At 51.5% G+C, this 57,236-nt stretch carries 54 protein-coding genes and 1 pseudogene (2 of these 55 running past the window's edge); 18 read left to right on the top strand and 37 right to left on the bottom strand.

Annotation, left to right across the window (positions count from 1 at the left end):
- The 4 genes in view from GGC63_RS29660 to GGC63_RS29645 are tightly spaced (at most 27 nt apart) and all read right to left on the bottom strand, a layout consistent with a single transcriptional unit that may run on beyond the window.
- Positions 1-1,201: the 5' portion of an ATPase, T2SS/T4P/T4SS family gene (locus GGC63_RS29660; RefSeq protein ID WP_192705351.1), read on the bottom strand. It extends 491 nt beyond the left edge of the window; only the first 1,201 of its 1,692 coding nucleotides appear in the window; it begins with the start codon at positions 1,199-1,201; its stop codon lies beyond the left edge, outside the window.
- 5 nt (positions 1,202-1,206) lie between these two features.
- Positions 1,207-2,490 carry a hypothetical protein gene (locus GGC63_RS29655; protein WP_192705350.1) on the bottom strand — a complete coding sequence of 428 codons (1,284 nt, stop codon included), beginning with the start codon at positions 2,488-2,490 and terminating at the stop codon, positions 1,207-1,209.
- Positions 2,491-2,517: 27 nt separating this feature from the next.
- Positions 2,518-3,216 (bottom strand): SAF domain-containing protein, encoded by a 699-nt coding sequence (locus GGC63_RS29650; protein ID WP_192705349.1) that lies wholly within the window; start codon positions 3,214-3,216, stop codon positions 2,518-2,520.
- A 16-nt stretch (positions 3,217-3,232) separates the two neighbouring features.
- Entirely contained in the window at positions 3,233-4,879 is a 1,647-nt protein-coding gene (locus GGC63_RS29645; protein WP_192705348.1) for a serine/threonine protein kinase, read from the bottom strand.
- 314 nt (positions 4,880-5,193) lie between these two features.
- Here GGC63_RS29645 and GGC63_RS29640 point away from each other — a divergent pair, with 314 nt between their 5' ends.
- On the top strand, positions 5,194-5,958 hold the full coding sequence (locus tag GGC63_RS29640) for a polysaccharide deacetylase family protein (protein WP_079913407.1): 765 nt from the start codon (positions 5,194-5,196) through the stop codon (positions 5,956-5,958).
- Positions 5,959-6,101: 143 nt separating this feature from the next.
- Here GGC63_RS29640 and GGC63_RS29635 read toward each other — a convergent pair whose 3' ends face one another.
- The 3 genes from GGC63_RS29635 to GGC63_RS29625 are packed head-to-tail and all read right to left on the bottom strand — an operon-like array spanning position 6,102 to position 9,034.
- A complete protein-coding gene (locus tag GGC63_RS29635) occupies positions 6,102-6,995 on the bottom strand; it encodes a glycine betaine ABC transporter substrate-binding protein (protein ID WP_225948579.1) in 894 nt (297 codons plus the stop codon).
- Positions 6,996-6,999: 4 nt separating this feature from the next.
- A complete protein-coding gene (locus tag GGC63_RS29630; protein WP_192705347.1) occupies positions 7,000-7,839 on the bottom strand; it encodes an ABC transporter permease in 840 nt (279 codons plus the stop codon).
- Positions 7,817-9,034 (bottom strand): quaternary amine ABC transporter ATP-binding protein, encoded by a 1,218-nt coding sequence (locus GGC63_RS29625; protein ID WP_192705346.1) that lies wholly within the window; start codon positions 9,032-9,034, stop codon positions 7,817-7,819. Before GGC63_RS29625 ends, GGC63_RS29630 begins: the two co-directional genes overlap by 23 nt.
- Positions 9,035-9,305: 271 nt before the next feature.
- On the opposite strand from GGC63_RS29625, the gene GGC63_RS29620 reads away from it, so the two are divergent.
- A complete protein-coding gene (locus GGC63_RS29620; protein ID WP_192705345.1) occupies positions 9,306-9,872 on the top strand; it encodes a GbsR/MarR family transcriptional regulator in 567 nt (188 codons plus the stop codon).
- A 96-nt stretch (positions 9,873-9,968) separates the two neighbouring features.
- On the opposite strand, the gene GGC63_RS29615 is transcribed toward GGC63_RS29620, so the two are convergent.
- The 3 genes from GGC63_RS29615 to GGC63_RS29605 all read right to left on the bottom strand — a co-directional run bounded on the left by GGC63_RS29615 (position 9,969) and on the right by GGC63_RS29605 (position 12,709).
- Complete coding sequence (locus GGC63_RS29615) at positions 9,969-10,571, bottom strand: TetR family transcriptional regulator (RefSeq protein ID WP_079913412.1); 603 nt, start codon at positions 10,569-10,571, stop codon at positions 9,969-9,971.
- Between the two features lie 167 nt (positions 10,572-10,738).
- Complete coding sequence (locus tag GGC63_RS29610) at positions 10,739-11,902, bottom strand: YhgE/Pip domain-containing protein (RefSeq protein WP_192705344.1); 1,164 nt, start codon at positions 11,900-11,902, stop codon at positions 10,739-10,741.
- 501 nt (positions 11,903-12,403) lie between these two features.
- Entirely contained in the window at positions 12,404-12,709 is a 306-nt protein-coding gene (locus GGC63_RS29605; RefSeq protein ID WP_079913415.1) for a hypothetical protein, read from the bottom strand.
- A 256-nt stretch (positions 12,710-12,965) separates the two neighbouring features.
- Between GGC63_RS29605 and GGC63_RS29600 the strand changes: the two genes are divergently transcribed.
- Positions 12,966-13,187 carry a hypothetical protein gene (locus GGC63_RS29600; RefSeq protein WP_079913416.1) on the top strand — a complete coding sequence of 74 codons (222 nt, stop codon included), beginning with the start codon at positions 12,966-12,968 and terminating at the stop codon, positions 13,185-13,187.
- A gap of 99 nt (positions 13,188-13,286) precedes the next feature.
- On the opposite strand, the gene GGC63_RS29595 is transcribed toward GGC63_RS29600, so the two are convergent.
- The 4 genes from GGC63_RS29595 to GGC63_RS29580 all read right to left on the bottom strand — a co-directional run bounded on the left by GGC63_RS29595 (position 13,287) and on the right by GGC63_RS29580 (position 18,588).
- Positions 13,287-14,168: a carbohydrate ABC transporter permease gene (locus GGC63_RS29595; protein WP_079913417.1), complete on the bottom strand. Its 882-nt coding sequence runs from the start codon at positions 14,166-14,168 to the stop codon at positions 13,287-13,289.
- 30 nt (positions 14,169-14,198) lie between these two features.
- A complete protein-coding gene (locus GGC63_RS29590) occupies positions 14,199-15,152 on the bottom strand; it encodes an ABC transporter permease (protein ID WP_192705343.1) in 954 nt (317 codons plus the stop codon).
- 116 nt (positions 15,153-15,268) lie between these two features.
- Positions 15,269-16,798 carry an extracellular solute-binding protein gene (locus GGC63_RS29585; RefSeq protein ID WP_079913568.1) on the bottom strand — a complete coding sequence of 510 codons (1,530 nt, stop codon included), beginning with the start codon at positions 16,796-16,798 and terminating at the stop codon, positions 15,269-15,271.
- A 272-nt stretch (positions 16,799-17,070) separates the two neighbouring features.
- Positions 17,071-18,588: an extracellular solute-binding protein gene (locus GGC63_RS29580; protein WP_225948578.1), complete on the bottom strand. Its 1,518-nt coding sequence runs from the start codon at positions 18,586-18,588 to the stop codon at positions 17,071-17,073.
- Between the two features lie 134 nt (positions 18,589-18,722).
- On the opposite strand from GGC63_RS29580, the gene GGC63_RS29575 reads away from it, so the two are divergent.
- Positions 18,723-21,044 carry an AraC family transcriptional regulator gene (locus tag GGC63_RS29575; protein WP_192705341.1) on the top strand — a complete coding sequence of 774 codons (2,322 nt, stop codon included), beginning with the start codon at positions 18,723-18,725 and terminating at the stop codon, positions 21,042-21,044.
- Between the two features lies 1 nt (position 21,045).
- Here GGC63_RS29575 and GGC63_RS29570 read toward each other — a convergent pair whose 3' ends face one another.
- The 5 genes and pseudogenes from GGC63_RS29570 to GGC63_RS34695 all read right to left on the bottom strand — a co-directional run.
- Positions 21,046-21,792 (bottom strand): lipase family protein, encoded by a 747-nt coding sequence (locus tag GGC63_RS29570; RefSeq protein ID WP_192705340.1) that lies wholly within the window; start codon positions 21,790-21,792, stop codon positions 21,046-21,048.
- Between the two features lie 122 nt (positions 21,793-21,914).
- Positions 21,915-22,550, bottom strand: coding sequence for an MBL fold metallo-hydrolase (locus GGC63_RS29565; protein WP_192705339.1), 636 nt, complete (start codon positions 22,548-22,550; stop codon positions 21,915-21,917).
- A 13-nt stretch (positions 22,551-22,563) separates the two neighbouring features.
- Positions 22,564-23,130: a thioredoxin family protein gene (locus tag GGC63_RS29560; RefSeq protein WP_192705338.1), complete on the bottom strand. Its 567-nt coding sequence runs from the start codon at positions 23,128-23,130 to the stop codon at positions 22,564-22,566.
- Between the two features lie 99 nt (positions 23,131-23,229).
- Positions 23,230-23,748 (bottom strand): nuclease-related domain-containing protein, encoded by a 519-nt coding sequence (locus tag GGC63_RS34700; protein ID WP_225948591.1) that lies wholly within the window; start codon positions 23,746-23,748, stop codon positions 23,230-23,232.
- Positions 23,728-24,324, bottom strand: a pseudogene (locus GGC63_RS34695) (DedA family protein); the annotation flags it as partial. The pseudogene GGC63_RS34695 and the gene GGC63_RS34700, both read right to left, overlap by 21 nt.
- Before the next feature lie 208 nt (positions 24,325-24,532).
- On the opposite strand from GGC63_RS34695, the gene GGC63_RS29550 reads away from it, so the two are divergent.
- Positions 24,533-25,000, top strand: a complete 468-nt coding sequence (locus GGC63_RS29550; RefSeq protein ID WP_192705336.1) for a cupredoxin domain-containing protein — start codon at positions 24,533-24,535, stop codon at positions 24,998-25,000.
- Between the two features lie 128 nt (positions 25,001-25,128).
- Positions 25,129-25,443, top strand: a complete 315-nt coding sequence (locus GGC63_RS29545; RefSeq protein ID WP_079913570.1) for a dehydrogenase — start codon at positions 25,129-25,131, stop codon at positions 25,441-25,443.
- Positions 25,444-25,465: 22 nt separating this feature from the next.
- Here the strand turns inward: GGC63_RS29545 and GGC63_RS29540 are convergent, their stop codons facing one another.
- Positions 25,466-26,128 (bottom strand): NAD(P)H-binding protein, encoded by a 663-nt coding sequence (locus tag GGC63_RS29540; protein ID WP_192705335.1) that lies wholly within the window; start codon positions 26,126-26,128, stop codon positions 25,466-25,468.
- Positions 26,129-26,209: 81 nt separating this feature from the next.
- On the bottom strand, positions 26,210-26,596 hold the full coding sequence (locus tag GGC63_RS29535; RefSeq protein ID WP_079913426.1) for a VOC family protein: 387 nt from the start codon (positions 26,594-26,596) through the stop codon (positions 26,210-26,212).
- 267 nt (positions 26,597-26,863) lie between these two features.
- Here GGC63_RS29535 and GGC63_RS29530 point away from each other — a divergent pair, with 267 nt between their 5' ends.
- Entirely contained in the window at positions 26,864-27,628 is a 765-nt protein-coding gene (locus tag GGC63_RS29530) for a sulfite exporter TauE/SafE family protein (protein WP_192705334.1), read from the top strand.
- 113 nt (positions 27,629-27,741) lie between these two features.
- Here GGC63_RS29530 and GGC63_RS29525 read toward each other — a convergent pair whose 3' ends face one another.
- Positions 27,742-28,029, bottom strand: a complete 288-nt coding sequence (locus GGC63_RS29525; RefSeq protein ID WP_192705333.1) for a hypothetical protein — start codon at positions 28,027-28,029, stop codon at positions 27,742-27,744.
- Positions 28,030-28,265: 236 nt separating this feature from the next.
- Here GGC63_RS29525 and GGC63_RS29520 point away from each other — a divergent pair, with 236 nt between their 5' ends.
- Entirely contained in the window at positions 28,266-28,856 is a 591-nt protein-coding gene (locus tag GGC63_RS29520) for a TetR/AcrR family transcriptional regulator (protein WP_192705332.1), read from the top strand.
- A gap of 13 nt (positions 28,857-28,869) precedes the next feature.
- Positions 28,870-29,184 (top strand): quaternary ammonium compound efflux SMR transporter SugE, encoded by a 315-nt coding sequence (sugE, locus tag GGC63_RS29515; protein WP_192705331.1) that lies wholly within the window; start codon positions 28,870-28,872, stop codon positions 29,182-29,184.
- A 46-nt stretch (positions 29,185-29,230) separates the two neighbouring features.
- Here sugE and GGC63_RS29510 read toward each other — a convergent pair whose 3' ends face one another.
- Positions 29,231-31,042: an ABC transporter ATP-binding protein gene (locus GGC63_RS29510; protein WP_192705330.1), complete on the bottom strand. Its 1,812-nt coding sequence runs from the start codon at positions 31,040-31,042 to the stop codon at positions 29,231-29,233.
- Positions 31,039-31,605, bottom strand: a complete 567-nt coding sequence (gene yyaC, locus GGC63_RS29505; protein ID WP_192705329.1) for a spore protease YyaC — start codon at positions 31,603-31,605, stop codon at positions 31,039-31,041. Before yyaC ends, GGC63_RS29510 begins: the two co-directional genes overlap by 4 nt.
- A gap of 130 nt (positions 31,606-31,735) precedes the next feature.
- Here yyaC and GGC63_RS29500 point away from each other — a divergent pair, with 130 nt between their 5' ends.
- On the top strand, positions 31,736-32,965 hold the full coding sequence (locus GGC63_RS29500) for a glycosyltransferase (protein WP_192705328.1): 1,230 nt from the start codon (positions 31,736-31,738) through the stop codon (positions 32,963-32,965).
- Positions 32,966-33,253: 288 nt separating this feature from the next.
- Here the strand turns inward: GGC63_RS29500 and GGC63_RS29495 are convergent, their stop codons facing one another.
- From GGC63_RS29495 to GGC63_RS29480, 4 genes are all read right to left on the bottom strand, one after another.
- Positions 33,254-33,910 carry a hypothetical protein gene (locus tag GGC63_RS29495; RefSeq protein WP_192705327.1) on the bottom strand — a complete coding sequence of 219 codons (657 nt, stop codon included), beginning with the start codon at positions 33,908-33,910 and terminating at the stop codon, positions 33,254-33,256.
- A 14-nt stretch (positions 33,911-33,924) separates the two neighbouring features.
- The gene (locus tag GGC63_RS29490; protein WP_192705326.1) at positions 33,925-35,076 is read right to left on the bottom strand and encodes an LCP family protein; all 1,152 of its coding nucleotides are present in this window, start codon (positions 35,074-35,076) and stop codon (positions 33,925-33,927) included.
- A 285-nt stretch (positions 35,077-35,361) separates the two neighbouring features.
- Positions 35,362-35,712 (bottom strand): hypothetical protein, encoded by a 351-nt coding sequence (locus GGC63_RS29485; RefSeq protein WP_225948590.1) that lies wholly within the window; start codon positions 35,710-35,712, stop codon positions 35,362-35,364.
- A gap of 45 nt (positions 35,713-35,757) precedes the next feature.
- Positions 35,758-36,258: a dihydrofolate reductase gene (locus GGC63_RS29480; RefSeq protein ID WP_192705325.1), complete on the bottom strand. Its 501-nt coding sequence runs from the start codon at positions 36,256-36,258 to the stop codon at positions 35,758-35,760.
- Positions 36,259-36,939: 681 nt separating this feature from the next.
- Between GGC63_RS29480 and GGC63_RS29475 the strand changes: the two genes are divergently transcribed.
- Complete coding sequence (locus tag GGC63_RS29475) at positions 36,940-37,842, top strand: helix-turn-helix domain-containing protein (protein ID WP_192705324.1); 903 nt, start codon at positions 36,940-36,942, stop codon at positions 37,840-37,842.
- A 284-nt stretch (positions 37,843-38,126) separates the two neighbouring features.
- Here the strand turns inward: GGC63_RS29475 and thyA are convergent, their stop codons facing one another.
- Positions 38,127-38,921, bottom strand: coding sequence for a thymidylate synthase (gene thyA, locus GGC63_RS29470; RefSeq protein ID WP_192705323.1), 795 nt, complete (start codon positions 38,919-38,921; stop codon positions 38,127-38,129).
- Positions 38,922-39,048: 127 nt separating this feature from the next.
- The gene (locus GGC63_RS29465; protein ID WP_192705322.1) at positions 39,049-39,789 is read right to left on the bottom strand and encodes an SDR family NAD(P)-dependent oxidoreductase; all 741 of its coding nucleotides are present in this window, start codon (positions 39,787-39,789) and stop codon (positions 39,049-39,051) included.
- 168 nt (positions 39,790-39,957) lie between these two features.
- Here GGC63_RS29465 and GGC63_RS29460 point away from each other — a divergent pair, with 168 nt between their 5' ends.
- Complete coding sequence (locus GGC63_RS29460) at positions 39,958-40,758, top strand: Cof-type HAD-IIB family hydrolase (RefSeq protein ID WP_192705321.1); 801 nt, start codon at positions 39,958-39,960, stop codon at positions 40,756-40,758.
- Positions 40,759-41,050: 292 nt separating this feature from the next.
- Here GGC63_RS29460 and GGC63_RS29455 read toward each other — a convergent pair whose 3' ends face one another.
- The gene (locus tag GGC63_RS29455; RefSeq protein ID WP_192705320.1) at positions 41,051-41,707 is read right to left on the bottom strand and encodes an MBL fold metallo-hydrolase; all 657 of its coding nucleotides are present in this window, start codon (positions 41,705-41,707) and stop codon (positions 41,051-41,053) included.
- Positions 41,704-42,393: a TetR/AcrR family transcriptional regulator gene (locus tag GGC63_RS29450; protein ID WP_179136218.1), complete on the bottom strand. Its 690-nt coding sequence runs from the start codon at positions 42,391-42,393 to the stop codon at positions 41,704-41,706. The genes GGC63_RS29455 and GGC63_RS29450 overlap by 4 nt, the downstream gene beginning before the upstream one ends.
- A 229-nt stretch (positions 42,394-42,622) precedes the next feature.
- On the opposite strand from GGC63_RS29450, the gene GGC63_RS29445 reads away from it, so the two are divergent.
- The 3 genes from GGC63_RS29445 (at position 42,623) to GGC63_RS29435 (ending at position 46,821) form a co-directional block, all read left to right on the top strand.
- Positions 42,623-44,026, top strand: a complete 1,404-nt coding sequence (locus GGC63_RS29445) for a hypothetical protein (RefSeq protein WP_192705319.1) — start codon at positions 42,623-42,625, stop codon at positions 44,024-44,026.
- A gap of 403 nt (positions 44,027-44,429) precedes the next feature.
- A complete protein-coding gene (locus tag GGC63_RS29440) occupies positions 44,430-46,151 on the top strand; it encodes a proline--tRNA ligase (protein ID WP_192705318.1) in 1,722 nt (573 codons plus the stop codon).
- Positions 46,152-46,362: 211 nt separating this feature from the next.
- Positions 46,363-46,821, top strand: coding sequence for a collagen-like protein (locus GGC63_RS29435; RefSeq protein ID WP_412973903.1), 459 nt, complete (start codon positions 46,363-46,365; stop codon positions 46,819-46,821).
- Between the two features lie 84 nt (positions 46,822-46,905).
- Here GGC63_RS29435 and GGC63_RS29430 read toward each other — a convergent pair whose 3' ends face one another.
- Positions 46,906-47,238 carry a hypothetical protein gene (locus GGC63_RS29430; protein ID WP_079913447.1) on the bottom strand — a complete coding sequence of 111 codons (333 nt, stop codon included), beginning with the start codon at positions 47,236-47,238 and terminating at the stop codon, positions 46,906-46,908.
- Positions 47,239-47,426: 188 nt separating this feature from the next.
- On the opposite strand from GGC63_RS29430, the gene GGC63_RS29425 reads away from it, so the two are divergent.
- The gene (locus GGC63_RS29425; protein ID WP_192705317.1) at positions 47,427-48,491 is read left to right on the top strand and encodes an acyltransferase family protein; all 1,065 of its coding nucleotides are present in this window, start codon (positions 47,427-47,429) and stop codon (positions 48,489-48,491) included.
- Between the two features lie 388 nt (positions 48,492-48,879).
- On the opposite strand, the gene GGC63_RS29420 is transcribed toward GGC63_RS29425, so the two are convergent.
- The 3 genes from GGC63_RS29420 to GGC63_RS35240 form a co-directional block, all read right to left on the bottom strand.
- Positions 48,880-50,196: a deoxyguanosinetriphosphate triphosphohydrolase family protein gene (locus GGC63_RS29420; RefSeq protein ID WP_079913449.1), complete on the bottom strand. Its 1,317-nt coding sequence runs from the start codon at positions 50,194-50,196 to the stop codon at positions 48,880-48,882.
- A gap of 130 nt (positions 50,197-50,326) precedes the next feature.
- Positions 50,327-52,291, bottom strand: coding sequence for a methyl-accepting chemotaxis protein (locus GGC63_RS29415; protein ID WP_192705316.1), 1,965 nt, complete (start codon positions 52,289-52,291; stop codon positions 50,327-50,329).
- A 21-nt stretch (positions 52,292-52,312) separates the two neighbouring features.
- Positions 52,313-53,215, bottom strand: a complete 903-nt coding sequence (locus GGC63_RS35240) for a helix-turn-helix domain-containing protein (protein ID WP_318781142.1) — start codon at positions 53,213-53,215, stop codon at positions 52,313-52,315.
- A gap of 353 nt (positions 53,216-53,568) precedes the next feature.
- On the opposite strand from GGC63_RS35240, the gene GGC63_RS29405 reads away from it, so the two are divergent.
- Positions 53,569-54,108, top strand: a complete 540-nt coding sequence (locus tag GGC63_RS29405) for an RNA polymerase sigma factor (RefSeq protein WP_225948576.1) — start codon at positions 53,569-53,571, stop codon at positions 54,106-54,108.
- A 3-nt stretch (positions 54,109-54,111) separates the two neighbouring features.
- The gene (locus GGC63_RS29400; RefSeq protein WP_192705314.1) at positions 54,112-55,056 is read left to right on the top strand and encodes a DUF4871 domain-containing protein; all 945 of its coding nucleotides are present in this window, start codon (positions 54,112-54,114) and stop codon (positions 55,054-55,056) included.
- Positions 55,057-55,179: 123 nt separating this feature from the next.
- On the opposite strand, the gene helD is transcribed toward GGC63_RS29400, so the two are convergent.
- Positions 55,180-57,236, bottom strand: the 3' portion of a protein-coding gene (gene helD / locus GGC63_RS29395) for an RNA polymerase recycling motor HelD (RefSeq protein WP_192705374.1). 298 nt of this gene lie beyond the right edge of the window; only the last 2,057 of its 2,355 coding nucleotides appear in the window; its start codon lies beyond the right edge, outside the window — the gene reads right to left on this strand; its stop codon occupies positions 55,180-55,182.

The raw sequence follows: 57,236 nt of genomic DNA, 5'->3' as shown, positions 1-57,236 counted from the left end.
GGCAGCATAACAGCCGGGCGAATTGGGATGGGACCGTCTCGGGCTTCCACGTATGGAACGTGCTTCCGAATCCTTTCATCAACCGTTCGCAAGCGAGCATAGCCCCTTCCGCTTCGATCCTTCTTACTTCACCGATGATTGCATAATCGACGTCGAACCGAAGCACCTGATCCATTGCATGATGGAACGTGTTCTCATGAGTAACTCGCTCGATTAATTTTTTCTCGGGAAAATCCCGGCTCGCGGCCAGCTCGTAATGCTTCTCAATAATTGCCCCGGTGTAATCGTCAGCCCTTTCGGCGAGCAGCGCCTTCAAGGTAGTGGACTTGCCGGTCCCTGGCGGACCGATGATCAAAAGATTGCAATGCGTTTTGGAAATGCCCTTCAGAAGCACAGCCGCTTCAGGCGGAATCGTCTTGCGCCGTTCGTCCGCCAGATCATCCACCGTTACCCTGCCGATCAGAAACCGCCGAAACGTAATGACATCATGCCTTACATCCGGCTTGACCGTCAGCGTCACCCGTTCCCCCGTATACAAATCAACCTCCAGCGTAGTGTTGTATAAATTAACAATGGCATCCTCCCTCTGCCTGGTTAGTGCGCGAATGATTTTATCGACATCCTGGGTGGATGCGAACTGGAAGGGCATCCGCTCATGCCGTCCATGATGATGAATCCAAATCGAGGTGCCGATAATTTGAGCCGCGTAGCTGTCCGGGTACTTTTGCCAGCAGGCCAGCGCTTTAAAGCCGTAGATTTCGTGAAACATCGCATGGGTGATGTCGGAGTAGCACTGCTGCTCCTCCCGGGCATACGGCCTTAGTCCGGCGTAATATTCCGGCAGCTCCACCTGGTAAAGGCCGTTCTGATCCACATAGGACTGAATTTGCTCCATAATGGCCGATACAGTCTCGGGAACACCGATGATCGCTTTATTTTCCAGCTCAACGAAGGCCTGAGCCTCATCCACTCTCGTCCCGTCGGCAGACAGGGGATCGTCCTCCCTGCGATGCATCGTTCCGGCAAAACGCTCACCGACCAGCTCCTTGTAGGTTTTGCATGCCTGATCGAATGTCATCTTCCTGGCAATCGCCGGGCCCGGCTCAGCCGCAGGCTGGCTAGCACGGAGAGTAGAAGAAGCTTCCGGCGGTGATGCTTCCCTATGAAATTGACCGATATGGAATCTGGAGTAACCCTCCATTGGATTTACGCCTCCTTCAACGGCTTCATCCAACGAAGCCAGGAGCCCTTGGCCGCTTTTGGCGCCATACGGGAGGCTGATGCCCCCGTAGCAGACTGAAGGGGAATGCTGTAGTAATGAAGAATGGCCCGGCACAGCTTGTTCAATTCCTTGTCATAATCGGGCCAATGCTGATGGAGCAGGCTTTTCTCGGATTCACACCGGTAAAACGACGGTACATGAGGAAGACTTCCGACGTAGGGCATGTCCAGCTGACGGGACAGCTGCTTCTCGTTCTCCATATCGGGGGAACGAACCATGCGATTGAACAGCAGCATCGCCTGCCGGCTTTCCAAATGAAACACGGGGGATAGAATCTGCTCGCACATTCGCCTCCATTGCTCTTTTGCCGCCTGACTCTGGTTCATTTGAACCAAAAGAAGGTCCGCAGCATAGATGCTTTGTGCAGACAACGCATGATCCGGATAGCTGCCTGCATCAATCAGCACAAGGTCAAAGCATTCGCGCGCCTTCTCAATCAGCCAGGAAATCCCGTCCGTGTGGTAGTAGTACAGCTTTTTCAGATCCCGGTTGCCCGCCAAATAATGCACGCCGGGTGCCGCCTGATGCATTTTCCCTATTAGCTCTTCACCATGCAGCTGCCGTCCTTGAAGACTGCCCCACAGCTCATCCAAATACTTGCCTTCGTACTTAAGAACGCTATCCCCCGGGTTCCAGCCGTTCAAGCCTAGAACGCCGATTCGTTTGCCCGACAGCCTGGCAAGCTGCACCCCCGCCAACAAAAGGCTTGAGGTAAGACCTGATTGCGGCAGCGCGCCAATGGCTGTAATCACTTTGCTTGCAGTCGGCTGTCTCTCGAAGCACAGTCTTCCAATTTCACGGACAGCCTGTTCCGGGGTCAGATAAGGCATCACATACCGGATTCCGTGCGCAGCGCATAGGCTTTGGGTAGTTTTCATCGCTGGAAAATCGGGATCGTTGGTTAACAAATAAATAAAAGCAGGCTCGGGACATCTTTCCCGCAAAGCAATAGCTTCATAGATATCCAGACTTTCTCCGCTGACAATCCAAACTTCGGCATCACCTGCTGATCCCGTTTTGCCGACCGGTGCCGCCAAGCCTAATTCCGCCAAGATCGTATCGAAGCTGCCGTTATCGCGGAGCTCCTCTCCTTCCATTAGCAGAACGGCAATCATTTCCTTAGAGATCGGTGATATGGAGCCATAATCGTTTGAAAGCCGCAGCGCTTCTATCAAACGCCGATCCTCTGCCACTACATAAGCATTCAATTATCGTACGCCTCCCCTTGATATTCCTTATCTGTATATGATCAAAAAACGGTAACCCTTGGTGCCGTATTTGCGAATGAGCTCCTTCTGCTCATCGTTGACTATCAGCTCCACCGTATTGACGGCGCCGGTCGTCTTCTTCCGGTCATCCGTCGAAGCAATCTCCTGATTGTTCGTACCTTTGACGTAGCTGACGACGATCTCTTCAAGCCTCTTTTCCTCCTCGAACGGAATGTTCAGCGACTCCAGTTTATCCCGAGTCATCTCCTGGCCCGCTTTATCTTCCGCTTTTTTGGCCTCTTCCTTTTGCACGAGCAGGAGAGAGACCTTATCTCCCCGCAGCAGGCTTCCCGGCGGTTTTCCGAACATCCATTCCGCAGGGAGAGATAGATTCCATTCTCCCGGGCCGGGGAGAAGGTGATTCGTATTCAGCATGGCATCGGTGATCTGCTCATTAGCCCGGATGACACGCGTGGTTTCCTGCCCAAGGGCACGGGGCAGCTTATCTATAGCTCCGTCTACCAGCAGCTCCTTTTTCAGCTTAACCTTCTTCAGGTCTGCCTCCGATAATCGTACGCCGCGCTCTACGGTTCGAGCTGCCTGAAGCACCTCCACGGTGCCCCATCTCGGCTCAACCCCCCATTTCCATCCTATTAACAGTGCGGGCCCGGACAAGCATAAGCCTATAACCAGCACATAATACATGCATTTATACCAGAAATTCATCGGGCTTCTTCTCCTGTTATCCGTTTTTCCACAGCTTGCGAAGCACCTGGAGCGTACCGCCAGCGGCAGTATGTCCTGCAAGTCCGGCTTGATTCTCCAGCCAATCTCTCAGCCACGGCTGGACCGCCCGAAGCAGCTTCTCCCTCACAATCGGGCGATCCTGTACCCTATGGCCTAGCCAGCTTGCTTCGGCAATGGTCGCGTAGTCGATCGCAGGCAGAAGACAGACCGGCGGCTCGGGCAGAACCCGCAGCCATTGGGCGGTGTGACCGGAGGCCACCGTTTTGTTAGCCATTCCGTAAACCCGCTTACCTGCTTCCTTAAGCTGCTGCAGCTGGATTTGGCTTCTTCGCGTCGCTTCAAGGTCCAATTTATGAAGAATCGGGTCTGTGACATAAAGGATATCGACCGTCTCCCCGGTTAGAAGCTCGCGAATATCGGGTCGATCCCACTCCGTCCCAATGTCTACCAGCACAATGGGGCGATCCAGCTCCAGAAGCGTTCGCAGCCAGCGACTGGAGGGCTCGCCGCCCGGCGGCTCTGCAGCCGAGGGCAGCCATAGGGTGCAGCCGTCCGTCCAGGCTGCATCCCGCGCCATGTCGGCGCCCGCCGCGTTGTAGCAGCGATAGCCGGGCGGCGCATGCTTCTCGCCGAACAGCAGCGCGTGCAGCTCCGGCTGCTGCTTCGGCGGTTCGGCTGCCGCGTGCGGTACGCCCAGCCCGTGCAGCGCACGGGCAAGCGTAATCGCCGCGAAGGTGGCCCCGGCGCCGCTGTACAGCGCGCCTACGGCAAGGATGCGCGGCGGCTGCGCCGCAGTGCCGCCGCCGCGCATCGCAGCGGCCCTGGCCGGCGGTCGACGCTCCGCCTGCAGCCGCAGCAGCTCCTCGCGCACCTCGGCCGCGCTTTGATACCGGGCGGCCGGGTCCGCCTGCAGCAGCCGCTCTACGAGTGCGGCAAGCTGGGAGGGGAGCTTCGCATCCAGCTCCCTCAGCTGCATGCGGGCGGCGTGGTAATACTGTCCTCCGCTCAGCAAAAAAAACATAAGCGCCCCGAGCCCGTACAAATCGGTGCGCTCATCGGTCTGCCTCCCCTCGAACTGCTCGGGGGCCGCGAAGCCGACCGTGCCGATCCGCACCGTATCGGCGGCTTGCCCTGCCTTGTAGCTTCGCGCGATGCCAAAGTCGATAAGCCGAAGCCGCTCCTGCACATCGATCATCAGATTGGATGGCTTCAAGTCGCGATAAATAATCGGCTCCGGCCTGCGGCTGTGCAAATACTGAAACAGATCGCACAGCTGCAGCGAATAATCCATTACCTGATCCAGCCCCAGACGGCGGCCGCTGCGCTCAAAGCGCTGCAGAAGCGTTTCCCCTTCTATATAATCCATCACCAGATAGCTGTACCCGCCCCGTTCGCCGGCATAATAATCAATAATATCCGGCAAGTTCGGATGGTTAAGACGAACCAGCATGTCCGCCTCCGCCAATCCTGCATACGCCTCATCCTCTTCCAGTCTCGCTTCCTTCACTGCTCTGCGCTTGCCCGGCAGCCGCAAATCTTGAGCCAGGTAAACGGTGCTCATTCCTCCCCTGCCGATGACGGATTCAATGCGATAACGCTGTCCGAGCAGATCTCCAATGCCTAGTCCCTGCTGTCCCCTCATCCCAAATTTCACCTCTTGTCCAGATCATGTTCATGCTGAAGCGGAACCCGTATTTCCTGCAACGACAAAAAAACCGCCCCTTTCCCGGCGCGTCAGCGCAGGATAGAGGCGGTTCTTCCGCTCATAATATCCAATGTTGTCTATAAATTACCACAAATTTCTTGATTATGCAACAGTTTTCGATCCTTGCTAATAATAGCATGAACACCAAATCAGTCCTTGTAATTGGAAGGAAGCGGATGTCTAAATTTACTCGCTGGGGGAAAACTATGGTACACTCTCATATTTAGGATGCAATAGGAGGCCTCAATGACATGCGTAGTCGCAACTTTAAAGTATTGGCGCTTTCAGGCTGCATACTGCTGCTTGGATTCAGTACAACCATAACGGCCGCCCCCAGCAAGGGACGACCGTATTTTGAAAAACGGGGTGAGGTAGTCTGGGAAGTCCCGACCGAGGAACAGGTCATAGCGCTCAGCTTCGATGACGGTCCTGACCCCGAGGATACGCCTATAATCTTGGACTTACTGAAAGAGTACGGGGTCAAGGCAACCTTTTTTATCATCGGAAACAAAGCCGAGCTGTACCCTGATCTTGTCAAACGGGAAGCGGACGAAGGTCATGAGCTTGCCAATCACACCTATAGACATTTATATTTCAATAAAAGGGTATCCGAGAATCGGTTGCAGGATGAGCTTCGAAAAACGCAGGACGCTATCTTTAAGGCAAGCGGACAAAGGCCCCACCTGTTCCGGCCCCCGGGCGGCTACTACAATGAGACTCTCGTACGCATCGCCAGAAAGGAAGGCTTTACCATAGTCATGTGGTCATGGCATCAGAACACTATGGACTGGAATACGCCAGGGGTTTCCAAAATCACCTCCACCGTGCTGAATAATGCCCGCAACGGTGATATCGTCCTGTTCCATGATTATGTAGAAGGACAGACACAGACTATCGCTGCCTTGAAAACCATACTGCCTGAGCTGAAAAAAAGAGGCTACCGGTTTGTTACGATTTCCGAGCTGCTGTCCTACAGCAAGCTGAGTCCCGTAAAACAGGGTGATACGATACAGTAACCCACGCCAAGCCGCTAGGTAAGGATGAGCGTATAAGCGCAGCTTCAGATACAAGGAGGGTTCCTTCTTTATTAATCAGCAGGAACATCCGACAGACCAAGGAGCCGCTTTCCCCACGAAAACGGCTCCCTGCTCTGCATCGTTTATTTTGTTTTCAAATCCTCGATAGAATCAATATTCATGTAGGACGGAACGACAAGTCCGATTTTGGTCCCGTTCAAGTTAACGCCCAAGTCTTCAAACTTCCCTTTATACTTCTCATAATAATCCTTATGCGTTGTCGGCAGCCACGCGGCTACGATTGCATCCGCATCCCCGTTAGAGATACCGGCCCACATCGGTCCCGCTTCAACTTGAAGCAGCTCGACTTTATACCCCAGCCTTGTCTCCAGCACGTTCTTCACAACGTTGGTGCTGGCAATTTCCGAATCCCAGGCAACATAGGCAAGCTTCAGCTTTTTCCCTTCCGCTTTAGGAATATCCTTGCTCCATTCGTCCACCTTGGCTGCATTATCCTTTACCCATGCGGCGGCAGCTTCCTCCGGCTTTTTGCCGTTTTGTATATCTACCATGACCTTGGCCATGTCTTCAGGTGTCCATTCGAACTTATCCAGCAGTCTGTAAGCCGATGGCTCATCGTTCTTTAGCCCTGTACGGGCAATCGTATGAATCTGTTCGTCCCCGCCATACACATTTTTGGGATCCTTCAAATATTTCAAATCATATTTCCCGAACATCCAGTGCGGGGTCCAGCCGGTAATGATAATCGGCTTCTTATCCTTGTAGGCTTTATCCAAAGCCGCGGTCATGGCTGCTCCCGAGCCTTCGACCAGCTTCCAATCCGTAAGCTCATAATCCTTGAGCGCCTGCGCCGTCGATTGCATAATCCCGGCCCCGGGATCGATCCCGATAATCTCATGCTTGACCTGGGCGCCTATCGTTTGGGTTTGCGCCGATTCCTTTTCCTTGGCACAACCGGTCAAAATAACAAGGGCGGAGAGCCCCGCGAACATAAATGCTTTCATCGTTTTTTTCATTTCATTACCCTCTCTTTGTTCTTTTTCGCTTCACGAGATGCTGTGTCATTCGATCCAGAAAAATAGCAAGAATAACGATTGCTAAGCCGGCTTCGAAACCTTGGCCGGTCTTAATCTGCGTGACCGCCCGATACACATCGGCCCCAATGCCTTGGGCTCCGATCATGGACGAAATGACAACCATGGACAAAGCCAGCATCAGCGTCTGGTTCACGCCTGCCATGATGGAAGGCACCGCTAAAGGCAGCTGGACCTTGAACAGCATCTGCCCCGACGTAGAGCCGAATGCATGGGATGCTTCGATCAGATCGGCCGGAACTTGGCGTATGCCCAAATTCGTCAGGCGAATCGTTGGCGGCACCGCGAAGATCACGGAGGCGATAACTCCGGGCACGACTCCCAGACCGAAAAAGGTAACGGCCGGAATCAAGTAGACGAAGGCAGGCATCGTCTGCATGAAATCAAGAGCCGGCGTGAGCACATTTTGCACGCGCTGGTCCTTCGCACACCATATGCCGAGCGGGATTCCGAGCACGATAGAAATGATAGCCGATGTCAGCACCAGGGCCAACGTGTCCATCGTATGATCCCAATATCCCAAATTATCGATAAGGTATAATCCGATGATCGTGAATAAGGCCATAGGCCAGCGGGCGAACCAGTACGCAACCGCGCCCAGCAATACGATAAATAATAAGGACGGTACCAGATGGAGTACGGCAGAGATGCCGTTTACGATCCCTTCAATGATGGCCGCGACCGCATCGAAGAACAGTGACAGATGTGTCCCAAGCGCATCAACCCCGTTCTCCACCCACTCGTCAAGAGGCAGTTTCGGAATCATTCGCCGTCACCTCCTTTACCATATGCTGTCCAGCCAAAGCTCCCAGAACGGCACCGCGGACAATCACGCCTACGATGCGGCCGTTCTCATTGACAACGGCAACGGGATATTTGGATGAGCCGCATATTTCGAATAATTCGTGAAGCAGCACTTCTGGGGCTACGGTAGGCACATCGGCTATGACGATATCCTCTAACGACTGACCTTCCATAGCCGCTCTGGAGGCATCGTCCGCAGTGATAACCCCAATCAGCCTCTTGGATCTATCGACCACGAACAAATTGGAGATGCCGCTATCCCGCATCAGCTGCAGGGCTACCCGCGGACCTCTGTCGAGTCCCACGGTCTCCGGCCTGCGCATGACATGAGCGGCAGTCAGAACCTTGGATAGATCGACATCCTCCACGAACCGCTCCACATATTCGTTAGCCGGATTCATTAATATTTCTTCCGGTGTGCCTATCTGGACAACCGCCCCGTCCTTCATCAGGGCGATCCGGTCGCCGATCCGCAGCGCTTCATCCAGATCGTGGGTAATGAAGACGATCGTTTTCTTCATCTTCTCCTGAAGCTCCAGCAGCTCATCCTGCATATCCTTGCGAATAAGCGGATCCAAGGCGCTAAACGCTTCATCCATCAATAAAATATCCGGGTCATTGGCTAAAGCTCTTGCAAGCCCTACCCTCTGCTGCATCCCGCCGCTCAGCTGATCGGGATAACTGGTATCCCATCCCTTCAGACCGACCAGCTCCAGTGCGGCTTCCGCCTTGCTCCGTCTGGATGCTTTCTCTATCCCTTGCACTTCCAGACCGTATTCCACGTTCTCCAGCACCGTTCGATGGGGGAACAATGCGAATTTTTGAAATACCATGCTGATCTGCTTCCGTCTAACCTGCCTCAGCTGCTCTTGACTCATCCGCACGATATCTTGACCGTGGACTGCAATCGTTCCGAGCGTCGGCTCTATCAGACGATTCAGGAGCCGGACCAGCGTGGACTTGCCGCTTCCCGACAATCCCATAATGACGAATATTTCCCCCGGTTCAATTGAGAAACTAACTTTATTAACCCCGACGGTATGCTTTGTCTCCTTGTAAATACGGTCCTTGGACCAGCCTTTATCGAGAAGACCGAGCACGTTTTCGGGATTTGGGCCAAATACTTTCGAAAGCTCTTTTACTTCGATAATGGCCATGGGCTCACCTCGTTCCATTCCATTTCGTTTCCAGTTCTCTCGTAACTAAGTGTAAAGAAAGCTTTATACAGAGTCAACACTTTTTTTCGTTTGTATTGTACGTACAGAAAAAACTTTACAAACTTTACACGTTAAATCCTCCCGATTCCTTTCTTATCGTCCGTTATCCAAAGCTTTACAATCTGCCTTTAGTTTCTTACAATAATCCTGAGTTCTGATAATGATGATTGCCATCTAAGTCTAGGACATCGACAGAGGAGTGGGTGCAAGAATGAACGGGTTAGAAGGGATCGCGCCCGAGCAGGAAGAACTGATTCAAAAAGCGCGGAAGCGCGTCATCGAATCTATCGGCAAAAATATGGACTTGTATGGAATCACGCTATCTCATGGTCTGTTATACGGATTAATGTTTTTTCAAAACAAACCGATGACGCTTGACGAAATGGGCGAAGCCATGGAGATGAGCAAGACAAGCATGAGCACGGGGATTCGTTCGCTGCTGGATCTAAAGATGGTGAATCAAGTATGGGAAAAAGGATCGCGGAAGGATCTTTATGAGGTAGAATCGGACTGGTACCAGACGTTTGCCGATTATTTCGGCATCAAATGGCGTAAGGCGCTGGAAATCAATTTGCAATCCATGCGTAAATCGTTAGCGGAGCTGCAGGATTTATCCAATCGCTTCCCCGATGACGAGCTCCTTCAGACCTGCTTGAGCAGGGATATAGATAAAATCAAGCATGCTATCGCTTACTATAAGTGGCTGGATAAGCTGATCGACTCGTTTGAAACGGGCGATATTTATCAGTTTATCCCTAAAGAGACCCCTGATAAATAAACGTTACTTCAATCTCAACGTCAACGACAAAAGGCCGAGCGATCGTAAGGATCGCCGGCCTATTTCCTTTTGTTTTTAACCTGCTCGGCTGCAGCCCTATTGCTCATCAAATCCTGCCGCTCCGAGTGCCCGAAGCACGAACAGGCTGGCATGCTCCGCCGTTGCTCCCACACTGGCCTCCTGCTCAGTAAACAGAGGCCTCAGGGTGACCAATTTTTTGAAGGAGAGCGCCGTACTGACGACAAAAAGCAGCGTATGATCCAGCGATTCAAAATGAAATACTCCCTCCTGTTTCCCTCTGGCAAGCAGCTCTTTTATCTTGATCCAAATCGGAAAGGTACGCTCGGTAATATGGGACAACCTCTGGGAATTGGCTGCGAATTCCTGCTGAATAATCGAGGCAAGCTCCGGCTCGTTCATGCAGAACCATACGACTTCCTTCACCAGAAGCTTGAGTCCCGACACCGGCTCCTTCAGCTGCTGTTCCAGCTCCTCCAGCCGATGGCCGACGAAGAAATAGTCGATGACCGCATGAAATACTTTTTCTTTTCCCCCGAAATAATACGAAATCAGCGCTACATTAGCGCCCGCTTCTTCGCAAATTTGGCGTACGGTCGTTCCGTCAAAGCCTTGTTTGGCAAACAGCTTTTTGGCTGCAAGCAAAATCCGTATTTTCATATCCGATTCGGTTTGTGTCATAATATCTCCTCAGCTTTAAAAGCAATAATAAGTAAGCAATGCCGGATCTTTCTTCGTGAATTATTCTTATTATGGAGCTTTCAAGTCAGAATCGCAAGCGGTTACAATTTGCGCGTATTACAATCCGCCGAAGGAAGCATCGACGGATTCATACTATCTTTTGCAACTTAAGCCCGAGTAAGACCTGCTTCCGCTCGGGAAGGCACCGGGACGGCCTGTCTTCGGATTCCTGTCACAGCAGCGCCTATCAGCCCGCATACCAGCATAATCATTACCAGATTCCATGCCTCGGCCGAAGCTCCGGAGCCATCGTACACAATGTTCATGATGCCCCTGACCGCATAGGTGGCCGGAAGATACTCGCTCAGCTTCAAATAAAAATCGGACAATAACTCCCGCGGCACCATGGCGCCGGACGATACGAGCTGCACCGACAGCATAGTAATATTGAACAGCATACCGGCCATGCCGAACAGAATAAGAAACATCTGGGAGAATATCATGAAAGTAAGCAGGAACAAGGTCTGGAACAGCCACATGGACAGGAAGCCCCCTGCCGAAGTGCCGCCCAGGGACAGCACCAGCGAAGTGCCTACCAAAGCAATGAACACAGCCGAGATCACATTAATGGTCATCCTAGCGGCAAATTTGCTCCACTTGCCGATGCTGTGCCCCAGCATCCCGGTGGCCTGCTGGATGTTCATACCCATAATCATTGCGCCCACGAAGGAAGCCAACACAAGCATCATAGGGATCATCTGGTTCGCCATTCCGTTGACCGGATGGATGTACTCCAGTTGTCCCGTAACCTTCTCCGCAAGTCCTTGAGCCATTCCCTGAGCCTGCTGTGCAGGAATATTCGCTTGTGTCAGAACCGCTTGTGCCCCCGCGGCAACAGCCTCTTTATTTACGGTCGCGGTGACTCCATTCGCAACACCTTGCATCATGGTTTTGATTAAGGCCGGATTCGATTCATTAATCGTGTATTCGATCTGCGCCTTCTGTCCCGGGGTTTGCAGCTGCTTGGTAAAGTCACCCGGAATGTGCAGCACCATCTGCACCTCCCGCCGCTCCAACCGCTGTCGGGCTGAATCATAAGCGTTTTCGGTCAAAAGCTGAAAAGGCAAATTCTCCTTTAGCTGATCAATGACCTTCGCTCCCGTCCCGTTGTCTTCGTTCACAATCGCAATCTTAAGATGCTTCGTGTTATCCGTAACTCCAGCATACCCCGTCATCCAAATGATACTGAAGATGACCTGAAACATCATGGCCGTCACGATACCGATGATGGTAGCCGGTTTCTTCAAATAAGCTTGCAAAGCGTTAAGCATAGCAACTCTCCCTTTGTATTAAATATCCGCTTTAATTAAACGTTTGTTTAATACAATAATGGAGGATAGCTTCTTCTGTCAACCCTTTACGCCAAAAAATCCCGATTCGAGCCCTACTTAATTAAATAAGCCGGGCCTGCCAACAGGAACTCCTGACATACGAAGAGTAAAACTCCGTTTTCCCTGCACTCCACGTTCTTGCCCTCGCAAACCGTCCGGCGCACTATCAAGGAAATGACCAATGCGCATGCTCCGATAGGTACACCTGCTTAACTATGTATCCCTAGATGGTTCTCAAATACCCGAGTTATTTATCACTCCCATCATCCCGCGTTTTGCATCCCGGGATCCTCGAAATTTCGCTCGACATTCCCAACTGGAAATTTCGCTCAATCATCGGAAAGCCACCCGCGAGAGGCTCCTTACCCAACCCGTAAAAAGTAAGGAGCCTTCCCATCATGGCAGTGGGCATGGCCTATGATTCACCTCGCCTCTACTGTGTCATCTGACGACGCCGCGCAGGATGATAACAAGCAGAATGTACAATACAAGAATTGTACCAACTGATGTCCATCCACACCCTTTATGGCAATGACCATGATGGTGATGATGTTTCTTCGGTTCGATGATGTTGATTATTTCGTTGCTGGCATGAACATTGATTGGGGCAGCGTAGCTTGGTGCCGCGAAGCTGGGCGAGACGTAATTTGGTGAAGGGAAAGGCATAGGTGCATTCATCATTGGCATAGGTCCTGGCATTTCAGCTGGTGATACCATTGGCATTGGCATTGGTTTAAATTTATCCATTTAGGAACACCTCCATGAATTTTAAGGGCGTGTTACTATCGAACACACCAACAGTCTATGGAGAATCACCTAGCCGGAGCACGGTATTCACCTATATATATAAAATTAGACAGGTGCCTGTATGACAACCCGTACAAATGCTGTTTCGAACAAGCAACTTTTGGGAATTTCATGCGTCAAAATATATATCAATATTTCCCACTCCTGGGAGCTTCCATCGCCTTACCTGATCTTTCCTTCGGAAAGGAGAAGCTTTATGACTAAGCCTCTTCACGAAACCCAGCCGGACTCGGCCAGGGTAGAGAAAGCCGATTATATAAACCCGCTGCAGGATGCCCAGCCTATACAGAACGGAGGTTCATCCAAAAAAGCGGACATAGGCTCCATGCCCTCGCCGATCCGGTACTTCGGTTATTTCTTTTTCACCTCTGCCGCCGTCGTGCTTCTTGTCGGTTTGTTGATTCAGTTTTTGAAATAGCTCTTCGCCAGGATCATCCCCTGCGGCAAAAAAACATCAGCCTTATTAGCCCGAATGTTCGGACCAAGGCTGATGCTTTTATCTTTTACAGGAAAGTTATTATCCTTTTACAGAACCGACCAGGGCGCCTTTTGCAAAATATTTTTGCAGGAACGGATATACGAGCAGGATCGGGATGGTGGACACCATGATCACGGCCATTTTGATCGTTTGCTCCGGCGGCTTGACGAAATCGTCGCCAAAGCCGGACGTATCGGCGCTGAAGGCACTGGCCACAATAACAATTTGACGCAGCAGCACCTGGATCGGCCATTTGGAGGCATCGTTCAAGTACAGGATGGCATTAAAATAAGTGTTCCAGTAATTGACCGCATAAAACAAGGAAATCGTTGCGATAGCCGGCATGGACAATGGAATGACGATTTTGAACAATATGCCGAAATCGTTGCAGCCGTCAATTTTGGCCGACTCTTCTATTCCTTCAGGAAGATTCATAAAGAAGCTTCGCATGATGATCAGGTTAAACGCATTGACCGCGCTCGGCAGGATAAGGGACCAGTAAGAATCGACCAAGCCCAGCTCCTTAACGACCAGGAATGTAGGAATGAGCCCGCCGTTGAACAACAGGGTGAATACGACCAGAAACATCAGCACTCTGCGCCCGTCCAGGTCTCTGCGTGTCAAGCCATAGGCCATCAGGCAGGTAAGCACCATACTGACCAGCGTACCGACTACCGTAACTCCGATGGAAACTCCCAGAGCTTTATAGATAGCATTCGTGGATAAAATGTATTGATAGGCTTTGATCGTAAATTCCGTTGGAATCAGTACGAACGGCTTTCTGGCCATCTCCTCTTCCGTTGTGAAGGACGCCATGACCACATGCAAAAACGGGAGGAAGGTAATTAGCGCAATGATGGACAGCAGGATGATGTTGCCGATATCAAACATTCTGCCGCCAAACGTTTTATCTTGAACCATGAAGATGCCCTCTCTTTCTCCGGGATTAAATTAATAAATGCCTTCCTCGCCGATTTTTTTAGCCAATTTATTCGATAGAACCACCAGGAACAAGCCTACAAAGGACTTGAAGAAGCCTACTGCCGTACTGAAGCTGAATTGTCCCTGCTTCAAGCCTACGGTATACACGTAAGTATCCAAAATTTCCGCTACGGGACGGTTCATGGAGTTAAGCAGCAAATATACGTGTTCGAAGCTGAGATCGAGAACGTTGCCTATTCTAAGAATGAGCAGGACGATGATGACACTCCGGATCGATGGAAGCGTAATATGCCATATTTGCTTGAATCGGCCGGCTCCGTCCATTCTTGCCGCCTCATACAGCTGCGGATCAATGGAAGCAATGGCAGCCAGATAGACAATCGTTCCCCAGCCCGCTTCTCTCCAAATAACCTGGGCAATGTACATCGGGTGGAACCATACGGCATCTAACAAAAAGTTGACCTTGGCGAAGCCGAAGAAAACGAGCAATTCATTAATAATTCCGCCATCCATCGTTAACATGACGTACGTAATGGATACGATAATAACCCAGGACAAAAAGTGGGGAATGTATACGATCGTTTGAACAATCCGTTTGAAAAACTGACCGGCTACCTCATTCAACATAATCGCCAAAATGATAGGTACGGGAAAATAAAAGAGAATGTTGTACAGGAACAGCACCAGCGTGTTTTTGAAAATAGTCCAAAACTCACTATCGGTAAACAGCTTTTCGAAATGCTTCAGCCCTACCCACTCGCTCCCCAGAATCCCTTTGTATGGCATGTAATCCTGGAAAGAAATAATTAAGCCGTACATGGGCAAATATTTAAAGATAATGAAATAGATCAGGCCGGGAATGATCATGAAATACATGTACCGGTTCCGGACAAGCCTTTTCATTATATCGCTATTGGTTTTGGGAGCCTCCATCACTTTAGGCTCAGCGACAGTATTGCTCATAGTGATTAACTTCCTTTCCTTCCATAAGATCATCAAGATCAGCGGATTCCGGGGTAACGTAATGGCGGAGAGAGGCTCCTGACATGATCAGGAGGCCCTCCCCTGGTAGCACTTATTTATTTACCGCCGCTCGCTTTATAGGATGCGTTATATTCTTCCATGATTTTGGCTCCGCCGTCATCCTGCCATTTTTTGACGGCTGCCTGGAAGCCGGCTTCGTCAATGTTGCCAAGCATAAATTTGTACGTAGCGTCCTTGATGATGTCTTGCAGTCTCGCGCCTTTTTCGTTGTACGTTTTGGAATCCAGAGGTGTCGTCGGATCCTGGATAGCGAATTTCACCGCTTCATTGGACAGATTGACGGCTTTCTCTTGTGCCTTCAGCGTGTACAGTGATGGAAGGATATTGGTGGTGTCCGCCAAAGCTACCGTCAGGTAAGGCTTTTGCTCTTTTTCCTTCAGCTTCTCATCCTCGCCTGGCTGTACCTTACCGTCTTTCAGCGTGTAGTGGGTGCCCTCTACGCCGTATTTCAACAGGTTAGCGATTTCCGGATTGAAGAATTTGTCGTAGAACGCCAGGATTTGCTTCAGTTCCTTCTCTGTTTTTACAGCGGATTTAGGGAACACAACCAAAGTTCCGTAGCCTGGAATCCCCCAAGTGGTCGGTTTGCTGTTGCTTGGGCTTGTAAATTGGTTCAATACATCATATTGAGCTTCTTTTATGTTTTTGGACGTTTTATCCTGAATCGTCAGCACGTCCTGCATGGAACCGATGTACATACCCGCTTTACCGGTATACATCATGTTTTGCTGGTCGGTTTTACTCGTTACCGGGAAGTCCTGGTTGATCAGGCCTTCATCGCGAAGCTTCTTAATGAACTTCATCGTATCCATGTAGCCTTTGGTCATGAAATCAGGAACCAGCTTGCCGTCTTGAACGCCCCAACCGTTCGGAGTTCCGAAGTAAGAAGCTAATGTTTTGAACGAGCCGTAAACCAGATCGTTACGGTCTGCAAGGCCTAACGTTTTACCGCCGCCCGCAAAGTCAGCTTCCTTGAATTTTTTCAGCATATTGTAAATGTCGTCGGTTGTTTTCGGCTCAGGCAAACCAAGCTTGTCGGCCCAGTCTTTACGGTAGATAACCCCTTGACGCGCGATCGGTCTTTCTTGATACAAGGAGTAGATTTTACCTTCAACCGCCGTATTTTTAAGAACGTCCGGATTCAACTTGCTTAAGTTAGGATAGTCCTTCAGATACGGCCCGATTTCCCAGAACTGTCCGTTCTTGATCGCATCGCGGAGCAGCACGAAGGAGGACTGGTTTTTCAGGTAGGCTGCCTGAGGCAAGGAACCGGTTGCAAAAGCGGCTTGGAATTTCTCGTCATAGGACCCGTCCGGAACCCATTGGAATTCGATTTGGCTGTTCGTCTTCTCCTCCAATATTTTCTTTATTTTATCGGAAGGGACTTCAGGTGTAGACAAGTTGGCCATGATCGTAATCTTAAGCGGTCCTTCATTTTGAGCAGCTCCTGAATCTGCCGCCTGTTTGTTGTCCGTTTTGGCACCGCCGCAGCCTGCCAGGATAGTAGAAAGGGCTAGTACCGTGGCGCAGGCCATACTGGTTCTTTTCACATACTTCGGATTCATCTTCAAATGCTTCGACCTCCGTTTGTTTTTCGTTTGTTTTTTTGTATGTTTTCGTTGCTGGAGCTATCATATAACGGGAACCGTCATTACAACTACAATCATTGACTCACACCCGCATGAAATCCTTGTTCTATCAAGGTTTCTGGGCATCTCGGGCGAGGCAGGTTAAATTCTGCACATCCCCTAATATGGCTGTAATTCGGGCATATCGAATGGAATTCATCCTTGCCTAGCGCAAAAAAGACCGTCATCACAGATGACAGCCAAAAATACTAGGGATTATGTTTTTTCCGGTACGCTTCGTTAAATTCCTTAATGATATCCCCCCCGCCGCGGCTCTCCCATGTCTGAAGCTCATTTTGAAAAGCCGTCAGGTCGATCTTGCCAAGGATATAATTCAGTGTGGCATCGGTGATGATGTCCGATAAATTGGCTCCCATAAGATCATACGTCTCCGAGGACAACCCTTCCGCAGCATCACGAATCAGCATTTGTTCATTATCCTTAATCAACCGGTTCGCTTTGAGCACCAAAGGATCCTCCTCATCCTTCACCTTCATCAAATTCGGGTTATGCATCCCCCCGATGACAAGAGAAGTTAAAGGCAGCACCTCCGTGTCATGAAGCTGATTCATGGCTGCCGTTACCGTGATTTGCCCCTGAACGAGCTCATAATGCCTTCCTTCGACTCCATATTGAAGCAGGCTGCTGATCTCCGCTCCCATGCTGCGATCAAAAAAAGCAAGAATATGCCGCAGCTCCTCCTCGTTCTTGATGGCTTTCTTCGAGAACAGGAACAGCCCGCTGTAGCCCGGATTGGACCATACTCCTTCGCCCTTCGGACCGCGAATCCGGTTGATCAGGGTCAGCTCGGCGTTCGGATCAAACTTCCTCAGCTCATTTTGCAGACGAGGTGCGTCCGCCATGCTGCCGATATAGCCTCCCGCCTTCCCGTTGATCAGCATATATCGCTGAATTTGCTTGCTGGTTACGGCAAAATCCTTATTGATCATATTTTCGCTGACAAGCCTTTTCATGAAATTCATCGTATCGAGGTATTCCTTCGTTTGAAAATCCGGAACCAGGGTCCCGTCCTGCAGTCCCCAATTATTCGGAGTTCCAAAATAGGAGCTTAAGGTTTTGAATGCTCCGTAAGTAAGATCTCCACGATCTGCAATGCCTATCGTATCATGAAGCCCGTTCCCGTCCGGGTCCCGATCAGTGAACTGCTTCAGCACCTGGTACAGCTCCTCGATAGTCGCCGGCTCCTTCAGATGCAGCCGCTCAAGCCAATCCTTCCGCAAAATAACCCCCTGCCGCGAAGCAGGCCTTTCCGTATACAAAGCATAGATTTTACCTTGAACACTTGACTCGTTAAGGATACTCTTGCTCAACGTTTTTAAATTCGGATAAAACTCCAGGTAAGGGCCGATTTCCCAGAACATGCCGGAACGGATCGCATTTTTGACGTACATATAGTCCGATTGATTCACATAAGTCACTTGCTTTAAGGAGTTCGTTTGCAGTGCGTTTATCATTTTTTCCTTATAATTGTCATTAGGAATCCAGTCCAATTCGAGCTTCGCCTGGGCGGCCTGCTCTATCGCCCGAAGCATCTCCTGCGGGGGAGCCTGATTCTGATGCAAGGGCACCATGATGCCTATAGGCTTAGTGCTAATGTCTTGGGTGCCTGGCTGCTGTTCCTGCGGCATGCAACCGTTCCATAGGAAAGCCATTAATGCGAAAGCGATTACAACTAAAATCGACTTTGTTCTGCTTTTTATACGCATAACCATGCTATCCTCCCCGCGTTACTCCTGATTTCATTATACACGATTGCCGATTTGTATGAAATCATTGCTCCATTGGAGTTCCATTGGTAAGATAGAATCGTCATCCCATGTCGAAAGGAGGAGGATGCAGGATGCATAGATTCAGCTATTTAACCAGACTCATTTTATTCGGATGCATCTTGTGCACCGTTCCCGTCATCTTTATTGGCATCGTTTCCAATCTGCAATCCTCCAACGAAATTCAAAAGCAGGTCAACCGCGGGCAAATTCAGCTGCTGACCCAAATGAATTCCAATGTCGAGCAGGTACTAAGAACTATTAACCACGCCTTCGATCAGCTGGTGAACTCCCCCGTCATGGCCAAAGTATTAAATGAGCCTTTTACGACGGACGATTTCATGCTGTACAAGGATCTGCGCAAGGAAATCAGCAACACCCAGTCGTTCTATACGAAGGTCGAGGATGTCGTCATCATCAATATCAAGCAAAACTGGATGATTAAAAACTCCGGCTTCTATACGTTCAGCAATTATTTGCATCATTTTCAGCTCCTCAATCAGATGCTGCTTCCCAATTCCTTCTCGTGGGTGTTAAACCCGAGCATCTGGTTTTACAGTGAGGAAAAAGCAAACGCTGCCACTTGCCCTTATACAATCAGTCTTGTCAAAAAGCTTCCGGACCAAAGCTCGGATAAATTCGGCCTGGCCTTTACGAACCTAACCACCTGCAGCTTGGCGGAGATGTTAAATTATGTTCCAAGGGAATCGGAAACCGTTATCATTCTGGATGATCAGGAGCGCATTCTGTATCACTCCGATCCTTCTATGATAGGCAAGTACGCCATTAATACGGAGTTCATCAAGGATCCTTCCATATTCTCACAGCCTTCGGGACAATTCCAAACGGAAGTGAACCACAAAAAATATACGGCCACGTATCTGCGCTCGAGCTATAATAACTGGATTTATTTATCCATTATCTCCATCGACAGCCTGACGCGGGATTCCAAGCAGATCGGCCGTTACACGCTCGCAGTTTGTCTTATCATCGTTGCCGTGTTTCTTATCATCGCATGGCTTCTGTCGAGACAGATGTATAACCCTATCGAACGGCTCATGAGAGAGGTTGGAGGCAAGCTTCCGAACGGCGGCAGGCTCCGCAATAATGAGTTCGATATTATCAGCCACCAGGTCCAGGATTTGTTCCGCTCCAAAACACAGCTTGAAAAAGAAGCGCAGCAGCATCTCCAGCAGGCTCTCGCTTATTTTCTGATCAAAATGTTCCAGGGGAAAGTGCGCCGGGCGGAGCTTATGGAAAAAATGGAGCTGTTCGGGCTCAGCGAAAAGCTTAATGAATGGCAGGCATTCGCGGTCATCACGCTGCAGATCGATACGCTGGAGCATACGCGCTACGGTAAAGAGGACCTGGAGCTGCTCTTGTTCGCCATCAACAACATTATTGAGGAAATCATTCCCTCCGATGTCCGCTTTCCGCCGGTATTCATCGAACAGACCCAGGTGACGATGATCGGAAGCAAAAACCAGTCGCTGGAGGAGTTCAACAGCTTCATGTACTCCTTGACCGAATCGATTCAGCAGACGGTTCAGCACGTTCTCGGCTTGCAAATCAGCATCGGCATCAGCCTGCCGTTCGATGATCCGAAAAAGGCGTCCGTCGCTTATCGTGAAGGCTTGGAAGCATTGAAGCAGCGCATCCACTTGGGCGGCCAGGTCATTATTTCTTATGCCAACATCAACGAAGGCAAGCATCAGCTGCATCTGGACTATCCATTTTTAACCGAAAGCGATCTTCTTGACGCCATCCTGCTGGCCGATGAGGAGAATGCCAAGCATCACCTGTCCCAGTTCATGAGAACCATCTTCAAGCATGAAATGACACCGCAGGAGTATCAAATATCCATGGTCCGCCTGTTCACCAGCCTGATCGTCGCGATGCAGGAATCCGGCGTAACCTTGAATCAGCTGAAGCAAGGAGACGGGGACGTCTCCCTCTACGAGGAGTTAAACCGGCTGCAAATGACGACCGAAATCCAGGACTGGTTCTGGACCCGCATCATTTCACCGCTGATTTCGATATACCGCGACCGCCAAAATTCGCAATACCACAGCATTTCGGAAAAAATTATTGATATGATTCACAAGCATTACGATACCGATCTGACGATTGAGGAATGCGCATCGCAGCTGCACTATAACGCCAACTATTTGAGCGGGATTTTCCGCAAGGAGACCAACACGACCTTCAGCGACTATTTATCCGCTTACCGGTTTACCATTGCGAAGAGATGGCTGACGGAGACGGATATGACCATCAAGGAAATATCGGAAAAGCTGCGCTACATGAATTCGCAAAATTTTATCCGGTCCTTCCGAAAGGTCGAAGGCATGACGCCGGGGCAATACCGCGAATCCTTCCGCAAAAGGGGACACTAAGCTAGTCCGGGCCAAATCCCGGACTTTGCTGTTTCAGCCTGAGGGTATACTCGGAATCGTTCCCAGACAGCACTTCATAATAGTTGCGGATCGTGTGATTGCTCATAATCGTGGAACGGTTGAACCGGATTCGATACAGCCCTTTGACATGGCTGTATTCCGCTCCCTTCAACGAAGGGGGCAGCACCGGTACGAGATCGGAGCTGTTCACGATTCGGACGGAGCGGCGAATGTGGCGGGAGAATGCGGCAGCGAAGGCAGCGTTCCCGACCTTAGGCGAACCGAAGGTAAGGAGCAGCGGATCGTTGAACCTGGTATTCACCGCGACATCCAAGGCACACAGCGTGGCAATGGCCCCGCCCAGGCTATGGCCAGCGATCCATATTTCTTTGCCCGGCGATACGCCGCGAAGATGAGCCAGCACCTGTGCTCTTATGGACCGGCCATACGTTCGTGCAAATCCCCGGTGGACCCGTCCGCCCGAAGACATGTAGGGGAATGCGACTTGAGCCGTGTCCGTATCGGCCAACAGCTCGGAGATCGTCTCCGTCCCACGGAATACTAGGATCACCGTGCTCTTCGATTGAAGAATCATCCCTGCGTACGGATTTTGCCGGCTTCCTAACACCTTTGCCAAACGAAACCCTCTTGGCGTTACGCAGCGTCCGTTATTTTTGTACTGCTCTACCGCTTGATACACGGCGGCAGCCAGGAAAATCGCCTTGTCCGTCATCCGTTTACCGCCCATACCTATCCCTCCCTTGAGTAAGACTGCTTGTATAGCATTTTATTCAAGGACAAGAAAAAGCTCCTCGGCTACCGCCGCGAACGGCGTAACCGGGGAGCTTGTATGTATGGCGTATCGTTTGTTTATACGTACGGATTGTTTTCCTTCTCATAGCCGATCGTCGTCTTGACGTCATGGCCCGGGTAGACGATGGTATCGTCCGGCAGCTCGAACAGCTTCAGATGGATGGAATCCATCAGCTCCTCCGTTCGCCCGCCCGGCAGATCGGTACGGCCTACGGACAGCCTGAACAGCACGTCGCCGCCAAACAAGTGCGGTCCGATAAGGAAGCTTACACTGCCCGGTGAGTGGCCAGGGGTATGCATAACCTTGATTTCGAGCCCGAGCAGCTTCAATACCTGCCCTTCATCCAGCGCATACTCGGCAGGCTCCGTTACAATCGGGCCGCCAAGCTCCGGCCATCTGGAGGAGCCGTTGTTCTTCGGATTGGTCAGCCAATCCGCCTCGGCATCGTGCAAATAAACCGGACATCCCTTCAGCTTCCGAATCTCATCCACGCCGCCGATATGGTCAAAATGAGCATGTGTCAGCAGAATAGCCTCGATCTGCAAGCCTTCAATCCGCTTGATCAGGGGCTTGGGATTCATCCCGGGATCAATAATGATGCCTTTGCCCTCCTCCGGCCTCGACAGCAAGTATGCGTTGGTGCCAAGGGGTCCCAAGGAGAACGCTTCGATCTTCAATCCTTCTAAGCTCATCCGTCACTCCACCTTAAAATGTTGAAAGAAGGTCGCGCAATTCCTTGACGATAACGGCATGATAGCCTGTGCCTTCCCCATATTCACGTGCCATTTCCTGGCGCACCATTTTAATTTTCTCATCATAATCCGGCGCGTTGCGATCCGGGTTCTCTTGCTTGAACTTCGTCATGACCGCTTGAACTTTGCTAGGACGAGGTCCCCAATGTCCGAGCACATGACCGCTGAAATCGGTGAAAATAACAATCGGAATCGCTTCGCCGCCGCCGGTCAAAAACTGGGCCATGACATCCGGATGCTCTTCCTTAATAAGTACTTCTACCGGAATACCCGAATTTTCTAGCGCGCGGAATACTACGGGTACGTTACGCACCACATCGCCGCACCAGTCGGCCATGAGGATCAGACAGCGAAGGTCGTCGCGGTTATTCAGCGAGTCGAAGAACTCCTTGTCGTCCTCGTTTTGCCAAGCAAAGCTGTCATACCATTCCATAAATTTCTCCTGGTTCTTCGTCATCCCGTCGATGAACTGCTGCGGCGTCAAGCCGGTACGGAGCTTATGGGACAAATTTTTACTCATAGCATAAAGCCCTCCTTATGGGTTGGTATACTTTTCATTTTATATAAAAAAGAGAGGCTAGGCAATAAAGCCCCGCTTTGAATGGAAGCGGGGCTGCATCTATTTGCTGCTGTGGCTGTTTTCTTTAATAAGCTGCTCGATCCTTGTCACTTCCGAGGCTGTAAGCAGCGGCTTCTTGGATTTATGTGTTTTGATCAGGTGCGCCAGTCTATCCAGCTTCACTGTTGCGAAGGCCGGGCTTTTGCCGACAATATGAGAGTTCGGATGCGTAAAGCAAAGCACACCGACCAGCTCCGGATTCAGCTTCGCCGAGCGGAACAGCTCCTTGAGTATATGCTCATGACGGTACAGCTGCGCAGTCGGGTCGGCCGAATGCCCTTCCTTGCTGCGCTCTACGCCCTGCGAGGTAAATACAATCTCGCCTGACCAATGCTTGGAGTCAATATGGAAGACTCCGTTCGGGCCGATCACGATGTGATCGAACTCCTGGGAGCTCCCGCCTGCCCGCACATGCCGACTGTTCAGCACACGGTACTCGCTGCCGATATATTTAAGCTGATGAGCCGTGCTCTTCTCCCCTTCGTCGCCGTACTTGGGCTCGCTTTTTTTGCGCCGCAGCAGCTTGAACAGCACATAAAGTACCGTCAATGCGACCGAACCGATAATAAGAGGCGTCGTATATTTAGAAGCGTACTCATCGATATGCTCCCAATTCGAGCCGAGGGTGTTGCCCAAATAGACGAACAGGACCGCCCACGGTATCGTACCCAGCAAGGTATAAAACAGGAATTTCATCATAGGCATGCGAGCCATCCCCGCAGGAATGGAGATCGCCTGTCTTACGACAGGAATGAACCGGGCCGTGAACACCATTCCCGCACCGTATCTATTAAACCAGTCTTCTGCAATATTAATATAGCGCATTTTCAGATGAATATATTTGCCGTATTTCTCTATAAACGGTCTTCCGCCGTATCGGCCGATCCAATACAAGAACACTTGCTGAATAAGACAGCCCAGCGTACCAAAAATGATGGCACCCAGAAAAGAAACGCTTCCCTGTGATACGAGATACCCCCCGTAAGAGAGCACAATTTCACTAGGGATGACTTCAAGCATCAATCCAATCAGTATTCCCCATACGCCCAAATCCTGAATAAACATTAACGCACTGTGAATCAGATCCTTTAACATTCTTCTCCAGCCTCTTCCTCTCATTTTCGGGCAAGCCCGACTTGTCTCCAATCTATCCTATTCTATCACAAAGCTGTTCATTCATTCCAACCAACTGGCCGGCATGAAGAGACAAGCCGAAGCATACATTTAGTACAAACTAGGGAAGGCGCGAAAGCGGAGTAAGGCACTGGGCTTACTGAGGCGCCGCAAGAAGGCAGGGATGATCATGTCCAAAATAGTCGTAGTCAGTAAAAAGCAGCTCCGGCATTGGGCTCTTATAGGCTTGCTTGCGCTGGGCACGTTAGGTGCGGCGTGGTATTGGGGCTACAGCGAGGCGAAGACGACCGGCGGCTCTATCGCACCTCAGGGGGAAACGCGGACGATCCACCTCGTCACAGGGGAGTTCAAATCGACCGACGCGAACGGCAAGACCATTGAGGCCTACCGCTGGGACCCCGGCACCATTCATGTCAGACAGGGCGAGAACATCAATCTGAGTATTTTTGGCGTCAACGGGGCGAGTCACCCGTTTATCATTGACGGCCTTAATGTAAAAGGCGAGGTCAAGAAAGGCAAGGAAACCGTCGTCTCCTTCCATGCCGATAAGCCCGGCACGTACCGCATCGTTTGTCTGTCCCACCCGGATATTGCGCATAACGGCCCTATGGTCGGATATATCATTGTGGACGCCTGAGATGCCAGACTAAAGCCCTGAAGCACGCGCATGCTTCAGGGCTTTTTCACGCCATGCGTTGCCGCCCGGCAGGGGCACATGCACCTTCTTCCGCATACGATACGGTAGGAAGGAGAGAATGAATGCCCATGAATCCTGCAAACAAAGTTAGACATGACCAGTCATATCCTACCGCGCGCAAAATCCGCCGTGCCTGCTCCCGGGAATTATACCGTGCCCGCAAAAAAATCAACAAATGGATCGCACCCGATTTGGTGGAGAAAGCCGATGAGCTCTATTACAAAAAGGTGCTCATGAATCTAACCTGGATAACAGAAAACAGCAGCAACCGGAAGCTGTTATCCGATTGGTGGGATGAAAACGTATGCCCCGAGATCGCCGAGCTGTGGGAAGTAGAGCCCGCTGTGCTGGGCAAAGCGTTCAGGGAAGCATTCGGCGGCTGACTCTTGCCGATCCATACGGAGATCAGCGACCGGCCAGGTCGGCAATAGCATCCGACTCGTACACCGTAACGCCGGGACGGTTCAAGCGGGCCGCCCGGAGCATGGCCTCCGCTACGATAGATCCGGCAATGGGCTTGTATTTGCGCATCGGCCCTTTAAAAAGGAAAGGCAGCAGGCTTGCGGCGGCCTCCCCCATCCGTTCTACGCGCCGCACCTCTTCCCTCTCGCCTGTGAGCAAGGACGGCCGAAAGACGGATAGCCCGGGAAGCGGCAGCTGACGGAGCCGTGCCTCGGCGTCTCCCTTGACCCGGCTGTAGAAAAACAGGGAGGACGGATCGGAGCCCATCGCCGTCACGATCAGGAAGTGGCGAGCGCGGTTCGCCGCCGCCAGCTCGCCCAGCTTCACCGGGTACTCGCAGTCCACCTTGCGGAACTGCTCCTGGCTCCCCGCCTTCTTGATCGTCGTTCCCAAGGTGCAAAAGACGTCCGCCCCTTCCCACAGGGATGAGGCGATATCCAATCTATCATAATCGACGACAAGCTCCGTCAGCTTCTCATGCCGTAGTCCGGTCGTTCTCCTGACAATTGTGTACACTTCCTGGCAGCCGGAATCGGAGAGGAGCCGATCCACCAGCGCCTTCCCAACCATCCCCGTGGCCCCGGCGACTATTGCCTTCTTGGTCATAAGCCGATCCCCTTTCCCTCGTCAATCAGATTAAAAAAGCTGCCGGGTGAGCGTCCCGACAGCCTTCTCTAATGCCTACAATTACTTGGCAGCAGGCTGGAAAAATTCCAGACGTTCTCCGTCCGGTCCGAAAAAGAAAGCAATCAAATCCCCATCAAGAATTCTGCGCGGGGTTTCATCCATCAGCTTGACCCCCAACGACTTCAGCCGGTCGATCTCCGATTGAATATCGCTGACGGTAAAAGCAATATGGTGCACAACGCCGTTATCCGGAAGCCCCTCGCGGCCGCGGCCGACCAGCTCGATCTCGATTTGCTCAGAACCCGGGAAGGACAGGAAGCCGAGCTCAGCGCCGTCTGCCAGCGCTACCCTCTTTACCAATCTCATTCCTAATACTTCCGTGTAAAAACGGATAGAAGCGTCCATATCCTTTACCATGACTCCAATATGCTCCAGCTTATGAATCATTCTGAACACACCTCTCTCAATGTGGAAATCTCCGTCAATCATTACTTGTTCTCGATTGAAGAATATCATGGACAAGCCCTAAGCGCAATCTATTCCGTTCCTAATGAAAGCGTGTTTTTCAGCGGCCATTCTAGCGGATCGGTACACGATTCTATCCAACCATCTCTCCTAATTTTTGGTATAAAAAAAGTGTTGTAGATTCGTGTCGATTTATATATACTTAGCCTATTCTTTCGAGGTTTATCGGAACAAAGGAGACATTTCACCATGGATCTGCCATCAATGGATATGCTGTTGTTTTTAATCGCGGTCGGCTTCATAGCAGCCTTTGTCGATTCCGTTGTCGGAGGCGGCGGGCTTATTTCTGTGCCCGCATTGCTGCTTACAGGACTTCCTCCCAGCATGGTGCTCGGTACCAACAAGCTCGGCGGGACCTTGTCCTCGGTTACGAGCACGATCTCGTTTTTGTTCTCGGGCAAAATTAACGGCAAGCTGGTGCTCGCCTTATTTCCGCTGTCGTTTATAGGTTCGGTGCTCGGCACCTATGCGGTTCATTTGCTGCCCTCCGCTTTTCTCAAGCCGCTAGTCATCATCCTGCTTGTCGTTGTACTTATTTATACGTTGTTCAAAAAAAATTGGGGGGCCAACGCCACTCCGCGCCCGTTAACCTCTGCGGCCAAATGGGTCTGCGCCTTGTGCGCCTTCGTTCTTGGATTTTACGACGGGTTCTTCGGTCCCGGCACAGGCTCCTTCTTGTTATTTTTGTTTCTGCTGCTCGGCTTCGATTTTGTCGGCGCCTCGGCCAATGCCAAGGTGCTGAATATGGCCAGCAACATTGCGAGCCTGGCCTGCTTCTTCCTGCTCGGCTCGGTCCATCTCGGGTACGGGGTACCTATGGGACTCGCTATGATTGTAGGGGCCATTGTTGGCTCGAGGCTGGCCATCCGGCACGGCTCCCGTTATGTAAAGCCTTTGTTCATCGGCGTAACCGTCTTGCTGATCGGCAAGCAAATTTGGGATTTACTGCAGTAGAATAACGCTCTTCCTGCAACAAACAAAAAAACGGCTCCCGGTTCTCCTTTTCTACTTAAAGGACCGGCGGGCCGTTCTTGGTTTATATGACGAAATACCGTCCGATTTCATGGTTAGCTGCAGAAAACGGAGATAGTATTCAAATAATTCATCCTGACATGACGGACCTGGTTGCGGAAAAATTCCTGCAGCGGATCGGTAACAATATAAGGATCATCGACATTGCGCATGTCAGCCCACATGCACTCCACGCCTTTACCTCCCGCGTTTCCCGCAAACATGCTGCAGCCTTGGCAAAACGATTGGCGCTGGTCCTCATTGAGCTTGACGACCTTGTTGCGAAGACAGCAATAAATATTTCCATCCTGATCCTTATAGTTAACATGGTTAATGGTTTTCATAAATTCCACCCCTTCGAGACTGAAGTCTGAATGTAATATTTATTATATAAACCGATTGTTAATTGTATGAACCCATTTTATTAAGCTTTTCTAAAATTGCTTTCCATAATCCAGATAAATGGCCAGAGCCGGCAGGCTTTCAAAAAAAGCTTGAAATTGTCGAAAAAAGGAAGTAGAATGGGATTTACCTAATTAACGTTAGTTAGGTTACCGACAAAATCAAGGAGAGTGCTTCCATGACTATGATGAAGATCAAAGAGGCGGCGCTGCGCCTATTCGCCCAAAAAGGATACGAGGCTGCCCCTTTATCCGAAATTGCTAAAGAAGTGGGAATCAAGACTCCTTCTCTATATGCGCATTTCAGAAGCAAGGAGGATCTGTTCCTTGCCGTCTTCGAGGATGTCCTTCAAGAGCATCTGGGGCGAGTCGCCGCATTGGAACAACTCATTAACGGGATGGATGTTCACGAAAAGCTGTATACTATCCTCAAGGATTCGTGCCAGACCTACTTGCTAAGCGAGGACAGCGTAACCTTCCTGAAGCGCGCGATGCTGTTTCCTCCCGAGCCGCTTCAGCGGGAGCTGCAAGGACGGTTCCCTGTGTCGGAGACTGCGCTGTCTGCAGTTCTTAGAACCATCTTCGAGGAAGGCATGCAGCAGGGCGTCATCCGGAGGGTAAATACGGACGAGCTTATGGCATCTTACTATTGCTTGCTGGACGGTACCTTCATTCAGAAGCATTACTATAACCACAACGATTTTGAGCGCCGAATCCAAAGCATTTGGCGATTATATTGGCAGGGCATCATAGTCCAACATCACGAGTAAGGGAAGATTGTTCATGGCATGGGTGTATTTGATCATTGCCGGTTTATTTGAGGTCGTATGGGCCGTAAGTATTAAATATACGAACGGATTTACCAAGCTGGTGCCTTCCGCGGTAACCGTCGCCGGCATGGTGGTCAGCTTCTACTTCCTGTCCCAAGCTTTAAAGTCGCTTCCGATGGGTACCGCCTATGCAATCTGGACGGGAATCGGCGCGCTGGGTACGGTCATCATCGGAATGTTCTTCCTCGGTGAACCGAGAGATGCGATCCGCATTCTGTTCCTGCTGCTGATCATCGGCGGCATTGTCGGCTTGAAGGTCACTGCGTGATCCCTTATAGACGAAGAAGACCGGAAGTGGCTCCGGTCTTCTTCATTTACTCATAAGCCTTGGCAAATTGCGTATGATACAGCCGCGCATACAATCCGTCGAGAGCTAGCAGCTCCTCGTGGCGGCCGTTCTCAACCACCTGTCCCGCATCCATAACCACAATGCGGTCGGCCGACAAGATCGTGGACAGACGATGGGCAATGACGAGCGTCGTCCGCCCTCTCATCAGTTCATCCAGCGCAGACTGCACGTAGGCCTCCGACTCGGAGTCCAGATGCGAGGTGGCTTCGTCCAGCACCAGAATGCGCGGGTCCTTCAGAATGGCACGGGCTATCGCCAGCCGCTGCCTTTCGCCGCCCGAGAGCCGATGCCCCCGCTCCCCGACCATGGTATCATAGCCTTCCGGCAGAGACAGGATCATCTCGTGAATGTAAGCCTGCTTGCAGGCAGACTCGATCTCCTCCTGAGCGGCATCCCGCTTGGCGAACTGCAGATTATCGCGGATCGAGGCGTGGAACAGGAACGATTCCTGCGTAACAAAAGCGACCTGGCTGCGGAGCGAATGCAGCGTGACCTCCTTGATATCGAAGCCGTCAATCTCCACCGTTCCGGTGGTAGGGTCATACAGCCTGCCCAGCATACCGATCAGAGTAGATTTACCTGCCCCGCTAGGACCCACGATAGCAACGACTTCCCCCGGCAGCGCCTCGAAGGATACATCGTTCAGTGCGTACTTGCCAGGCTGATACGCGTAAGAAACGTGCCGGTACTCCACTTTCCCTTGAACGGCGGGAAGCTCGCGGGCCGTCAGCGAATCGGTCACTTCCGGTTCCATATCCTCATATTCGAAGATCCGCTGGAACACGCCCAGCGCCGTAGCTACCTCAACATGAAGGTTGAGCAGCGTGGAGACCGGACCGTACAAACGCCCCAAGTATTGGGTAAACGCCACGATACTCCCGATCGTCATTGCTCCCGTCACTACGTTCCAGCCTCCGTACATATAAATGAGAGCCGTCCCGATCGGTCCCAGTATACCGAGCATCATCCCGTACCAGCGTCCGACCAGATTCAGGCGCAGCTCCAGATCCATGACCTTCTGGTTCAGCTCGCCGAACTGCTTTTCCTGCTGCTGCTCCTGTTGAAAAATCCGGGTTAACAGGGCCCCCGATACGCCGAAAATTTCTCCAAGCTGCGACGACATTTCTCCTCTTACCCGCTGAGTCTCTCCGCGTAAGCGCTTACGAACCTCAGAAACCTTCCGAACCGGAAGAATAAATAACGGAAGAATAACTAGCGCCAGCAGAGCGAGCCGCCAATCCAATGCAAACAATATCACCACGGTCGTAACCACGATAACCGATTGCGTAACGGCGGATACGACGACCGTCGTTACCACATTCTGTACGGCGAGCACATCGCCCGTCAGACGCTGAATAATCTCCCCCGCTTTGGCATCCGTGAAGAAGCCCATGGACTGGCGCTGCAGGTTCGCGAATAAGGAACGGCGCAAATCGCGCATAACCCCTTGGCCTACCTTGGTATTCTCATGGTTTTGCCATACGCCGAGCAAGCCGCCAAGGAGCGGAAGCAGCACCATAAGTCCCACCATTTCCAGCAGCAGCATTTTGTTGCCTTGGGGAATTGCCGTATCGATAATTTCCTTCATGATGAGCGGCGGAAGCAAACCGATCATGGAGGAAACGAGAGCCAGCAGCAGAATTGCCGCCAGCTGCCAGCGATACCCCCGAAACAAGCTATAAATGCGTTTGACCGATACCTCCTTGAAGGAAGCCTTGCCCCGGCTTTGCAATAGTTGACGGTTGCCCGCTTCCCAGCGTGCCCCTTCTCCTCTCATCTCTCGCCCTCCTGACATGTCTTTATCGACACCGAATCAACAGGAAACGCCACCCGGATTGCGGCCACAATCTCCTTGGCCATAACCATGACCCGGTGAAGTGAAGTGCTTTGCAGAGTCGAATATTTTTGTCCGCCGTCTACATTAACAATGCCTGCTATAGAATAATCTCCTACGGCCGGAAGCTGCTTGCCTAGCGATTTCCCGGGCTCCATCGGTTGATTGGACACTTGGTACGACGCTACGGAGGCATGCTGGCCCAAGCAAGCGTCAATGGCGACCACCTTGCATCCCGGAGGAATATCGGCCAATCGTTCGATCATATTGCTGGCGTCTACCGGAGCTTCCAGCGTCCCCATCACATGCGGATACCCCGCTTCCGTGAGCATAGTCCCGACTAGCGGTCCCAGCGCATCTCCGGTAGACCGGTCCGTGCCGATGCATAAAAACAGGACCTCGCCGGCATCCAGCTCCGGCTCACGTATCGAAAGCAGGAATTCAGCCAGCTCCTGACCCTTCACCTTTTTACGCAGGACAGGTATGGCTTCCCCGTTTCCGTTCATGTCCTCCCCCCTCCCGTATATTTCCTAGTCTTTTTTTCATTGTATCACAGCGGAACCAACATTTGTTGTTCTGCCGCAGCCCATGATATAATGCCACCAAACGGTTGTCAAAAGGACGGGGATCTGACTAATGCCCATCATCAAGCTGCTCGCCATTCTGACATTCGCCTATTGGATTTTCATGCTGTGGGATACGCTCCAGGCTCGCAAAAGAATGCTGAGCCTTCCGCATGCGCCGCCGGATGCATACCCTTCTGCTTCCAATAGTCACCAATCGAGGCTGAATCCGGCGTTTAGCCCACAGGATTTTCCGCTGGTATCGGTCGTTATTGCCGCCAAGGAGGAAGAAGCCTCCATCGCGGAAACGGTCCGGCATCTGCTTCATCAAACTTACCCGCGACTCGAAATCATAGCGGTCAATGACCGTTCACAGGACGGGACGGGCCGCAAGCTTGAGGAGCTTCGTAAATGGTCGGAAGGCAAGGAGAGCATCCGCATTCCTCTGCAAATTATTCATGTCACGACGCTTCCCGCAGGATGGCTCGGTAAAAACCATGCCCTGTATCAAGGCTATCTTCAGGCCCGCGGTCAATATGTGCTGTTCACGGACGCAGACGTTCTGTTTCGGCCCGATACGATTGCCGATGCCGTTCATTATATGAAAGCCAACGATGTCGACCATCTGACACTGGCTCCGGACATGATCGTAAAAGGCTTCTGGCTGAAGGCATTTGTACGTTACTTCTTTTTTACGTTAAGCTTGTATATTCGCCCATGGCGCTCCAATATCGACAGCCAGCACAAGCATGGCATGGGCATCGGCGCTTTCAACCTGCTGACCCGCCAAGCCTATGAAGCGATCGGCACTCACCGCGCTTTCGCGCTCCGGCCCGACGACGATCTGGTCCTCGGCAAGCGGGTTAAACAGGCACGGCTGAGGCAGCGGCTCGCTTCCGGCCGGGAGCATATTGCCGTCGAATGGTACAAGAGTCTGGGGGAAGCGATCCGGGGACTGGAGAAAAACTTGTTTTCAGGCTTTCATTATAAGCTCGGATTAGCGTTCCTGGGGGTCGTTGGCCAGCTGGCGCTGTTCCTGTTCCCCTTTCTTGCCCTGTTCCTTGCCGGCGGATGGGCTTCGTGGCTATTCGGCGCTTCGATTCTTGTGATGCTGTTCGTTTACTTCCGGCTCGTTCATTCGTTGACGGGGACTGTCGGGAGCGAAATGCTGGTATTCCCGCTAACGGTCGGACTGCTAAGCTACATAGTAATCCGATCGGTCTGGCTCACTCTTCGCCAGGATGGAATTCATTGGAGAGGCACCTACTACTCGCTGGACGAGCTAAAAAAAATGCGCCGCTAAGTACGGTCATTTTAACAATATTTTTACACCGGACATCGTTATGATATTATAAAATAAAGAAAAGAGCGCGGGCTCCGGTTCTGCGCCGTCAATAAGGGAGAGCTGACCATGACTCATTTATCCAACAAGCAATTGATTTATGTTACGGGCGTCATGCTGCTGACTTTTGTTCTGATTGTCGCTTATCAGCACATCCATCCGTAACCATCCATCGGTCCTTATAGATTGATCACATAGCAGAAAGCCGCTTGCGTCCGTAACGCAGCGGCTTTTGCCTTTCTATCGGCGCTATAGCCCCAGCCTATCCGCCATATGCTGTACCAAGGACCGCAAAGGATCGCCTACACGGATGCCGCAGGCCCGTTCCGTATGCTCTGCTGCCTGGACCATAGATAGCTGGGCGGCCCATACTTGTCTATCGGGGTTGTCTTCCGCGAACCTTTGCAGCCCAGATGCAACCAGCTCCGTATACTTCTCCTTCCTCCCTTGCATCAGCAGCTCAAAGGAAGGCTCAATCGTTTGTGAGTGCAGATCCAGCCGCCTGCCCTGCTGCTGCGCATAGCGAATCAGACGCTCCAGCGTCCCCTGAACGGTCGCAGGATTGGTAAAGACAAGCAGTGACGGACGATCGCTGCGGCAGATCGCGTCGAACAAAGGGTCATCCAGCTTAATCACGGGGATACCGTAATTCAACCCGTCCGGCATATGGGCCGTAAAGAAGGTACAAGTGATGAGGACGGCATCGACATGGGAGGCCGCTATCCAATCCAGCGTCTCCTTGATCTTGTCCTGCGCCTTCTCCAATGTAAAATAAGGATCGGCTTTGCGCCGATCCACCCCCGGATCTACATAATGAACCAGCTCCACGCCGTATGGCGCAAGAGCCTGTTCTATGATATCAATATTCGAATAATGAGCGTGATAACAGCCAATTGTAATGGGCATTTTATCGCTCCTTCCTATTCAAATGGCATAGGATTACCGCCAACGGATGGCGCCGGGTCAGTTTCCTTCTTGGACGCAGGAGCTCCATAGGTTACTCCGCTGACCGTATTCCCTGCTACCGGGTTTCTGCCTGAGCTGCTTCCGCTTCGGATGCTGTTAGAGCTCGAGTAGCTTTTCCCATATGTATTGGTTGAGGTGGAGTCCAAGCTATCCCAAGCACCTGAGCTCGCATGATCCGTATCGTCACCTAGCTGCTGCTTCAAGGCTTCACTCGCCTTTAGCAGCTCTTCTTTCTTAACCACTACATAGGGGCTTTCCCATTCTCCCTCTAAATGAACATAGTTAATATTAGAAGGGTTCATATTAAAGTATGTACGGATCATATCACGAATTTGCGATGAAGGCACGTCCGTGTTCATGTGGTTGCCCACCGTCTCTATCATTTGCGACAGCTTCGTGATGCCTCCCGCCGACTTTACGCTTTTCAGCATTTCATTCAATACCTGCTGCTGCCTCGCATTCCGCTCGAAGTCGCTCGATTCCTGCGTATTCATATTCGACTTGCGGTACCTGACGAAATCCAGCGTCTGCTTGCCGTTCAGCTTGGAGATGCCTTTTTTCAAGTTAATATTCGTACCGTCCTCGTCGTCTACATAGCGCATATCCATGTCTACGTTGATCGTAAGTCCTCCCAGCACATCGACCGCCTGCCGAAAGCCTTCAAAATCAATGGTGATCGCATAATCGATCGGGACCCCCAGCACCTCGGAAAATACGCTTTTCGTCTTCGCAAAGGCTTCCTCTTTATTCATATTATAAAAGTAGGGATAGTAATAATTCGCTTTTCTCTCCGGAAGCCCCTTCGGGGACAGCTGCGTATCCCGCGGAATCGAAACCAACGTCGCCGACTGCGTATTCGGATTCACGCTGACCACCATGATCACATCCGAATTCAAGCTGCCTGTATCTACACGATGGTCAATTCCCATCAGCAGTAATGTAAGCGGTTTTACTTTGGCCGACTCTGCCTCGGCAACAAGCTCCGGCGTTCCTATTTTCTCAATGACTTCACTGGCGTCCTTATATAATACGGTGGCATAGATGCCAACGCTCACCACGCCTATCAATACGCAGGAGAGCGCAATCTTGACGATCCTTCTCAACATATCATCGTCCCTCATTTCCCAGAAAACCAATGCCTAAAATTATATAAGAAAAACCTTAAAATAAGCTGACAAAAAGCTTAAAATTTCGTTATTTCCCCATAAAAAGGGCTAAAGCCTGTCTTATTCCAGCCACGGATTTCATAATTTCGTCATAATTCCAGTGTATTCTGTAAAGAACTGTGTGTTTCTGTAATTTCTTATTACGACAAAAAAACAGACCAATCGCCTAAGGTAATTAGACGTGTTGGACTGTTTATTCCCATCATAGCTATGGTTCTAGAAAGGTCAGCGGACTTGCTTGGGCTGCTCCGTATTCGCGCTTACCGCTTCAATGCTTTGCATCGATTGGGTAAGCTGCTCCTGGACTTGCTTCAGCTCCTGCTCATGCTGGTGGTGATGCAGGGAAATTTGCGCGTCCAGCTGGCTTTGGGCTTGCTGTACGGCCCGCTGCGCCGTCTCCAGCTGCTGAATGGAGCTGGCCAGCTTTTGCGGATTGGATTCAAGCTGTGCATGCCGGACGGCCATTTCCGCGTCCTTTGCCACTTGAATGGCTTTTTCGGCATTATCGACGACATGGCGGAGCGGCATTTGGTGTTGGTTAACCTCTGTCAGAAGGACCACATCCTTTCGGTTCATTCTCAAACCTTAAGATGCACCGAATCCGCCTAAATCATTCCGGACTCAAGCCCGCTTCCGCTCATAAATGACAAACTCGTAATCGTACGGATTTTTTTCGTCACGAGGCCCCTTTTCTCTGGAGACGATAGTCCAGCCGGAAAGATCAAGCTCGTCCAAAAACGTATCGGCCTCAAACCGATGCGCAATTTCCGTTATATACATTTTGTCTGCATAGGGCATGAACAACCGGAACACTTCCGCTCCGCCGATCACGAATAGCTCGCCGCTCTCCGAAGCAGCTCCGTAACGTTCCAGCGCCTCCTCGACGGAATGTACGACTTCACAGCCTTCTGCTGTAAACGCACGGTCACGCGTCAAAATAACATTGCGCCGTTTCGGAAGCGGCCGCCCGATGGATTCGAACGTTTTGCGTCCCATCAGGATGGTATGGCCGCTGGTGACTCTTTTGAAGAAAGCAAGATCTGCAGGCAAATGCCATGGCAGCCTATTATCTACTCCTATACCGCGCTGCTCATCCATGGCAACAATAAACGAAATGATCATATTTCAAGCCTCGATTCCATATTGAATGGCCTTGACCGAAGGAAAGAACGCTTTCAACTATCAAGGCGTAGGACATTATCCGTATGATATCACGGGCTCCGATCTACTTTCAATTCAACCACAACCGCATCATGGTCTGCTTTCGTTGATGTTTTATAAATATAGTAATGCTTGGAGCAGTAGCCCTTGGATACGGCATTTCGGCAGCAATTCACCCATTTGCATTGTTTGGGCTCTTTCTTTGATTTTTTTCTCACCATATGCGGACTACCGGTTCTTAGCAGCCTTTGATGATGCATGGAGCATAGATTTCTCGCCTTAACCAGGCGCTGGCATCCTTCCACTATACATACCTTCATCATTATCGCGATCCCTCTTCATTGTGTGTTAGTGGCCATGATGTCCATGGAACCTGTTATTAAGCATATAGTCTTCATTATTATACGGTTTCCGGTTCATTCCTAAAAATCCGGTGAACCTTGAAGAACGAAGCGTAAAGCGATCCCTGGGCCCCGTTATCAGCCCTAGCTATCGATTTTTTCAAATGAGGTTAACTAATTAAATCACTATTCGAAAAAGCTCAGCGAATTAAGGGAATACATAGGTCTTCCAAATTTCGGAGGTTGTTTAAGCACATCTATCATTTATATACTTAACTGGTTGGACAGGGGGAAAAATCGTTTGTTAACCGTAGATAGGTTAGTTCGAATATTAAAAAAACCGATGGGAATCCTTAAAAAAGAGGGAGAGAGGCTCAGCTTTACGGAGGTTAACGAGCCCTTTTGCGCCTTATCCGGGTATACGCGAGAGGACCTTGCCAACGTGAATCCTTCGCTTTTGCTGGCTAGTGAACAATCTCACTCCGCTTTATCCCAGTTTGATACGGAAGATTTTTTGAAAACGGAGATCACCGTTTTTTCCAAGGATCGCACCAAGGTGTATCTGGAGGTAGAGCTGTACCGGTTGAACGAAGGAAATAGCGAGCTGATCATCGCCTTCGCCGACCATATCAGCAGCAAAAAGTGGATCGATCAGCAGGTAGCCAGCCATCCGATTTTTTGCTCGGGTATAATTAACCCCTCCTATATTTTGACTCGCTGTGATATGTACTATGATCCGATCGTTGAGCCCTTTAGCCGGTATGAATGTCATTCCGTCTTTGAGCTTATCGCTGAAATAGATCATCCGGTAATGAAGCAGGTGCTGGAGGAAACCAGGCAAACGAAGCAAACCAAGGAGGTTATTCTTCGGACAGCCAAAATGGCGGAGGTTGTCGAATGGAAGATGAAGGTCATCGTCCATCCTTTCTTTGACGGCTCCGGCAGCTTTCTGGAGTATGCCTTTGCTATCAGTCAGCTGGATTTGTACGAGGAAAGCAATGACCCTTCCATCCGGTTGAAGGTACTCATGGCCCAACGCAATATTTCGGCCCAATGCTTGTCCAAGGCGACCGGCATTACGATCCAGACCATTTCGAAGCTGAGAAACGGGAAGGTAGCGAAGCCCCAATTGTTAACCGCGCAGCTGATTGCAACGGAGCTCGGCGTCGGCGTATCCGATATTTGGGAGGAGACCCGGCGTTAGCCCCCCAATAAAAAATCGACCTCCGGTCTGAGGTCGATGTGTTGAGAAACCTATCATAGGGAAACATGCAAGGTGGTAGGTGGGGTATCCCCTGTAGGAGCGTTAGCGTTCGCCTTTGTTTTCGGGAAATCCCCTCTACAAAGTAAATATAATCAAAATTTCACGAAAACAACAGCGGCCGGAAGGGGATACCTCACCGGGTGCCCAAGCATATTTTCAATCTCTATAGGTTTCTCAACGGACTCATCGACCTCTAATCCGAGGTCGATTTTTTTATTTTTCCGTTATACAGAAATAGGAGCTTTAATACCGGGGTGGCTTTCGTAGCCTTCTATGACGAAATCCTCGAACTTGTAATCAAACAAGGAATCTGGCTTACGGACAATAACCAGCTTAGGTAGCGGGTAAGGCTCGCGCGACAGCTGCAGCTTCGCCTGCTCCAAATGGTTCAAGTACAAATGAACGTCGCCCCCCGTCCAAACCAGCTCGCCAGGCTCCAAATCACATTGCTGGGCTATCATATGGGTCAGCAGCGCATAGCTTGCCAGATTAAACGGAAGTCCCAAGAACGTATCGACCGATCTCATCTGAAACATGCAGGACAGCTTGCCGTCGGCTACATAAAATTGAAACGCATAATGGCAGGGCGGCAGCGCCATCTTGTCCACTTCCGCCGGATTCCAGGCAACGACCAGATGACGGCGCGAATCAGGATTGCGTTTGATCTGCTCGACCACTTGGCTGATCTGATCGATATGCCGTCCGTCCGGGGCCGGCCAGCTCCGCCATTGGGAGCCGTAGACCGGACCCAGATCCCCGTTCTCATCCGCCCACTCGTCCCATATCGTCACTTTGTTTTCTCTTAAATAACCGATGTTGGTATTTCCGCTGAGAAACCAGAGCAGCTCATGGAAAATGGAGCGAATATGCAGCTTCTTCGTGGTCAGCAGAGGAAATCCCTGCGACAAATCACAGCGCATCTGCCTGCCGAATACCGAGAGGGTGCCTGTTCCCGTCCGGTCGGTCTTTTCCACGCCATTCTCCAATATATCCTTAAGCAAGTCCAAATAGGCCTTCATATCATGTACCACCTTTTTTCCGCTTGATTCACTTTTTCAGTCTTGAATCATTATATCGGACACGGCGAAGCGTGTCTATTGCGGATGAATGCCATTGAACGTATGACGGTCGTACTTGCTCAGAGCCTCAAGGTGACAGCTGCTCAACGATAGTGCCTTGACCGAAGGAGTCTCCTAGCAGCAATCGGATTAGCTGGTCTGCGGTATATTCGGGAGTCGTCAGCATGCCCTTATCCTTTATACCGGCAAATAGATTCGCAGAGGCGAACCGGCCAGGGTCCGTTGTTCTTGCCTCTTCCTGCAAAGAGGTATCTATCATTCCCGGCCATACCGAAACGATTTGCACACCGCCCTCCTTCCCCTTTTGCTCCAGGCCGACCGCTTGCGTGAACGTATCCAGCCCCGCTTTTGCTGTAGAATAACAGCTCATTCCGGGAACCAGATATTTCGACGAGGCAGACGATAGATTCAAAATCCGTTTGTCTACGCCCATCCCGGCGGTCCGTTCTATAAATAGAGAGATCAAAATCATCGGAGCAAGCAGATTTACCTGCATATGATAAGTGATTTCCTGCGCGCTGCACTGTTCGATGGAAGCGAGAGGGCCAACTACGGCGGCATTGTTAATGAGGTACACCGACTCGGCATCGGCAGGATCAATGAATTCGAAAATTTCGTCCATCAATCCATCCAGCTCCCCAGACCTGCTCAGATCAAACGGAAAATAGCGAAGGTTCCCCTGCCTGGAAGCCAGTACTGGATTAACGGATCTGGAAACACATAGAACGCAATGCCCGGGGGCTAGAAGACGACCAGCTAATGCCTCGCCAATTCCTTTCGAGGTGCCGGTAATAATGAAGTATTTCAATTCCACTCCTCCAATTTAGGATAAAGTATTAGTACCAAGTACTAATTTTACCTTATACCTAATGCTGGAAATTGTCAAACGGGCGGATTTTTGCTGCTGTATAGTCCCCTCACGAAATGTAAGGTATAATGAAAGCCGTACACAGAAAGATAACGGGAGTGGATAGACATGTATAAAATGCTGGCGATCGATATCGACGATACGCTCATTAACGATGCAAAGGAAATTACGGAGGGAACCAAGCAAGCTTTGGCCGAAGCGATTGCTCACGGGGTTACGGTTACTTTGGCTACCGGGCGCATGTACGCATCGGCGAAGCAATTGGCAGCCCAATTGGAGCTTAACGTACCCCTCATTACGTATAACGGCTCGCTCGTTAAAAATTCCGGAGACGGCCGGATTTTGTACGAGCAATGCGTGCCTCAGGAAGCAGCATCCGTTATTTTCGATTATTGCAAGCGGAACGGGCTGCATCTGCAAACCTACTATGATGATGTGTTGTACGTAAAGGAAGATAACGATAAAATCAAGGCCTACTCCGAGCTGTCCAAAATCCCGTACACGGTTTATCCCAACTTTGCGGAGCTGGTACACAAGCCCTCATCCAAATTATTGATTATCGACGATCCGGCCAGGCTCGACGAAGTAGCCGCCGAGCTGCGCAGCCTGATTGAAGGCCAGGTTCATATAACGAAATCTAAGCCGCATTTTCTGGAAATCATTCACCATCAAGGTACGAAAGGGGACGCGCTGCGATACTTGGCACAGCAATTCGGCTATGACATGTCGCAAACGATCGCAATCGGTGACGGCTGGAACGATCGGGAAATGCTTGAGGCCGCAGGACTTGGCGTGGCTATGGGCAATGCGGTAGCCGGACTTAAGGAAATCGCCGATTACGTTACGCTCAGCAATAACGAGGACGGCGTGAAGCACGTCGTCGATAAGTTCATCCTTCAGACGGTGTAATGGAAGGGGAAAACGTCCTTAAATCGGACGTGAGTCTGCAGAAAAACAGTAATGCTTGAAACTAATGCCCTTATACTCCGGTGGGATATACCCCTCCAGCCGCTGTTGAAACCCGTGAAAGGGATCAGATTTAGTGGTATTTTCACGGGTTTCAAAGGCGGACGTAAACTCTTCCGAGGAATACCCCACCTCCATATTTAAAGCAAAGTTCTCGCAAAACTAGGTTTCTCGACAGACTCACGTCCGTAAATCGGACGTTTTTTTGTGTAAAGATGGCCGTATCCGCAAGCGATTATGCAAAACGAAGGAGGTAAGCATCGTACTGCTCTTGTGCGTTGGTTACGGACACGTCGCCGCCATGGCAAACGCTGACCAGGCGCGGGTTCAGCTGCTTCACGATGGCCCCGCTTTCCAGAGCCTGCTTCATATCCGACGTAAACATCGGCATAGGCCGGTTCAGCCTGCCCCTCTTGGAAGTAAACAAGTCGCCCGCCAGCAGCACGCCGTCCTGTTCATGAAAAAACACGGTATGCCCCGGAGAATGTCCCGGTGTGTGATGGCCGGATAACCCTGCTGCTTTGAGCACATTCATATCTAATGGCTGTGCAAGCCCCGGCTCCATGAGCTTCTCGGCTTTTTTGCGCCCGGGAAACGGAAGCTTCCCCTCCATATAAGGAATTTCCGAAGCATGAACGTACACCGGTACGCTATAACGTTCACAAATTTTTTTCACTCCGCCAACGTGATCAGAATGACCATGTGTCAGTACAATGCTCTGAAGCGGCAGTCCCAGCGCCTTCATGCACCGCTCCAGGCTTCCTGCCATCCATGGAATCCCTGTGTCTACCAGCGTTAAGCCTTCATCGGACTTTACCACCCATGCGCTGACCGGAAATCCGATCCATATCGTACACTTCCATATATGCTCCGAAATTTGCATCATGCTCATTGCGCATTCCTCCCGTTTTTGTTCTTCCTCTTCTTTGACAGCTTCTCTTCCAGCTTATGCTTCTTCAGCATCCCTAAGATCACCATCTCGACGCCTTCATCCAGAATAGGAACGATCCGTTCCAGCAATTCTTCTATCGGCTCCTCGTTGCTGAGATAGGTATGAACGATGCCGTACAGCATGTAAAACAAAATGCGCGCATCGTTGGTCTTCTGTTCAGTTCCTTCGGCTTCAATGATCCGGTTCAAGGCTTCCGACAAATAGGCAAAGATCTGATTCCTATGCTTATTCACTTCACTCTGCGGATTAACCTCGTCAACCCTCCCCGCCTTCATGTTGAAAATGACCGGCACCATGCTTTTATGGGTCAGGCTAAAGCGAAGAAACTGTCGGCTGAGCTCTTTCAGCGCATCGAGTGCTTCCATTTCATTATGATTGATGATGTTAAGCATCGTCTGCTCCAGCGTCATCAGCGGAGGAATGGCCAGCGTCTCCAGCAAGGCTTCCTTATCCTTGTAATACAAATAGATCGTCGTGTGCGAGCAGCCTGCTTCCTTGGCGATTTCCCTCATCGTAACCGCATCATAACCGCGTGAAGTAAACAGCTTGCCGGCGGCTTCCCGGATGCTGCTCTTCGTCTCCTCCGACCGGATTTCCTGTCTGCTTTTTCTAATCGGCTCTTCCATAATCAGCCCTCCGTACACATTATAACCATTGGTTAGTAACCGTTGGTTATATAATAACCGATGGTTATATTTCCCGTCAAGCCCTTTCAGATGTCACGGCAGCCATTTGATTGAACTGATTTTCTTCTGCAAGGAGCGTCCTCTTCACTCCCGCCGCGCACCAAAGGCAAGCCGATGCATACGGTGTAGTAAGTAAAGCTTGGGCTTTTGCCACGGGAGGCGATTCAGCTTGGAAGTTTCCATCTTATCTTTGCATTGGGTATACTTGCTGTTTATCGTATTGATCATTGGATTCATGGTATTCCGCAGGGATACGACGATCCTTTGTATCACAGGCATCTTTATTCTCGGATTGCTGTCGACGCATTCCTTAAGCCACTCTATCAGCGGCGTGTTCAACAGCTTCATCTATGCTATCAAAGAGCTCATGGGGACGATCTTGATCATCTCCATCATCGTATCCATGAGTAAGGTACTGTCTCAAACCGGCATCAACGAATCCATGATCTCTCCGTTCGCACGGTTCATTCGTACGCCGGCGCTGGCGTTCTGGATCATCGGCGGCTTGATGATGGTGATCTCCTGGTTTTTCTGGCCATCGCCCGCCGTTGCCCTGCTGGGGGCTGTGCTGCTTCCGGTTGCATTGCGCGTCGGCTTGCCCGCTCTTGGCGTAGCTGCCGCGATGAACCTGTTCGGGCACGGGATTGCCTTATCCGGCGACTTTGTCATCCAGGGAGCTCCGAAGCTCACAGCGGATGCCGCCGGCATCCCCGTAGGGGATGTCATTCAGGCCAGCGTGCCCCTCGTTATCGTGATGGGCGCGGTAACGACCATCACCAGCTTCTGGCTGCTTCGCCGCGATATGAGAAGCGGCAAGCTGACCGCGAACACCGGAGTGACAGCCGTACCGACGAAGCCGGCTGCCGAGAGCTCGCGGATCAGCCGCTTGTCCCGCTCCAGCCGGGTCCTGTTCGCTATCTTGATCCCGGTGCTGTTCCTGGCCGACGTGATCGCCATGTTCCTGCTTAAGCTTCAAGGAGGCGACGCGACCGCCCTCGTCGGCGGCACGGCCCTTCTCATCATGCTGTTCATTACCTTAACGGCGCACAGAAGCAAAGGTCTTGAGAAATCCGCCGAATACTTGGTGGAGGGTCTTCAATTCGGTTTTAAAATATTCGGTCCCGTCATTCCAATAGCCGCCTTCTTCTATCTGGGCGACTCCGCCTTCACCGATATTTTCGGTAAGGTGCTGCCTCCCGGCTCCCACGGGCTGGTTAATGATTTAGGTCTTGCCTTGGCCCATACGGTTCCTATCAACGGGGCGGTCGGAGCGGTCACTCTGACGACCGTAGGCGCCATCACCGGTTTGGACGGCTCCGGCTTCTCGGGCATCTCCCTTACCGGCTCGATAGCCAATCTCTTCTCCACCGCCATCGGCTCGGGCATCGCCACGTTGACTGCGCTCGGACAAATCGCCGCCATTTGGGTCGGCGGAGGGACACTGATCCCGTGGGCGCTGATTCCTGCCGCAGCGATTTGCGGTGTCGACCCGTTCGAGCTAGCAAGACGGAACCTCAAGCCGGTCCTTATCGGATTAGCTGTGACCACCGTCGTAGCGATGTTTTTGCTGTAGGCGGCAAGAGGGGCTTGACCGGTCCCTCCATTTCGTGTAAATTAATACCAATTACAATGCTTAGACGGAAAAGCGATGACCAAGGATATAAGGACTGCCGGTTGATTGGCCCAGAGAAGGAGATCCCCGTCTGCGAGTCTCCACAATCACGGAGTATCTTCCCACCTTGAAAGCTGCAGCGGGGAACCGAAGCCAACAAGTATCCGCTGACGGTAGAAGCCGTTATCTTCTTGGAGAGCTGCTGCCTGGCCTTATGACCGCGGCAGTAAAATAAGGGTGGTACCACGACGCAATCGTCCCTGACGATGGCGTCTTTTTTATTTTCGCTAACGGAGTAACCGTCATTGTCCAAGAAAAGATGCAAGCTGCTACAAACAAAAAATCGCGTAAGGAGGAAATGAACATGAGACAGAGCGGCATGCTCATCCCGACCCTAAGGGAGGTGCCTGCGGAGGCCGAAGCCGCAAGCCACAGGCTTTTGTTACGAGGAGGATTTATTCGGCCGCTGGCCGCGGGAATCTATACCTATCTTCCCATGGGCTGGAGGGTTCTCAGGAAGCTGCAGCAATTGATCCGTGAAGAGATGGATCGGACCGGCGCACAGGAGCTTCATATGCCCGCTCTCCAGCCCGCGGAGCTTTGGCAGCAGTCCGAACGCTATAACGTCTACGGGCCCGAGCTGATCCGGCTGCACGATCGGCACTTACGGGAGTTTGCCTTGGGGCCAACCCATGAAGAGGTCGTCACAGCCCTGATACGGGATACCGTCAGCTCCTACAGAAGCTTTCCCATGACCGTGTACCAGCTTCAAACGAAGTTCCGTGATGAGCTTCGTCCCCGCTTCGGGCTGCTTCGCGGCAGGGAGTTTTTGATGAAGGATGCGTACTCCTTCGCTATGGATTGGGATAGTCTGGACTTGAGCTATCGGGCCATGTATGAGGCGTATCAGCGGATTTTCGCCCGCTGTGGGCTGCATTACGCTGCCGTGGAAGCCGATGCCGGCTCTATAGGCGGCGAAGGGGAAACTCATGAATTCATGGCGTTTGCCGAAGTCGGTGAGGATACGATAGCCGTTTGTCCAGGCTGCGGGTATGCCGCCAATCTCGAGAAGGCAGTATCGGTCCGGCCCGATCAGGCTGATGGCTCATCAGGTTCCATCGGCGCCTGTGAAGCATTCGCAACACCAGGCATAAAGACGATCGATCAGCTTGTCCAGACTTTGGAGCTTCCGGCGGATGCCTTTATTAAAACGCTTGTTTACGTTGCCGATGGTCAACCGGTGGCTGTAGCGGTTCGGGGGGATCAGGAGGTGAACGAGCTGAAAGTAAGACACTGGCTTCAAGCCGAATCCTTGGAGCTTGCCGATGACCAGACCATCCGGGAGGCCGCCGGCGGACCGGCAGGCTTCGTAGGTCCTGTCGGGCTTTCTATCAAGCTTCTGGTCGACTATTCGGCCGCCGCCCTAACCTCGGGAATTGCCGGCGCCAACGAAGCGGACCATCATTTGCGCAATGTCATGCCGGGCAGAGACTTTCCTCTCGACCACACCGGAGACTTCCGCAATGTCAAGGAAGGAGATTGCTGCCCGCGCTGCCAGGATAGCCTGAAGTTTGCCCGGGGAATCGAAGTCGGGCACGTCTTCAAGCTCGGCACCAAATACAGCGACAAGCTCAAGGCCGAAATAACCGATGCTTCCGGTCGGCCGACCAAGCTTATTATGGGATGCTATGGCATCGGCATCTCCCGCCTGTTATCCGCCATAGCCGAGAAGCATCACGACGAACACGGTATCCTGTGGCCGGCTTCGGTCGCTCCGTTTCAGGTTCATTTGATTCCGGTCTCCATCCAAGATGAGGCGCAACGTGCTCTGGCTGAAAGTCTCTATGAGCAGCTAGCTAAGCATGGCGTTGAGGTGCTGATAGATGACCGCGAGGAAAGACCCGGAGTCAAATTCAAGGATGCCGACTTGATTGGCATACCTATCCGCGTAGTGATCGGCAAAAAGGCCGCGGACGGCCTGGTCGAATTCAAATTGCGCGGCAGCGGCGAGCAAACGGAAGTTACCGGGAGCGAGGCTTTGGATCGTATTCTCCGGCAAGCATCCGTTGACCTCGGAATCCAATAAACCCTGTTGCAGCTAAATTAGACCCGGATGAGCCCCAAGAAAGGTACATGGATGCATGATGCATGTGCTTTACTTGGGCTCGCACCGGGTCTTTTTTCCGCAGCAGTCTATGGCGACGAGAATTTTCGGGCTCCTGCCCATAACCGAGTAGGCGTTTGCTACATATATTAAATCTTAGATAGGCATTTGTTTAGCCGCTTATGAAAAGGAGATGTTAACCGTGTATCCATATCCACAGCCTCAAAATGCTGGACACGATACAAGAAGCTTTATACCGGGACCAGGACTTGGAGGTCCGGGAGGACCCGGCTTTTTCCCGGGAGCACCTGGGGGTTTCCCAGGAGGACCTGGGGGCTTCCCGCCTTCGGCCCCTCCAGGGGTGGGTGGGCCGGGAGGCGGTGCAGTCGGTGCACCTCAGTCCCCGCCTCCGTCCTTTATACCTCCGGAGCCTTTCGCCGCGCCCTTTGCCGTAGATGCTAGCAGCATTCGCGGCTGCTTATTCCGCTACGTGTACATCTGGCAGGATAACGGGGACCAGTACTGGATGTACTTGACTCATGTAGGCCGCAACTCCATATCCGGCTTCCGCTGGTTTGGTACGGGTCCTATAGGCTTCTGGCTGTTCTTCGGTCTGGATTTACGCAGAATCCGGCAGTTCACCTGCTTCTAAGCCAATCTCTTTTTTACCGTATGAACCATCGAAAGACCCGCTCGCAGGAGCGGGTCTTCCTTCTTGTAAACAGCGAACGTCCCATTAGTTTTCAAGCTGAAGCAGCAGCTGCGCTATCAGCTGGGTATTTTCCAGCTTGTTCTTTAAATAATCGTAATCGACCCTGGATTGATCCACGGCGACCTTGGCCTTGGTCAGCACCCTTCTCAGCTCATGCGTATGCTGCCAAATCTCCGCATCCCTTGCCTGCTCGTTCCGCCCCGTCACCAGACCGAGACTGAACAGCTCGCACTCCTTGGCATGCAGCGCCAGCTTGGCATCCTCCAATCGGCTTAGGCTGTCGTAATAATCGGCCTCCGCCTCCCGCAGCTGCTCCGGTAGCTGCTGCAACAGCAGCAGCACTTCCTCTTTCGTCATGACGTATTCCCCTCCACGCAAACTCGTTTTCCGGTCTCCGTATCAGTCTATGCGCTCCCCACTGCCATTAAGCTTCTTTTAAGGATCCTTTCAGCGCCCTTTCAGTTTAAAGTCATACTTATGACATCTTCATGTGGGAGGATAGAAGCAAAAGCACGAAATTTGAAGCAAATGGAGAGACAGCCCCAATGGAAAAACGCTTTACGATCCCATATATCCAAGCTGCGCGCGGCATTGCCGTTGTTCTGGTCATGCTGTTTCACGCATCGCAAATGGCGAACAAATATTTTCAGATCAATTTTCTCGGGGTTAGCGACATGGGGCGTTCAGGAGGGTATGCCTACTTTTTCGTATTGACCGGTTTTTTAATGTACACGCTGTACCATAATCATTTCGGCCGCTCAGGAATATGGCTTTCGTTCATCGTCAAACGGTTTCTGCGCATTTATCCCCTGTACTGGATCGTTACGTTAGCCGTCATTCCGGTATATTTCCTGGTCCCATCCTTCGGCCTCGGATTTGAAACAAAGCCGTCAGAAATTATCCGCTCCCTGTTTCTGATACCCGGTCCGAATCCGCCCATTCTGGGAGTCGCCTGGTCGCTTATTTATATTGTCTTTTTCTACGCGGCCTTCTCACTGCTTTTTGTTCTCAAGAAACCCGCCACCGCTCTTTTATTCGCGGTATGGGTGGTCATTATTGGCCTGAACAGTCTTGGCTGGATTCATTTGAAGGATCATCTGTGGATACACTTTTTATTTGATGGCCTTCATCTGGAATTTATGTTGGGGGTTGCCATCGCGATCCTGACCCGGCACACCCGGATTCGGAACGGCTTTGGCTGGCTTGCGGCAGGAATAGCCGTGTTCCCTGTTGTGTGGGGACTTCGTCATGCAAATCCTGATTTTTCCTATGTGAACACCCTGTATACTATCGGTTCAGCACTTGTTCTTGTAGGAATAGGGTCCCTCAAGATGAAAGCCCCTGCGTGGCTTAAGCCCTTGCAATTTCTCGGCGATGCTTCCTACTCCATATTGTTGACAAGCCTGATTGGTTTGTCCATTACGATGAAGCTGGCCAAAGCAGCCCATCTAACGAATTGGATCAGCCCTTCTGCAGCCGCTGCGCTCTGCTTTCTTATGACATTAGCGATCTGCTGTACGTTTTATGGTTTGATTGAAAAGCCGCTTGTCCTGCGCTTGAGACAGCTCCTGCTGCCCAAAGTCCAACCGGCGGCCACTCCATCGAAATAGGACCGCTTTAACCTTCATGCTTCCCTGCGATCCGTTATCGTACGCTTCCGTTCGATACTCCGCAGGGTTGCTTCGTTGTTGTTCCATGCCTTTCCATCCTTTCTAGCCCTCACGAAAAAGGACGCTCCTGCTAAGAGCGTCCAGATGGATGAGTAACTACAATCCCTTGAACAATGCGGAAGGTGGGAGGTGGGGTGTCTCCCGGAGGAGCGGAGCGTCCGCCTTTGTTATCAGGAAATCACACCTAATAAAGTCAGATTAAAAATTTCCTGATAACAACAGCGGCCGGAGGGAGATGCCTCACCGGGGAACCGGAGCAGTTGTTCAAATATCGAGGTTTCCCATCCATCCAAAAAACGCTCTCAAGGAGCGTCCTTTTTTCCCCGCCTTAATCCATTTCATAAATCGAGCCGGACTTGCTGGCGAACATTTCGGCATATACTTTTTCCGCGTAGGCATCGGTCATACCCGAGATATAATCGGCAACAAAGCGGGGCCAAGGCCATCTGCTTTTATGCTGCTCGTAGTTCTCCATCCAATCCGGCGGGATGATCAAACGGCCGGTTTCATACTCGATGAAGCTGGTCCATAATCGTTGAATCATAATTTCGCTGCGCTTTTGCAGCCGCTGCACACGGAAATCCTTGATCAGCGTGACCCACGCCAATTTCTTCAGTATTTCCATCGTCCGCAGCAAATGAAGGTCCTCTTGCCCGTCGCGGACAAAGGTAACCCGCTTCCAGCCTTTTTTCGGATCGTCGATAATCCCGACCTGGTGTGCGAAGGCGCTGACCCAGCGGGCCTTGATCTCTCTCCGCGTTCTTGAGGCCTCCTGGCCGCACTCGGCATAGATCGTCTCCCACTGCTCCAGGAACGAGATAAGCACCTGCTTGACCATCACATTCAAATCGACCTGATCCCAGCCCATGTCTCCGTTGCCGTGATCGTCGACGATTTCCTGGATCACATTCTCTACAAGCCGCGGATCCTCGAAAAAGGTCCGGTTCATCTGGATTTTCCCTGCACGAATCCCGTCCTCGATGTCATGGGTGGAGTAGGCAATGTCGTCGCTTAAATCCATCAGCTGCGCCTCGAGCGTAGAGCATCCCTCCGGCATCCCCCACTGGTCCCGAAGCATACCGATTTCCTGCCACTCCATACCATACACGCCCTTCAGACGTCCGGGCTCATCCAGGTTATACGGGTATTTATTTATCGCAAGCAGCACCGCTGCCGTCAAATCCAGTCCGCTGCCGCTGCCTGCGCGCTTTTCAAGAAACATCAGAATGCGAAAATTTTGGGCGTTCCCCTCGTAAGCCATCCCATGGACGACGGCAAGCAGCTGATTCAGCACCTCCTCGCCCTTGTGCCCGAAGGGAGGATGCCCCAAATCATGGGCTAACGCTGCGCACTCCACCACCGCCGGATCCATCATCAGTCCCGGATGCTCCTTGCGTCCGAGGAAGGGGTACAGCTTTCCCATTTTACGCGCGACTTCACGGGCGATTTGGGACACCTCCAAAGAATGGGTCAACCGGGTCCGGTAATAATCCCCCGACCCCGCGCCGAACACCTGCGATTTGCCTTGAAGCCGCCGAAAAGCGGGAGATTGAATCAATCTCGCGTAATCCTTCTCGTATTCGTCCCGTTCTTCGCTGGATTTTGTTGCCGTCGTGTCATTCAATCGCAGTTTTCGCAAATCCATCTATGTTCTCATCTCCAATCACCTGTCCCGGGTCCGTTAACGGGTAGGATATATCGAAAAACGACGTTCCCCCGGAACGCCGCCTTCATATTCTATGTACCATATTATCATTTTCATGGACAAAATAAAATCAACATTTAAATCGCTCAATCTTCGTCTGCAGCTCTTCCGCCATCGAAGACAAGGCTTGCGCAGAAGCGGATATTTCCTGCATGGAGGCCATCTGCTCCTCGGCCGCGGCGGAAATCTGCTCCGTATGCTCAGCAGCCGTCTCGGTAACCTGCTGCACCGTATTCATCGTTTCACTTACCTTATGCGTTCCAAGGGCTGCGTTCCGGGAGGAGGCCGAAGCGATCTGCATCTGGTCAGAGACCTCGGTTATTTTCCCTTTAATCTCTTCGAACAGCTGCCCCATACGATCCACGACCTCCTTGCCTGCGGCCACTTCCCGTGATGCCTCAATCATCGAATGCAGCGCCTGGTTCGACTGCGTCTGGATTTCTCCGGTCAGGTTATTAATCTCGCTCGACGACCGCGCGGTCTGCTCCGCAAGCTTCTTGACTTCGCCGGCAACAACGGCAAAGCCTTTGCCATGCTCTCCTGCCCGGGCCGCTTCAATAGAAGCATTAAGCGACAGCAGGTTGATCTGATTGGCGATCTCGGTAATCTGCAGGATCATCCGGTTAATATCCTCCGAGCGGCTGGCCTGCTCTTTCACAATAGCTTCCAGCTGATCGACATTGGCGCCGATCACATTCATTTGACGGATCACCGTCCCCAATACGACGGCCCCTTCATCCGAATAGCTTCGGGCCTCTTCCGCACGGGCGGACGAATGCTGTACCAGCCCGGTAATATTGGACATGTCCGCTGCCATTTCCCCTGTCACTCTGGAGCTCTCGTTGACCTGTTCCACAAGAAGCTGAGAGCCCTGCGACATGTCCTGGGCCGAGGACGCAATTTGGTCCGTCGCCTTCGTATTCTGCTCTGCGCTTGCGCTCAGCTCCTCAGAAGAGGCAGCCAGCTGCGTCGAGGTTTCTCCGATTTCGACAATCATCGTCTTCAAGGATTGCACCATCTCATTAAAGCTTTGCCCCAGCTTGCCTATCTCATCTTGGGATCGAACCGTAACCGTCCGGCGCAGATCCCCTTGGCTCAAGGAAGCGGCCGTATCCATCAGTTCCCTCAACGGACGGATGATGGAGCGAATGATTCCAGCGATGAGCAGTCCGCCAAGCACTAAAGCTGCTATGACGACACCGGCCGTAACCTGGTAAATAACCGCCGATTTTTCCACCGTTTCCTGTGATTCCATCGCTCCTACCAGCTTCCAGCCCGTTGGCGGATTCGTCACGAACGCAGCCTGCTTCTGCTGGCCGTTCAGCATATAGCTGGTCCTGCCCGAATCCCCCTTGTAGAACTGCGAATAATGCTCCTCCACCGCCTCCGTACCCGGCTTCTGTGAAGGATGAATCAGAAACTTTTTGTTTTTATCCAGTATGTAGACGTATCCCCGCTCCCCAATTTGCGCGTTTTTTACCATGGAAGCCAGCTTGTCGAGACTTAAGTTTACGCTGATAACCCCTTTTTTGTCGGGAAGCGTCATGGCAACCGATACTACCATATTCCCTGTAGTGGCCGACACATAAGGATCGGATATGATAACGGACCCTGCGGATTTCATCGCATCTTTATACCAATCCCGCTCCCGGGGATCGTACTTTTGACTGCCGGGGTCCGGCGATTTCATCCATGCGCCGTTTTCGTTCCCGAGAACCGTGAGCTCTAGCTCCGGATGGTTGGAAGCGAAGGCATCGATGACTTCGCGGGCCCGGGAGCTTTTTTCATCAATCGCACTGCTCGAAAGCTGCTTGGCCAAGCCTTGCACATTGCTCATTTCCATGTGGAGATATTGCTCCACTGACTGATTCATCAGTTCGACCGTATCTTCTGCCGCTCCCATGAGTTCGCCTTGCATGCTGCTTTTAGCAGTTTGATAAGCGATAATCCCAATCAACAAACAGGGAATGATAAGCACAATGGCAAACGCAGCAATCAGCTTGTGCTTTAAACTCACATTATTCAATCCAAGCATGGGCTTGTCTTCCTTCCATCTTTAAAGGGTATGTAAAGCATCATCCCAAATGTCTGATTCTTCTACTCCCAAAGCGCGGGCAACCAGGCTTTTGGTATAGGCATGGGGCTTGTTGATTTTACCGTTGCGAAGCTTGGAGAGCGTCGTTTTGGAAATTCCGGTCATGCGGGACAGCTCCAAGAGAGACATCTGCCGATCGATCATAAGCATTTGCAGCTTTAGAGCGGGAGGAACCGTAGGCGCGGCTTCATCACGAACTTCAAGCAGCACGAAAGCAAAATGCCGGAACTGCCCGTCCGCCCTGTAGAAAGGGCAAATGATCGCTTTGCGGCGCCGCCTTACATTTTTGACCAGCGTAGAAAAAATAAATTCCGTGACGTTCCCTTCCTTCGCACATTCCCGCAGCTTTTTACGAATTCTCATAATGTCTTCCGAAGCGGTAAAATGAACCAGAGAGCGTTCCTCAAAATGCTCGATCGACAGCTCTGTACCGGAAACGTATTGCGTAAGCCGCTCGACCGTCAGCTGCTCGCTTAGCAATCCCGAACCGATGATTTGCGGCAGCCGTAAATGAGCCTCAATCCACTTCCGCTCGGAGATATCCCGCACAACGCATAAAAGAAACGTTTCGGCCCTTTCGGGAACCAGACTCATATGAATCTCAGCATGAATTCTCGTCCGATTTCTCCTTACAAGGACCGTTTCGGTCAAAACCGTTCTTTGCTTATGTGCCTTCTCCACTTTCTTGACCATTTCGCTGCCATTCTCCGGAGCAATCATTTCTCCGGGGTGGAGCTGGAACAAATCGCATATGGAGTCGCAGCCTAGCAAAATAAGAAACGAATCATTAGCTGTAACGAATTGCGACAGCTTCCCGTCCTTCAGACCGATAATCACCATTGCGTCCGGAGCGTATTGAAAGATCGTTTCTATAATTTCCCCTCCCCCAGCTCGTAATCTGTTGCCAACATTGTAACAAAGCCGTAATTTGGCAGGCTATTGTTAAATGATACCAATGGGAAAGTAAGAACGAACAAATGGACATGCCCTCAGTATAGGGGGTCATTTTGCCGCTTTACAAACGGTTACAGGCTCGTAACAATGCCGTGAAACTTGCGTTTTCGAGTCCGATTTTCCTCTTTCGACATATTCCGTACAAAACTTAAACAGATTAAACTTTTTCCGCAAAAAGTTTCATTTCTCCGTTTTTTTTGGGAACTAATCCCTAGGATAAAGGGTCTTATTTATAGAGGTGATACTTATTGGAGCGGCATTACTTGGAATTTTTGGCCGGGGGCTATGACCGCAATGCGGTCTTGAAGGAGCTCATGCAAAGCTACGGTGAAGACGTATGGAATTTCGCTTATTTTCTCACACGCCAGTCCCATGCTGCCGATGACATATCCCAGGACGTGTTTTTATCCGCATACGACAAGCTGTATTCCTTTCGCGGGGAGTGCAGCGTAAAGAGCTGGCTGTTGACCATTACGCGCAATAAGTCGCTTCATTATTTAAAGAGCGCCTTTATCCGGAGGGTGACTTTGCGGGATCCATTGACGTTCCGTAAGGATGCCTCCCCTTCGGCTGAGCAGGTTGTTCTGGACAGACTGGAATCGAAGCGGCTGTGGAGCTATGTCATGGAGCTGCCGCGCAAATACAGAGAGGCGATCATTCTGGACTACCACTATGGGCTAACCATGAGGGAAATCGCATTGCTGCTAAATATTTCAGAGGGAACGGTGAAATCGCGGGTGTTTCGCGCCAAGCAAAAAATATCGGAGCGTCTCGCCACAGCGGCCGAACGAGAGGAGGAGTAGAGCATGGATCATCAAAAGCCGGGTTGGGCAGAGGAAATGAAGGCCTCTCCGTTTGCCGAAAATCATTTTACTCCAGAGCTTCAAAGCCAAGTTATCCAAAAAGCCGCCTTAACGAGAAGAGCAAGACCGGCATCGCGTGTAAAAGCCGTCGGAGCCGCCTTGGTGCTGGTTTCCATCCTAGCCTGTTTGGTCTGGATCGGAAAAGAGTACGGGGCATTCCCGCCACCCGCCCCCTCCCTTGGCGTCACATCGGGCCAGGAGCAAGTCCGACAAGTCTATTACGATAAAGGAAAGCTTGTCCTGGAGGTATTCCCGGACCCCGAGCTTAAAGCGGGACAGCCGTATGGATATATTTGGTCCTTTAAGGCTCCATTCGATGAGCTGAAAGGGAAGACGCTATCTATCACCGCTGAGTATAAGAAATCGGGGCTGAAGCTGACCGTGCTGCCCCCCGTCGAAATAACGGAGCCCAGCAGCGGCTATCCCGGGCTGGAACGGTTTACAGCGAGCTTCGGGCTTCCTTTCAGCGGGCTATGGCATTACACGGCGGTGCTGGACGGGCAAGCGTATGCCGATGTGGTCTTATCCGTGCAAGAGCCTTCGTGGGAGGTCAGCCCTATGTTTCGCTCCGGCAGTTATGACATGCGGGGAATCGAGCATCAAGTCGGTTTTATCGATGCAGGGTTTATTGCAGGAGCAGGCCAAAAATATATGTGGCATTTCTGGGAAAACCGTGAGCCTCTGGAGGGAGCCTTTACGGTTAAAGCCGTCAAGCAGGGGGAGGAGCAGCTTATCGATGTATTTTCTGCTGCCTCCTTGGGCCGAGCGAACAACGGCGCCGACCGCATCGCCGTCTCTACGATGTCGCTCCCTGAGCCGGGGCTCTGGCGTCTCCTTCCCTATGTAGGAGACCGAATGCTTGGCTCCATCGTCGTCCGCGTGAAATGAGAGGAACCCACAAAGTTGGGCGAGTCTGTCGAGAAGCCTATAGAGCTTGAACTATGGCTAATATACTCCGGTAGGCCTTTACAGCAAAAAAAACCGGCCGCAGCAGCGGTCGGTTCTTTGTCATTAAGCGTGAATGTTTTGCAGTACGTAAGTAGAAGCAGGCTGCGTCGTAATGAACGGGCTCAGCTCCCCGAGCGCGTAAATATGCAGCAGATGCATCGCACGCGTACATGCGGTGTAGAACAGCTTGCGTTCGCTCTCGCGGGCGTACTGTTCCTTCGAGCCATCGTAAAGGAGGACGGCGTCGAACTCCACACCCTTAGCGAGATACGCAGGGAGCACATGGATGCCCTTGGTAAACTCCGGCGTATGCTTCGTTATAAGCTGCAGCGGCAAGTGCCCCTGCAGGGCATCGAAGACATCGGCGCTTTCGCCCGCCGTCTTGCAGATGATCGCAATCGAATCGAAGCCGTCTGCGCGCAGCGCTTCGATATCGGCTGCAATGGCCTCATGCAGGCTGCCTCGGTCGGCCGCCACCGTAACCTGCGGCTTGTCGCCGCTGCGGTTGAACGGGATGATCTCCTCGCCTCCCGGCACCATGCCGCGGGAAAACTCGACGATTTCCTGAGTTGACCGGTAGCTGCGGGTCAATCGGATCAGCTCCGTCTGCTCCGGTCCGTAGAGCGCCGTGATCGGGTCAAGCTCTCCAAGCGCCGAAGCGTGAGCGTAGATCGCCTGGTTCATATCGCCCAGCGCCGTCATGCGAGCGCGGGGGAACAGCCGCTTCAGGAATTCCAGCTGGAACGGCGAATAGTCCTGAGCCTCGTCTACGATAACATGGCGAACCGAGGTGTTCATCTGGAAGCCCAGCATCAGCTCGTTCAGATATAAGAGCGGCGTCGCATCCTCATACGCGATCTCCCCTTGCTCCATCCGGGCTAGCGTCTGCTTGCCTATTTCGGCCCACAGCGCCGGCTTGCCGGCTGCCCCGGATGCTTTCAGGAACAATCCGTCATCCTCGAATAGCTGGCGGTAGACCGACGTGACATGGACGAACTTCAGCCTTTTGATTCTGCCGCGAACCGGCTTCAGCTCCTCCTGCACGACCATCCGCGCAAGCAGGTCCTTCTCTACCTCGTAATCGTCGAACGATTCTTCGCCATCCTTCTTCTTGCGGCGCATTTGGTTATAAGCCCGCTGATAATCCTCCGTCTCCAGCAGGTTGATCCGATCCTCCACCCATTCCGCCTGCCGCTCCTTCTTCTCGAATTCTCTTACTTCTTTCAAGAGCCAATCCCGGATCAGAACGATCCGGTTCGGAAGCCGGATCGAACGATCCATTTCATAAAATCGTTCTTTCATCTGTTCGGCCGAGACGATCGTTCTCCCTTGAAACTTAATCGGCTTAAAGATCATCCCTTCCTGCTCCAGCACTTCCTTATAACGGGAGATGACCTGCAAAAAATCAACGGAGGATTTGTAACGAATCCCCTCGATTCTCGCCTCATACCCCGGTTCGGACGCCGATGACAGCACATATTCCAGCTGGGTAAACGGATCTTCCAGATTGTACAATTTGCCAAGCCGGTGCTCCAAATATTGCTGGAACGTCGTCTGCTGCATGTTTTCTTCCCCCAGCTCGGGAAGTACTGTCGAGACATAGCTGTTGAACATAGGGTTCGGAGAAAATAGCACCATCTGATCGGCCTGCAAGGTGTCCCTATGCTTATACAGTAAATAGGCGACCCGCTGCAACGCGGCGGATGTTTTACCGCTTCCCGCAGCTCCCTGCACAATCAGCATCCGGCTGCGGTCGTTCCGGATAATGCGGTTTTGCTCCTTTTGAATCGTGGCCACGATGCTTCTCATCTGAGCGTCGGAGCTCCGGCTCAGCACCTGCTTCAGAAGCTCATCGCCGATCGTAAGGCCTGTATCGAACATTAATTTGATTTGTCCGTCATGAATGACATATTGTCGTTTCAAATGCATCGTACCGGTCACATCGCCCGCCGGCGTTTCATACGAGGCTGGACCCGGCGGGTAATCATAGTACAAGCTCGATACCGGAGCGCGCCAATCGTACACGAGGAACGTATTGTCATCCTCATCCGAAAAAGAAGCGATGCCCAAATAGATCTTCTCCGCTCCGCTCGTGCCATCCTCTGTAAAGTCAATCCGTC

The sequence above is a fragment of the Paenibacillus sp. OAS669 genome, assembly GCF_014873645.1.
Classification (GTDB): domain Bacteria; phylum Bacillota; class Bacilli; order Paenibacillales; family NBRC-103111; genus Paenibacillus_S; species Paenibacillus_S vulneris.
The sequence above is the reverse complement of the archived record's forward strand: the minus strand, read 5'-3'. Positions and strand labels throughout refer to the sequence as shown.

Bases quoted from the DNA above. Each gene is read 5' to 3' on its own strand.
- GGC63_RS29650 (WP_192705349.1), bottom strand. From the start codon at position 3,216: ATGAATTTCTGGTATAAATGCATGTATTATGTGCTGGTTATAGGCTTA.
- GGC63_RS29645 (WP_192705348.1), bottom strand. From the start codon at position 4,879: ATGAGGGGACAGCAGGGACTAGGCATTGGAGATCTGCTCGGACAGCGT.
- GGC63_RS29640 (WP_079913407.1), top strand. From the start codon at position 5,194: ATGCGTAGTCGCAACTTTAAAGTATTGGCGCTTTCAGGCTGCATACTG.
- GGC63_RS29635 (WP_225948579.1), bottom strand. From the start codon at position 6,995: ATGAAAAAAACGATGAAAGCATTTATGTTCGCGGGGCTCTCCGCCCTT.
- GGC63_RS29630 (WP_192705347.1), bottom strand. From the start codon at position 7,839: ATGATTCCGAAACTGCCTCTTGACGAGTGGGTGGAGAACGGGGTTGAT.
- GGC63_RS29625 (WP_192705346.1), bottom strand. From the start codon at position 9,034: ATGGCCATTATCGAAGTAAAAGAGCTTTCGAAAGTATTTGGCCCAAAT.
- GGC63_RS29620 (WP_192705345.1), top strand. From the start codon at position 9,306: ATGAACGGGTTAGAAGGGATCGCGCCCGAGCAGGAAGAACTGATTCAA.
- GGC63_RS29615 (WP_079913412.1), bottom strand. From the start codon at position 10,571: ATGACACAAACCGAATCGGATATGAAAATACGGATTTTGCTTGCAGCC.
- GGC63_RS29610 (WP_192705344.1), bottom strand. From the start codon at position 11,902: ATGCTTAACGCTTTGCAAGCTTATTTGAAGAAACCGGCTACCATCATC.
- GGC63_RS29605 (WP_079913415.1), bottom strand. From the start codon at position 12,709: ATGGATAAATTTAAACCAATGCCAATGCCAATGGTATCACCAGCTGAA.
- GGC63_RS29600 (WP_079913416.1), top strand. From the start codon at position 12,966: ATGACTAAGCCTCTTCACGAAACCCAGCCGGACTCGGCCAGGGTAGAG.
- GGC63_RS29595 (WP_079913417.1), bottom strand. From the start codon at position 14,168: ATGGTTCAAGATAAAACGTTTGGCGGCAGAATGTTTGATATCGGCAAC.
- GGC63_RS29590 (WP_192705343.1), bottom strand. From the start codon at position 15,152: ATGAGCAATACTGTCGCTGAGCCTAAAGTGATGGAGGCTCCCAAAACC.
- GGC63_RS29585 (WP_079913568.1), bottom strand. From the start codon at position 16,798: ATGAATCCGAAGTATGTGAAAAGAACCAGTATGGCCTGCGCCACGGTA.
- GGC63_RS29580 (WP_225948578.1), bottom strand. From the start codon at position 18,588: ATGCGTATAAAAAGCAGAACAAAGTCGATTTTAGTTGTAATCGCTTTC.
- GGC63_RS29575 (WP_192705341.1), top strand. From the start codon at position 18,723: ATGCATAGATTCAGCTATTTAACCAGACTCATTTTATTCGGATGCATC.
- GGC63_RS29570 (WP_192705340.1), bottom strand. From the start codon at position 21,792: ATGGGCGGTAAACGGATGACGGACAAGGCGATTTTCCTGGCTGCCGCC.
- GGC63_RS29565 (WP_192705339.1), bottom strand. From the start codon at position 22,550: ATGAGCTTAGAAGGATTGAAGATCGAAGCGTTCTCCTTGGGACCCCTT.
- GGC63_RS29560 (WP_192705338.1), bottom strand. From the start codon at position 23,130: ATGAGTAAAAATTTGTCCCATAAGCTCCGTACCGGCTTGACGCCGCAG.
- GGC63_RS29550 (WP_192705336.1), top strand. From the start codon at position 24,533: ATGTCCAAAATAGTCGTAGTCAGTAAAAAGCAGCTCCGGCATTGGGCT.
- GGC63_RS29545 (WP_079913570.1), top strand. From the start codon at position 25,129: ATGAATCCTGCAAACAAAGTTAGACATGACCAGTCATATCCTACCGCG.
- GGC63_RS29540 (WP_192705335.1), bottom strand. From the start codon at position 26,128: ATGACCAAGAAGGCAATAGTCGCCGGGGCCACGGGGATGGTTGGGAAG.
- GGC63_RS29535 (WP_079913426.1), bottom strand. From the start codon at position 26,596: ATGATTCATAAGCTGGAGCATATTGGAGTCATGGTAAAGGATATGGAC.
- GGC63_RS29530 (WP_192705334.1), top strand. From the start codon at position 26,864: ATGGATCTGCCATCAATGGATATGCTGTTGTTTTTAATCGCGGTCGGC.
- GGC63_RS29525 (WP_192705333.1), bottom strand. From the start codon at position 28,029: ATGAAAACCATTAACCATGTTAACTATAAGGATCAGGATGGAAATATT.
- GGC63_RS29520 (WP_192705332.1), top strand. From the start codon at position 28,266: ATGACTATGATGAAGATCAAAGAGGCGGCGCTGCGCCTATTCGCCCAA.
- sugE (WP_192705331.1), top strand. From the start codon at position 28,870: ATGGCATGGGTGTATTTGATCATTGCCGGTTTATTTGAGGTCGTATGG.
- GGC63_RS29510 (WP_192705330.1), bottom strand. From the start codon at position 31,042: ATGAGAGGAGAAGGGGCACGCTGGGAAGCGGGCAACCGTCAACTATTG.
- yyaC (WP_192705329.1), bottom strand. From the start codon at position 31,605: ATGAACGGAAACGGGGAAGCCATACCTGTCCTGCGTAAAAAGGTGAAG.
- GGC63_RS29500 (WP_192705328.1), top strand. From the start codon at position 31,736: ATGCCCATCATCAAGCTGCTCGCCATTCTGACATTCGCCTATTGGATT.
- GGC63_RS29495 (WP_192705327.1), bottom strand. From the start codon at position 33,910: ATGCCCATTACAATTGGCTGTTATCACGCTCATTATTCGAATATTGAT.
- GGC63_RS29490 (WP_192705326.1), bottom strand. From the start codon at position 35,076: ATGTTGAGAAGGATCGTCAAGATTGCGCTCTCCTGCGTATTGATAGGC.
- GGC63_RS29485 (WP_225948590.1), bottom strand. From the start codon at position 35,712: ATGAACCGAAAGGATGTGGTCCTTCTGACAGAGGTTAACCAACACCAA.
- GGC63_RS29480 (WP_192705325.1), bottom strand. From the start codon at position 36,258: ATGATCATTTCGTTTATTGTTGCCATGGATGAGCAGCGCGGTATAGGA.
- thyA (WP_192705323.1), bottom strand. From the start codon at position 38,921: ATGAAGGCCTATTTGGACTTGCTTAAGGATATATTGGAGAATGGCGTG.
- GGC63_RS29460 (WP_192705321.1), top strand. From the start codon at position 39,958: ATGTATAAAATGCTGGCGATCGATATCGACGATACGCTCATTAACGAT.
- GGC63_RS29455 (WP_192705320.1), bottom strand. From the start codon at position 41,707: ATGAGCATGATGCAAATTTCGGAGCATATATGGAAGTGTACGATATGG.
- GGC63_RS29450 (WP_179136218.1), bottom strand. From the start codon at position 42,393: ATGGAAGAGCCGATTAGAAAAAGCAGACAGGAAATCCGGTCGGAGGAG.
- GGC63_RS29440 (WP_192705318.1), top strand. From the start codon at position 44,430: ATGAGACAGAGCGGCATGCTCATCCCGACCCTAAGGGAGGTGCCTGCG.
- GGC63_RS29435 (WP_412973903.1), top strand. From the start codon at position 46,363: ATGTTAACCGTGTATCCATATCCACAGCCTCAAAATGCTGGACACGAT.
- GGC63_RS29430 (WP_079913447.1), bottom strand. From the start codon at position 47,238: ATGACGAAAGAGGAAGTGCTGCTGCTGTTGCAGCAGCTACCGGAGCAG.
- GGC63_RS29425 (WP_192705317.1), top strand. From the start codon at position 47,427: ATGGAAAAACGCTTTACGATCCCATATATCCAAGCTGCGCGCGGCATT.
- GGC63_RS29420 (WP_079913449.1), bottom strand. From the start codon at position 50,196: ATGGATTTGCGAAAACTGCGATTGAATGACACGACGGCAACAAAATCC.
- GGC63_RS29415 (WP_192705316.1), bottom strand. From the start codon at position 52,291: ATGCTTGGATTGAATAATGTGAGTTTAAAGCACAAGCTGATTGCTGCG.
- GGC63_RS29400 (WP_192705314.1), top strand. From the start codon at position 54,112: ATGGATCATCAAAAGCCGGGTTGGGCAGAGGAAATGAAGGCCTCTCCG.